The sequence below is a fragment of the Pantoea sp. CFCC18179 genome (assembly GCF_059412405.1).
Genome location: NZ_JBNBPM010000004.1, coordinates 57,672 through 115,342 on the forward strand (window position 1 = coordinate 57,672; position 57,671 = coordinate 115,342).

53 protein-coding genes (2 of these 53 cut by a window edge) are annotated in these 57,671 nt (G+C 53.5%); 36 read left to right on the top strand and 17 right to left on the bottom strand.

All coding sequences use genetic code 11. From position 1 onward, the window contains the following. Together ACPUC7_RS09825 and ugpQ are read left to right on the top strand one after the other, a co-directional pair. Nucleotides 1-987, top strand: the 3' portion of a protein-coding gene (locus ACPUC7_RS09825; RefSeq protein ID WP_494922797.1) for a sn-glycerol-3-phosphate import ATP-binding protein UgpC. Its footprint begins 87 nt before the window's first position; 987 of the gene's 1,074 nt are visible here — the last part of the coding sequence; the start codon falls outside the window, past its left edge; the stop codon is at nucleotides 985-987. Next, nucleotides 984-1,727 carry a glycerophosphodiester phosphodiesterase gene (gene ugpQ, locus ACPUC7_RS09830; RefSeq protein ID WP_494922798.1) on the top strand — a complete coding sequence of 248 codons (744 nt, stop codon included), beginning with the start codon at nucleotides 984-986 and terminating at the stop codon, nucleotides 1,725-1,727. Before ACPUC7_RS09825 ends, ugpQ begins: the two co-directional genes overlap by 4 nt. Here the strand turns inward: ugpQ and ACPUC7_RS09835 are convergent. Beyond that, complete coding sequence (locus ACPUC7_RS09835; RefSeq protein ID WP_494922799.1) at nucleotides 1,724-2,005, bottom strand: DUF2756 domain-containing protein; 282 nt, start codon at nucleotides 2,003-2,005, stop codon at nucleotides 1,724-1,726. The two genes, ugpQ and ACPUC7_RS09835, sit on opposite strands and share 4 nt — an antisense overlap. Before the next feature lie 204 nt (nucleotides 2,006-2,209). On the opposite strand from ACPUC7_RS09835, the gene ggt reads away from it, so the two are divergent. Further along, nucleotides 2,210-3,961, top strand: coding sequence for a gamma-glutamyltransferase (gene ggt, locus ACPUC7_RS09840; protein WP_494922800.1), 1,752 nt, complete (start codon nucleotides 2,210-2,212; stop codon nucleotides 3,959-3,961). A gap of 881 nt (nucleotides 3,962-4,842) precedes the next feature. On the opposite strand, the gene ACPUC7_RS09845 is transcribed toward ggt, so the two are convergent. Continuing rightward, nucleotides 4,843-6,414, bottom strand: a complete 1,572-nt coding sequence (locus ACPUC7_RS09845; protein WP_494922801.1) for an AbgT family transporter — start codon at nucleotides 6,412-6,414, stop codon at nucleotides 4,843-4,845. 218 nt (nucleotides 6,415-6,632) lie between these two features. On the opposite strand from ACPUC7_RS09845, the gene ACPUC7_RS09850 reads away from it, so the two are divergent. From ACPUC7_RS09850 to gntU, 4 genes are all read left to right on the top strand, one after another. Next, nucleotides 6,633-7,328, top strand: coding sequence for a pirin family protein (locus ACPUC7_RS09850; protein WP_494922802.1), 696 nt, complete (start codon nucleotides 6,633-6,635; stop codon nucleotides 7,326-7,328). A 127-nt stretch (nucleotides 7,329-7,455) separates the two neighbouring features. After that, a complete protein-coding gene (gene gntR / locus ACPUC7_RS09855; protein ID WP_343552540.1) occupies nucleotides 7,456-8,451 on the top strand; it encodes a gluconate operon transcriptional repressor GntR in 996 nt (331 codons plus the stop codon). 141 nt (nucleotides 8,452-8,592) lie between these two features. After that, nucleotides 8,593-9,129, top strand: a complete 537-nt coding sequence (gene gntK / locus ACPUC7_RS09860; protein ID WP_494922803.1) for a gluconokinase — start codon at nucleotides 8,593-8,595, stop codon at nucleotides 9,127-9,129. 2 nt (nucleotides 9,130-9,131) lie between these two features. Continuing rightward, on the top strand, nucleotides 9,132-10,472 hold the full coding sequence (gntU, locus tag ACPUC7_RS09865) for a gluconate transporter (protein WP_494922804.1): 1,341 nt from the start codon (nucleotides 9,132-9,134) through the stop codon (nucleotides 10,470-10,472). Between the two features lie 42 nt (nucleotides 10,473-10,514). Here gntU and ACPUC7_RS09870 read toward each other — a convergent pair whose 3' ends face one another. From ACPUC7_RS09870 to ACPUC7_RS09895, 6 genes are all read right to left on the bottom strand, one after another. Next, nucleotides 10,515-12,140: a Na/Pi cotransporter family protein gene (locus tag ACPUC7_RS09870; RefSeq protein ID WP_494922805.1), complete on the bottom strand. Its 1,626-nt coding sequence runs from the start codon at nucleotides 12,138-12,140 to the stop codon at nucleotides 10,515-10,517. Nucleotides 12,141-12,248: 108 nt separating this feature from the next. Then, nucleotides 12,249-13,241, bottom strand: a complete 993-nt coding sequence (locus tag ACPUC7_RS09875) for an ABC transporter ATP-binding protein (protein WP_494922806.1) — start codon at nucleotides 13,239-13,241, stop codon at nucleotides 12,249-12,251. Nucleotides 13,242-13,243: 2 nt separating this feature from the next. Next, nucleotides 13,244-14,029: an ABC transporter permease gene (locus tag ACPUC7_RS09880; RefSeq protein WP_343552535.1), complete on the bottom strand. Its 786-nt coding sequence runs from the start codon at nucleotides 14,027-14,029 to the stop codon at nucleotides 13,244-13,246. A gap of 10 nt (nucleotides 14,030-14,039) precedes the next feature. After that, the gene (locus ACPUC7_RS09885) at nucleotides 14,040-14,885 is read right to left on the bottom strand and encodes an ABC transporter permease (protein WP_343552534.1); all 846 of its coding nucleotides are present in this window, start codon (nucleotides 14,883-14,885) and stop codon (nucleotides 14,040-14,042) included. Continuing rightward, nucleotides 14,885-15,694, bottom strand: coding sequence for an alkaline phosphatase family protein (locus ACPUC7_RS09890; RefSeq protein WP_494922807.1), 810 nt, complete (start codon nucleotides 15,692-15,694; stop codon nucleotides 14,885-14,887). The genes ACPUC7_RS09885 and ACPUC7_RS09890 overlap by 1 nt, the downstream gene beginning before the upstream one ends. Nucleotides 15,695-15,750: 56 nt before the next feature. Next, entirely contained in the window at nucleotides 15,751-16,812 is a 1,062-nt protein-coding gene (locus tag ACPUC7_RS09895) for an ABC transporter substrate-binding protein (protein WP_494922808.1), read from the bottom strand. 224 nt (nucleotides 16,813-17,036) lie between these two features. Here ACPUC7_RS09895 and ACPUC7_RS09900 point away from each other — a divergent pair, with 224 nt between their 5' ends. From ACPUC7_RS09900 to ubiA, 4 genes are all read left to right on the top strand, one after another. Further along, complete coding sequence (locus ACPUC7_RS09900) at nucleotides 17,037-17,735, top strand: UTRA domain-containing protein (protein ID WP_494922809.1); 699 nt, start codon at nucleotides 17,037-17,039, stop codon at nucleotides 17,733-17,735. A gap of 68 nt (nucleotides 17,736-17,803) precedes the next feature. Further along, on the top strand, nucleotides 17,804-18,214 hold the full coding sequence (gene psiE, locus ACPUC7_RS09905) for a phosphate-starvation-inducible protein PsiE (RefSeq protein ID WP_008109934.1): 411 nt from the start codon (nucleotides 17,804-17,806) through the stop codon (nucleotides 18,212-18,214). A 92-nt stretch (nucleotides 18,215-18,306) separates the two neighbouring features. After that, nucleotides 18,307-18,825 (top strand): chorismate lyase, encoded by a 519-nt coding sequence (gene ubiC / locus ACPUC7_RS09910; RefSeq protein WP_494922810.1) that lies wholly within the window; start codon nucleotides 18,307-18,309, stop codon nucleotides 18,823-18,825. Nucleotides 18,826-18,831: 6 nt separating this feature from the next. Beyond that, nucleotides 18,832-19,716, top strand: a complete 885-nt coding sequence (gene ubiA, locus ACPUC7_RS09915) for a 4-hydroxybenzoate octaprenyltransferase (protein ID WP_494922987.1) — start codon at nucleotides 18,832-18,834, stop codon at nucleotides 19,714-19,716. Nucleotides 19,717-19,761: 45 nt separating this feature from the next. On the opposite strand, the gene plsB is transcribed toward ubiA, so the two are convergent. Further along, nucleotides 19,762-22,185 carry a glycerol-3-phosphate 1-O-acyltransferase PlsB gene (gene plsB / locus ACPUC7_RS09920; RefSeq protein ID WP_494922811.1) on the bottom strand — a complete coding sequence of 808 codons (2,424 nt, stop codon included), beginning with the start codon at nucleotides 22,183-22,185 and terminating at the stop codon, nucleotides 19,762-19,764. Between the two features lie 126 nt (nucleotides 22,186-22,311). Between plsB and ACPUC7_RS09925 the strand changes: the two genes are divergently transcribed. The 4 genes from ACPUC7_RS09925 (at nucleotide 22,312) to ACPUC7_RS09940 (ending at nucleotide 25,232) form a co-directional block, all read left to right on the top strand. Continuing rightward, on the top strand, nucleotides 22,312-22,680 hold the full coding sequence (locus ACPUC7_RS09925) for a diacylglycerol kinase (RefSeq protein WP_494922812.1): 369 nt from the start codon (nucleotides 22,312-22,314) through the stop codon (nucleotides 22,678-22,680). Nucleotides 22,681-22,785: 105 nt separating this feature from the next. Further along, the gene (gene lexA / locus ACPUC7_RS09930; RefSeq protein ID WP_343552527.1) at nucleotides 22,786-23,400 is read left to right on the top strand and encodes a transcriptional repressor LexA; all 615 of its coding nucleotides are present in this window, start codon (nucleotides 22,786-22,788) and stop codon (nucleotides 23,398-23,400) included. A gap of 135 nt (nucleotides 23,401-23,535) precedes the next feature. Continuing rightward, on the top strand, nucleotides 23,536-24,858 hold the full coding sequence (gene dinF / locus ACPUC7_RS09935) for an MATE family efflux transporter DinF (RefSeq protein ID WP_494922813.1): 1,323 nt from the start codon (nucleotides 23,536-23,538) through the stop codon (nucleotides 24,856-24,858). 161 nt (nucleotides 24,859-25,019) lie between these two features. Then, on the top strand, nucleotides 25,020-25,232 hold the full coding sequence (locus ACPUC7_RS09940; RefSeq protein WP_494922814.1) for a CsbD family protein: 213 nt from the start codon (nucleotides 25,020-25,022) through the stop codon (nucleotides 25,230-25,232). A 74-nt stretch (nucleotides 25,233-25,306) separates the two neighbouring features. Here ACPUC7_RS09940 and zur read toward each other — a convergent pair whose 3' ends face one another. Further along, nucleotides 25,307-25,825 carry a zinc uptake transcriptional repressor Zur gene (gene zur / locus ACPUC7_RS09945; protein ID WP_343552524.1) on the bottom strand — a complete coding sequence of 173 codons (519 nt, stop codon included), beginning with the start codon at nucleotides 25,823-25,825 and terminating at the stop codon, nucleotides 25,307-25,309. A 451-nt stretch (nucleotides 25,826-26,276) separates the two neighbouring features. Between zur and ACPUC7_RS09950 the strand changes: the two genes are divergently transcribed. After that, nucleotides 26,277-27,527: a conjugal transfer protein TraF gene (locus ACPUC7_RS09950; protein WP_494922815.1), complete on the top strand. Its 1,251-nt coding sequence runs from the start codon at nucleotides 26,277-26,279 to the stop codon at nucleotides 27,525-27,527. Between the two features lie 120 nt (nucleotides 27,528-27,647). Here the strand turns inward: ACPUC7_RS09950 and ACPUC7_RS09955 are convergent, their stop codons facing one another. Next, complete coding sequence (locus ACPUC7_RS09955) at nucleotides 27,648-28,541, bottom strand: LysR substrate-binding domain-containing protein (protein WP_343552522.1); 894 nt, start codon at nucleotides 28,539-28,541, stop codon at nucleotides 27,648-27,650. Between the two features lie 193 nt (nucleotides 28,542-28,734). On the opposite strand from ACPUC7_RS09955, the gene ACPUC7_RS09960 reads away from it, so the two are divergent. The 6 genes from ACPUC7_RS09960 (at nucleotide 28,735) to pspG (ending at nucleotide 34,461) form a co-directional block, all read left to right on the top strand. Beyond that, complete coding sequence (locus ACPUC7_RS09960) at nucleotides 28,735-29,595, top strand: transketolase (RefSeq protein WP_494922816.1); 861 nt, start codon at nucleotides 28,735-28,737, stop codon at nucleotides 29,593-29,595. Next, entirely contained in the window at nucleotides 29,592-30,596 is a 1,005-nt protein-coding gene (locus ACPUC7_RS09965) for a transketolase family protein (protein ID WP_494922817.1), read from the top strand. Before ACPUC7_RS09960 ends, ACPUC7_RS09965 begins: the two co-directional genes overlap by 4 nt. Before the next feature lie 18 nt (nucleotides 30,597-30,614). Beyond that, entirely contained in the window at nucleotides 30,615-31,472 is an 858-nt protein-coding gene (locus tag ACPUC7_RS09970; protein WP_494922818.1) for an NAD(P)-dependent oxidoreductase, read from the top strand. A gap of 48 nt (nucleotides 31,473-31,520) precedes the next feature. Then, the gene (locus ACPUC7_RS09975; RefSeq protein WP_494922819.1) at nucleotides 31,521-32,846 is read left to right on the top strand and encodes an MFS transporter; all 1,326 of its coding nucleotides are present in this window, start codon (nucleotides 31,521-31,523) and stop codon (nucleotides 32,844-32,846) included. 91 nt (nucleotides 32,847-32,937) lie between these two features. After that, nucleotides 32,938-33,933: a tRNA dihydrouridine(20/20a) synthase DusA gene (dusA, locus tag ACPUC7_RS09980; protein ID WP_494922820.1), complete on the top strand. Its 996-nt coding sequence runs from the start codon at nucleotides 32,938-32,940 to the stop codon at nucleotides 33,931-33,933. Nucleotides 33,934-34,152: 219 nt separating this feature from the next. Then, a complete protein-coding gene (gene pspG / locus ACPUC7_RS09985) occupies nucleotides 34,153-34,461 on the top strand; it encodes an envelope stress response protein PspG (protein WP_494922821.1) in 309 nt (102 codons plus the stop codon). 195 nt (nucleotides 34,462-34,656) lie between these two features. Here the strand turns inward: pspG and ACPUC7_RS09990 are convergent, their stop codons facing one another. Then, on the bottom strand, nucleotides 34,657-35,640 hold the full coding sequence (locus ACPUC7_RS09990) for a quinone oxidoreductase (protein ID WP_494922822.1): 984 nt from the start codon (nucleotides 35,638-35,640) through the stop codon (nucleotides 34,657-34,659). A gap of 73 nt (nucleotides 35,641-35,713) precedes the next feature. Here ACPUC7_RS09990 and dnaB point away from each other — a divergent pair, with 73 nt between their 5' ends. The 7 genes from dnaB (at nucleotide 35,714) to ACPUC7_RS10025 (ending at nucleotide 42,426) form a co-directional block, all read left to right on the top strand. After that, nucleotides 35,714-37,120, top strand: coding sequence for a replicative DNA helicase (dnaB, locus tag ACPUC7_RS09995; protein WP_343552349.1), 1,407 nt, complete (start codon nucleotides 35,714-35,716; stop codon nucleotides 37,118-37,120). Between the two features lie 128 nt (nucleotides 37,121-37,248). Then, on the top strand, nucleotides 37,249-37,740 hold the full coding sequence (locus tag ACPUC7_RS10000; RefSeq protein WP_343552348.1) for an Lrp/AsnC family transcriptional regulator: 492 nt from the start codon (nucleotides 37,249-37,251) through the stop codon (nucleotides 37,738-37,740). Nucleotides 37,741-37,968: 228 nt separating this feature from the next. Next, nucleotides 37,969-38,583 carry a YitT family protein gene (locus tag ACPUC7_RS10005; RefSeq protein ID WP_494922823.1) on the top strand — a complete coding sequence of 205 codons (615 nt, stop codon included), beginning with the start codon at nucleotides 37,969-37,971 and terminating at the stop codon, nucleotides 38,581-38,583. 45 nt (nucleotides 38,584-38,628) lie between these two features. After that, entirely contained in the window at nucleotides 38,629-39,822 is a 1,194-nt protein-coding gene (locus tag ACPUC7_RS10010) for an amino acid aminotransferase (protein WP_494922988.1), read from the top strand. A gap of 184 nt (nucleotides 39,823-40,006) precedes the next feature. Beyond that, complete coding sequence (locus tag ACPUC7_RS10015; protein ID WP_494922824.1) at nucleotides 40,007-41,542, top strand: catalase; 1,536 nt, start codon at nucleotides 40,007-40,009, stop codon at nucleotides 41,540-41,542. A gap of 110 nt (nucleotides 41,543-41,652) precedes the next feature. Then, complete coding sequence (locus tag ACPUC7_RS10020) at nucleotides 41,653-42,072, top strand: secondary thiamine-phosphate synthase enzyme YjbQ (RefSeq protein WP_494922825.1); 420 nt, start codon at nucleotides 41,653-41,655, stop codon at nucleotides 42,070-42,072. Nucleotides 42,073-42,075: 3 nt separating this feature from the next. After that, complete coding sequence (locus tag ACPUC7_RS10025; RefSeq protein WP_494922826.1) at nucleotides 42,076-42,426, top strand: MmcQ/YjbR family DNA-binding protein; 351 nt, start codon at nucleotides 42,076-42,078, stop codon at nucleotides 42,424-42,426. Nucleotides 42,427-42,431: 5 nt separating this feature from the next. Here the strand turns inward: ACPUC7_RS10025 and ACPUC7_RS10030 are convergent, their stop codons facing one another. Then, nucleotides 42,432-43,496 (bottom strand): NAD(P)-dependent alcohol dehydrogenase, encoded by a 1,065-nt coding sequence (locus ACPUC7_RS10030; RefSeq protein ID WP_494922827.1) that lies wholly within the window; start codon nucleotides 43,494-43,496, stop codon nucleotides 42,432-42,434. 209 nt (nucleotides 43,497-43,705) lie between these two features. Next, a complete protein-coding gene (gene uvrA, locus ACPUC7_RS10035; protein WP_494922828.1) occupies nucleotides 43,706-46,534 on the bottom strand; it encodes an excinuclease ABC subunit UvrA in 2,829 nt (942 codons plus the stop codon). Nucleotides 46,535-46,755: 221 nt separating this feature from the next. Between uvrA and ssb1 the strand changes: the two genes are divergently transcribed. The 3 genes from ssb1 to ACPUC7_RS10050 all read left to right on the top strand — a co-directional run bounded on the left by ssb1 (nucleotide 46,756) and on the right by ACPUC7_RS10050 (nucleotide 50,755). Beyond that, complete coding sequence (gene ssb1, locus ACPUC7_RS10040) at nucleotides 46,756-47,298, top strand: single-stranded DNA-binding protein SSB1 (protein ID WP_343552340.1); 543 nt, start codon at nucleotides 46,756-46,758, stop codon at nucleotides 47,296-47,298. A gap of 116 nt (nucleotides 47,299-47,414) precedes the next feature. Next, nucleotides 47,415-49,511 carry a RecQ family ATP-dependent DNA helicase gene (locus ACPUC7_RS10045; protein ID WP_494922989.1) on the top strand — a complete coding sequence of 699 codons (2,097 nt, stop codon included), beginning with the start codon at nucleotides 47,415-47,417 and terminating at the stop codon, nucleotides 49,509-49,511. Next, nucleotides 49,511-50,755, top strand: a complete 1,245-nt coding sequence (locus ACPUC7_RS10050) for a DNA-processing protein DprA (protein ID WP_494922829.1) — start codon at nucleotides 49,511-49,513, stop codon at nucleotides 50,753-50,755. Before ACPUC7_RS10045 ends, ACPUC7_RS10050 begins: the two co-directional genes overlap by 1 nt. Nucleotides 50,756-50,770: 15 nt before the next feature. Here ACPUC7_RS10050 and ACPUC7_RS10055 read toward each other — a convergent pair whose 3' ends face one another. Beyond that, on the bottom strand, nucleotides 50,771-51,298 hold the full coding sequence (locus tag ACPUC7_RS10055; protein ID WP_494922830.1) for an isochorismatase family protein: 528 nt from the start codon (nucleotides 51,296-51,298) through the stop codon (nucleotides 50,771-50,773). A 123-nt stretch (nucleotides 51,299-51,421) separates the two neighbouring features. Between ACPUC7_RS10055 and ACPUC7_RS10060 the strand changes: the two genes are divergently transcribed. Beyond that, nucleotides 51,422-52,252: an AraC family ligand binding domain-containing protein gene (locus ACPUC7_RS10060; protein WP_494922831.1), complete on the top strand. Its 831-nt coding sequence runs from the start codon at nucleotides 51,422-51,424 to the stop codon at nucleotides 52,250-52,252. 73 nt (nucleotides 52,253-52,325) lie between these two features. Continuing rightward, nucleotides 52,326-53,279 carry a DMT family transporter gene (locus tag ACPUC7_RS10065; RefSeq protein ID WP_494922832.1) on the top strand — a complete coding sequence of 318 codons (954 nt, stop codon included), beginning with the start codon at nucleotides 52,326-52,328 and terminating at the stop codon, nucleotides 53,277-53,279. A gap of 933 nt (nucleotides 53,280-54,212) precedes the next feature. Here ACPUC7_RS10065 and ACPUC7_RS10070 read toward each other — a convergent pair. Further along, the gene (locus ACPUC7_RS10070; RefSeq protein WP_097095207.1) at nucleotides 54,213-54,608 is read right to left on the bottom strand and encodes a transposase; all 396 of its coding nucleotides are present in this window, start codon (nucleotides 54,606-54,608) and stop codon (nucleotides 54,213-54,215) included. A 526-nt stretch (nucleotides 54,609-55,134) separates the two neighbouring features. Between ACPUC7_RS10070 and ACPUC7_RS10075 the strand changes: the two genes are divergently transcribed. Beyond that, nucleotides 55,135-56,391 (top strand): oligosaccharide flippase family protein, encoded by a 1,257-nt coding sequence (locus ACPUC7_RS10075; protein ID WP_494922833.1) that lies wholly within the window; start codon nucleotides 55,135-55,137, stop codon nucleotides 56,389-56,391. A gap of 8 nt (nucleotides 56,392-56,399) precedes the next feature. Beyond that, a complete protein-coding gene (locus tag ACPUC7_RS10080) occupies nucleotides 56,400-57,350 on the top strand; it encodes an ATP-grasp fold amidoligase family protein (protein ID WP_494922834.1) in 951 nt (316 codons plus the stop codon). Nucleotides 57,351-57,406: 56 nt separating this feature from the next. Here ACPUC7_RS10080 and ACPUC7_RS10085 read toward each other — a convergent pair whose 3' ends face one another. Beyond that, nucleotides 57,407-57,671 carry the 3' portion of a YjcB family protein gene (locus tag ACPUC7_RS10085; protein WP_343552332.1) on the bottom strand. It continues 17 nt past the right edge of the window, so the window shows 265 of its 282 coding nt (coding positions 18-282); its start codon lies beyond the right edge, outside the window — the gene reads right to left on this strand; its stop codon occupies nucleotides 57,407-57,409.

The window sequence follows — 57,671 nt, forward strand, 5'->3', positions numbered from 1 at the left end:
GGCGAATTTATGGTGATGGTTGGCCCCTCCGGCTGCGGCAAATCCACGCTGCTGCGCATGGTCGCTGGCCTCGAACGCGTGACGTCTGGCGATATCTATATTGACGACAAACGCGTCACCAACCTCGAACCGAAAGATCGCGGCATCGCGATGGTGTTCCAGAACTACGCGCTCTATCCACATATGACGGTCGGCGAAAACATGGCCTACGGCCTGAAGATTCGCGGCATGGGTAAAGTGCAGATTGACCAACGCGTGATGGAAGCGGCACGCAGCCTCGAGCTGGATCATCTGCTGCATCGCCGTCCGCGTGAGTTGTCAGGTGGACAGCGCCAGCGTGTGGCGATGGGGCGCGCTATCGTACGCGAACCGGCGGTATTCCTGTTCGATGAGCCGTTATCCAACCTGGATGCGCGCCTGCGCGTACAAATGCGTCTTGAGCTGCAACAGCTGCATCGCCGCCTGAAAACTACCAGCATTTACGTCACCCACGATCAGGTGGAAGCGATGACGCTGGCGCAGCGCGTGATGGTGATGAACAAAGGTGTGGTTGAGCAGGTTGGCACGCCGGTGGAAGTGTATGAGCGTCCGGCCAGCCAATTCGTGGCTTCCTTTATCGGTGCGCCAGCGATGAACCTGTTGCCGGGCAACATCAACAGCGACGGCACGCGCTTTACGCTTGATGCGCTGAACAGCTTGCTGCTGGGCGAGAGCAAAGCGAAGTGGGCCAATCGCCCGCTGACGCTCGGCATCCGTCCGGAACACATTCAGCTGAGCAGTCGCGATGCCGGTGGCATTCCGTTGGTGGTCGAAACGCTCGAGATGCTCGGCGCCGATAACCTCGCGCACGGTCGTATTGGCAACGCGCGCATGGTGGTGCGTTTGCCGCACAGTGAACGTCCGCCAGCGGGCAGCACCTTGTGGCTACATCTGCCGGCAGATGCGTTACACTTCTTCGATTCAACCCATGGAAAGCGTCTGGAATGAGTCAACACAACTGGCCTTATCCGCACATCGTCGCGCATCGCGGCGGCGGCAAACTGGCACCGGAAAATACCCTCGCGGCGATTGATGTCGGCGCGCAGTACGGTCATACCATGATCGAGTTTGATGCCAAGCTGTCGGAAGATAAGCAAATCTTCCTGCTGCACGATGACACGCTGGATCGTACCAGCAACGGTTGGGGCGTGGCGGGGGATTTGTCGTGGCACAAACTTTCGCAGCTGGATGCGGGCAGTTGGTACAGCCGTGATTATGAAGGCGAGCCGCTGGCGCTGCTGAGCGAAGTGGCCGAACGTTGTCGCCAGCATCACATGATGGCGAACATCGAGATCAAACCGACCACCGGTTTGGACGTGGTTACCGGACGCAACGTGGCGCTGGCGGCACGCGAGATGTGGCAAGGGCAAACCGCGCCGCTGCTTTCATCGTTCTCGTATGAAGCATTAGAAGCCGCCATGCAAGCGGTGCCAGAACTGCCGCGCGGCTTGTTGCTGGACGAATGGCATGATGATTGGCAAGCGCTAACCTCGGCGCTGGATTGTGTTTCTATCCACCTGAATCACAAGCTTTTGGATGCCGAACGCACCGCGCAGTTAAAAGCTGCCGGTTTGCATATTCTGGTGTATACCGTGAATCAGCCCGCGCGGGCGCGCGAGCTGCTGGGTTGGGGCGTTGATGCCATCTGTACCGATCGCATCGACATTATTGGCCCCGACTTCCGTTAGTTCGACTGCTGCTGCACCTGGCCCGGCTGCGATTGAATCACACGCTGCTGGGCACTATCCCGCTGTTCCTGCACTTTCCGCTGTAAATCCTGACTTTGCTGCTGCTGATTCTGCTGCAACTTGAGCTTCTGCTGATGCTGCTGAACCTGCATTTGCGTCTGCATCCGCTGCTGGCTCGGGTTATAGCCAGGTTGGTTCGGGTTGTTAGTACTGTTCAGCATATTCGCCATGCTGCTCAACGGCAGCAATGCTGCGATCACAATTAGCCATTTGTTCATGGTCTTCCTCCATTAATGCAGCCTGCTGTGTGCTGATGCTGCCAATGTGGCAACACGCGCTGCTGTCATAAGTTTATGCAATATCACAAACTCTCGAACCAGGAGTGCGCCTAATTTGGCTTAGCTGCTACGCTTTTTACTGTATTTGCAAACACTTGCATCAATTAATAACAAATGTAAATAACTTAAAAGAGAGGTGGCAGGATGAGGATACAGGGCAACGTGCGTCAGCTGGGTTGGGCATTGCTGATGAGTTTCACCGTGGTGCAGGGCGCACAGGCCGCGCCCGCCAGCGCGCCGCCGGTTTCTTACGGCGTCGATAGCGATACCTTCCACCCGGTCAAAGCCAAACATGGCATGGTGGCGTCGGTGGATGCGATGGCGACGCAAGTGGGCGTCGATATTTTAAAGCAGGGCGGCAATGCGGTGGATGCGGCAGTGGCGGTAGGATTCGCGTTAGCGGTGACCCATCCGCAAGCCGGTAATCTTGGCGGCGGCGGATTTATGTTGCTGCGCACCGCTTCAGGTCGTGCCACCGCCATCGATTTTCGTGAAATGGCACCGGCGCGCGCATCCCGCGATATGTTCCTCGATAAACAGGGCAATGCGGACAGTAAGTTATCACTCACTTCGCATTTAGCCTCAGGCACGCCGGGCACCGTGGCCGGTTTTGCCTTGGCCGCGCAGAAATATGGCACCTTGCCGCTGAGTAAACTGTTGGCACCGGCCATCAAGCTGGCACGCGACGGCATTGTGGTAAATGACGCGCTGGCCGACGATCTTGCCACTTACGGCAAAGAGACGCTGATCAACCACGATAATAGCCGTGCGATTTTCTACAAAGCCGACGGCAAGCCGTATCAGAAAGGCGAACGTCTGGTGCAGAAAAACCTCGCGCATAGCCTGCAACTGATTGCGCAGCAAGGGCCGGATGCGTTCTATAAAGGCAAAATCGCCGATGAAATTGCCGGTGAAATGGCGCAACACGGTGGTTTGATTGGTAAAGCGGATTTGGCGGCGTATCGCGCGGTGGAGCGCAAGCCAGTGAGCGGCACTTATCGCGGCTATGAAGTGTTCTCCATGCCGCCGCCATCGTCTGGCGGGATTCACATCGTGCAAATCCTCAATATCCTTGAGAACTTCGATCTGGCGAAGTGGGGCTTTGGCAGCGCCGATGCCATGCAGGTGATGGCCGAAGCGGAAAAATACGCCTATGCCGACCGCTCGGAATATCTCGGCGATCCTGACTTCGTCAAAGTGCCGCAGCAAGCGCTGACCAGCAAAGCCTACGCTAAAACGCTGGCGCAGCAGATTGACGTCAACAAAGCGCGTCCATCGAGCGAGATCAAACCCGGTAAACTTGAGCCGTACGAAAGCAATCAAACCACCCATTTCTCGGTGGTGGATAAAGACGGTAACGCGGTGGCGGTGACCTATACGCTGAATACCTATTTCGGTAGCGGCATTGTCGCCGGTCAGAGCGGTATTCTGATGAATAACGAAATGGATGACTTCTCGGCCAAACCGGGCACGCCAAACGTATATGGCTTAGTCGGCGGCGAAGCCAATGCGGTGCAACCAGCGAAACGTCCGCTGTCGTCAATGTCACCGACGATTGTGGCCAAAGATGGCAAAACCTGGCTGGTGACCGGCAGCCCAGGCGGAAGTCGTATTATCACCACTGTGCTGCAAATGGTGGTGAACAGCATTGATTTTGGCATGAATGTCGCCGAAGCCACCAACGCGCCGCGTTTCCATCATCAATGGTTGCCGGATCAGCTGCGCGTCGAGAAGGGCTTTAGTCCGGATACGCTGCGTTTGCTGGAAGCGAAAGGCCAGCATGTGAAAGTAATGCCGGCGATGGGCAGCACGCAGAGCATTATGATTGGGCCAGACGGCACGCGTTATGGCGCGTCGGATCCGCGTTCGGTGGATGATTTAAGTGCGGGATATTGATCAGCGATGGCACCGAGAAGATTCCGCCCGCTAAGTATGAGGTAGTTTCAGGCTGAATGATGCAGGCGGTCGGGCAAAGGGCCAAATGGCGTGGCCCTTTGCAATCCGCGCCTTGCGCCGTCCTCGCTGTTCCCTCGTTCATCCCTCCGGCCTGACGGACCGCGCAGATTCGCCATCCTTGGCTCATGCCGCGCTTTCGCCAACATCGTGTTGGCTCATCCTGGCCGTCACTCTTCACTCGGCGCTGCGGATGGCGCCCAGCAAACCTCGCCTGTGAGAATCTTTTTCTAAGTTAAAAACAGCGTGGTCTGTGAGTTTTGGGTTTATTGCTTACCGCGAAGCGTTTCTTGATAAAAACAAAGATGTTGCAGCGTGGGGGTTGGGGCGACATCCCAACCCGCTGAGCGAGTGAGTGATGCCAGGACGAGTCGCATGGATGCGGCGAGAGGTGGCGCTGAGCAGGAGCGAATCGACACCGGTCCGTCAGGCAGAATGAGTGAGCGAAGGTACCGCGCAGCGGCGGGATGGGCAGGCGCAAGGCGTGGGATTGCAAAGGGGCGCGCCATCGGCCCTTTGCTCGGTCGCCGCACAGTGTAAATGAAACTGCTTATTGGATAGCGAACGAAAGACACTCAAAGTTTAACTAATCGGCATTACGCTAAGTGGCGTTGAAATGGATAAAATCCCCTTTAACATCAAGGAATTCTCGCGGCACGTCAATGCGAAAAAATTCGCGAAAGCACTTTACAGACGCGAATGATAATGATTATTATTGTCATGCGAGCTCGGGAACGTCTCCTGACAGCCGGGTAAGCACGACATTGCTCACATTGCTTCCAAGTATTATTTAGCCAGCTCGGGTGCTGGCTTTTTTTTTGCCGTTACATTGTGTACCAGGTGGCTGCACCGGGCCCGACCGGGAGATTGAATACAAACACCCACAACACAAACAGCAGCGTCCAGCCAATCATAAACACCACCGAATACGGCAGCATCATAGCGACCAGTGTCCCAATCCCCATATCACGACGATAACGCGCTGCTACCGCCATAATCAGGCCGAAATAACTCATCATCGGCGTAATCACGTTCGTCACCGAATCGCCAATACGATAAGCCGCCTGAATCACTTCTGGCGCAAAGCCTACCAGCATCAACATCGGGACAAAGATCGGTGCCGTCACTGCCCATTGCGCTGAGGCAGAGCCAATCATCAGGTTGATAAAGCCACAAATCAGGATGAAGCAAACAAACAGCAGCGGCGCGCCCATATCCAGCGAAGCCAGCAGCGTGGCGCCTTTAACCGCTACCACGGTGCCAAAGTTGCTCCAGTTAAAGAAGGCCACAAACTGCGCGGCAAAGAACACCAGCACAATGTACATGCCCATACTGCTCATACTGGCCGACATGGCGTTAATCACGTCGCGATCGTTACGCATATTGCCCATCATGCGGCCATAAACCACGCCCGGAATAGCAAAGAACACGAAAATGAATACCACGATGCCTTTCAGGAACGGTGAACCTGCCAGCGTGCCGGTTTTGGGATTGAGCAACACGCCATAGCTAGGAATCACCGTGAGGATCAGCAGCAGAGTGACGCCCAACACCGCCCAGCCAGCGCCTTTCAACGCCCGGCGCTCTTGCGGGGTTAATTCGCCCATATCGCCGCGCACCGCATCGCCTTCGCTATCCTGATATTGGCCGAGTTTTGGCTCGACGATGCTGTTGGTGATCCAGGTGCCGAGGATGGAAATCACAAAGGTACTGACGAACATGAAGTACCAGTTCACTTCCGGGCCAACGAGGTAATTCGGATCGATGATTTGCGCGGCGCTTTGTGTGATGCCCGACAGCAGCGGATCGATAGTGCCGAGCAGCAAGTTGGCGCTGTAACCGCCGGAAACACCGGCAAAGGCCGCAGCCAAACCGGCGAGCGGATGGCGTTCCAGCGAATGGAAAATCATCGCTGCCAGCGGAATCAGCACCACATAACCGAGTTCAGACGCGGTATTCGAGATGATACCGGCGAACACCACGGTAAAGGTGATGAGCTTTTTCGGCGCGTTAAATACTAGCGCACGCATCGCGGCAGAAAGCAGGCCGGAATGCTCGGCAATGCCGACGCCAAGCAGCGCCACCAGCACGGTTCCTAACGGTGCAAATCCGGTGAAGTTGGTCACCAGATGACTGACGATGCGTTGCAAACCATCGGCACTCATCAAGCTCACCACGTGAATCACGCCATCGGCGGCGCGTCCTGCTGCGCCAGCGGGGCGCGGATCGATAACGCTGACGCCAAACGCTGCTGCTACAGCCGACGCAACGATGATAAACAGTGAAAACAACGCGAATAAGGTAATCGGATGCGGCAATAAATTACCCAGCCATTCAACGGTATTCAGAAAACGCTCAATTGGGCGCTTGGCGGGTGGAGTGATGTGTTCTGACATAATTTTTCCTTGTTATTCCTGCTAGCAGGGTCAGAGATGCTCTTTGTTATGAGAGATGTTATCTACAAGACCAATCTCGTTAGCGGGTTCTTATTTATAAACACATCGGTATTAATTCCTTTTTCATTCATTATTTTTGAACTGAGGAGTGAAGTTTTTCAGCTATCAATCAATGCACCTCAGGCTCAAACTACAAAAAACATTGAGGAGAATTGAACATGATTTATGTACGTAAAGCTGAAGAACGCGGTCACGCTAATCACGGCTGGTTGGATAGTTGGCACACCTTTTCCTTCGCCGATTACTACGACGCCAACTTCATGGGCTTCTCGGCGCTGCGAGTGATTAACGAAGATGTGATCGATGGCGGCCAGGGTTTTGGTACCCATCCGCACAAAGACATGGAAATCCTGACTTATGTGCTTTCCGGCACCGTTGAGCATCAGGACAGCATGGGCAATAAAGAGCAGATCCCAAGTGGTGAGTTCCAGATCATGAGCGCCGGCACTGGTGTGCGTCATTCGGAATACAACGCCAGCGCCACCGATCCGCTGCACCTGTACCAAATCTGGATCATTCCAGAGCGCAAAGGCATTGAGCCGCGTTACGCGCAGCGCCGTTTCGACGATGTAAAAGGCCGCCAGTTTGTGCTGACGCCGGATGAACGTGACGGATCGCTCAAGGTGTTCCAGGACATGACGTTGTCGCGTTGGGTGTTTGCCGCCGATGAAAGCGATGAAGTGCAGATTGATGCCGGTCGTCGCGTGTGGATTCAGGTGGTGAAAGGCCTGGTAAGCGTGAACGGTGAACAAGTGGGCACCAGCGATGCATTGGCGATTTGGGATGAAAGCGCGCTGAGCATCAAAGCGGACAGCGATGCTGAGATTCTGCTGTTTGATTTGCCGCCAGTGTAAAACCCCCGGTCGCCAAAAATGGCGACCCTACGGCAACTTTTGGCGCGGCGCGCATTGACGCGCGCCTGACGCTGAACATGACAAAAAAATGATAAACTCGTCGTATCTCCGATTTCAGGCGCATACGATGAAGAAGAAAAGACCGGTATTACAGGACGTTGCCGATCGCGTCGGCATCACAAAAATGACCGTTAGCCGCTACCTGCGTAATCCCGATCAGGTCTCTGCGGCGCTGCGCGACAAAATCGCCGTGGCGCTCGACGAACTCGGTTACATCCCCAATCGCGCCCCCGACATGCTCTCTAACGCCACCAGTCGCGCTATCGGCGTGCTGTTGCCTTCCTTAACTAACCAGGTTTTTGCCGACGTGTTGCGCGGTATCGAAGCCGTCACCGACGAAGCGGGTTATCAAACGCTGGTGGCGCACTTTGGTTACAACGCGCAGAAAGAGGAGTTGCAGCTGCGCTCGCTGCTGGGCTGGAACATTGATGGCGTAATCCTCACCGAACGTACTCACACGCCGGGTACGCTGCGCATGCTGGAAGTGGCGGGCATTCCGGTAATTGAAATGATGGATTCCGTGACGCCGTGCCTCGACATGGCCGTTGGCTTCGATAACGTCGAAGCAGCACGCCAGATGACGCATGCTATCCTGAAAAAAGGCCATCGCCACACCGTTTACCTTGGCGCGCGTCTTGATGAACGTACCTTACAGAAACAGCAGGGTTACGAAAAAGCGATGCGTGAAGCGGGACTGACGCCGCACAGCGTGATGATGGAAGACGCCTCATCATTTAGCGCCGGTGCGCAGTTGCTGTGCGAAGCGCAAAAACGCTATCCCGCAACCGACAGCTTGTTCTGTACCAACGATGACCTGGCGGTGGGCGCGATGTTTGAGTGCCAGCGCCAGGGCTTGCGTGTGCCCGAACAAATGGCGATTGCCGGTTTCCACGGCCACGATATCTCGCAAGTGGTCAATCCGCGTCTGGCAACCGTGCTCACGCCGCGCGAGCGCATGGGACGGGAATCGGCGGCGATGTTGTTGGCGCGGATTGGCGGCGATCGTAACGTCACTGCACCGTTGGATGTCGGGTTTGAAATTGCCGAAGGTGACAGCATCTGATTTTGGCGATTTTTTGAGTCAGTTCACACTTTCGTGCTTTTCCGCCTAACAAGGGTTGCCAGCTTTTCTGTCGGCTCCGACAATGGCAACACAATTTGTTATCGGTAACATTGGGCAGAAAAACTGCCGGAGCGCAAAACCATGACCACGCCATCTCCATCGCATCACGTCTTTATCCTGATGGGCGTTTCCGGCAGCGGAAAGTCTGCCGTCGCTAATCAGGTTTCTCATCAATTAAGCACCGCATTTCTTGATGGAGATTTCCTTCATCCGCGCAGCAACATCCTGAAAATGGCCGATGGTCATCCACTGGATGACACCGATCGCCAGCCGTGGCTGCAAGCGCTCAATGATGCGGCGTTTGCCATGCAGCGCACTCAGGAAGTCTCGATTATCGTTTGTTCGGCGCTGAAAAAGTCCTATCGCGACATCTTGCGTCAGGGCAACGAGAACCTGAAATTCATCTATCTGAAAGGCGATTTTGAGACCATCGAATCACGCCTGAAAGCGCGTAAAGGCCACTTCTTCAAGCCGCAGATGCTGGTGACGCAGTTTGCTACCTTGCAGGAACCAGGCGCAGATGAGTCGGATGTATTAGTGGTGGATATCAATCATTCACTGGATGACGTTGTTGCGGCCACGGTTGCGACCATTAAGGACGCAATCAACAAGGGTTAGTCATGAGTACCGCAACGCTAGTGTTAACCGCAGCAGGCTCTGTCCTGCTGCTGCTGTTTTTGGTGATGAAAGCGCGTATGCATGCCTTTGTCGCCCTGATGTTAGTTTCAATTGGTGCCGGATTATTCTCCGGCATGCCGCTGGATAAAATCGCGCAAACCATGGAAAAAGGCATGGGCGGCACGCTCGGCTTCCTCGCCATTGTGGTGGCGCTGGGCGCAATGTTCGGCAAAATCCTGCATGAAACCGGCGCAGTCGATCAAATTGCCATCCGCATGTTGAAAACCTTTGGTGAAAGCCGCGCGCATTACGCGATGGGCGTGGCGGGCTTGATCTGCGCATTGCCGCTGTTTTTTGAAGTGGCGGTGGTGTTGCTGATCAGCATCGCCTTTGCCGTGGCGCGTCGCACTAAAGGCAATCTGGTCAAGCTGGTGATTCCGCTGTTTGCTGGCGTGGCTGCGTCGGCGGCGTTTTTGTTGCCAGGACCGGCGCCGATGCTGCTGGCCTCGCAAATGCACGCGGATTTCGGCTGGATGATCCTGCTGGGTTTGTGTGCGGCGATTCCCGGCATGCTGATTGCCGGTCCGTTGTTTGGCAACTTCATCGCTCGTCACGTCAGTTTCAGCACGCCACCGGAAGATCATCAGCCAGATGTTGAAGAGAGCAAACTGCCGTCGTTTGGCTTTAGCCTTTCGCTGATTTTGTTCCCGCTGCTGTTGGTTGGCTTGAAAACCATTGGCGCGCGCTTCACCACGCCAGGTTCGCATCTGTATGAATGGCTGGAATTTATCGGCCATCCGTTTACTGCGATTCTGCTGGCGTGTTTGGTGGCGATTTACGGTCTGGCGTATCGTCAGGGCATGGATAAAGAGAAGGTGATGCAAGTGTGCGGCAGCGCGCTGCAACCGGCGGGCATTATTCTGCTGGTGATCGGTGCGGGCGGCGTGTTTAAGCAAGTGCTGGTGGATTCCGGCGTTGGCCCGGTTTTAGGGCATGCGTTAACCGGCGCGGGGATGCCGATTGCGTTGGCCTGCTTCATCCTTTCTGGCGCGATTCGCGTGATTCAGGGCTCGGCAACCGTGGCCTGTTTAACCACCGTCGGTTTGGTGATGCCGGTGATTGAACCGCTGCATTACAGCGGCGCGCAACTGGCGGCACTGTCGATTTGTATTGGCGGCGGCTCGATTATTATCAGCCACGTTAACGACGCCGGTTTCTGGCTGTTCGGCCGCTTCACGGGCGCCACCGAAGCGGAAACGTTGAAGACCTGGACGCTGATGGAAACCATCCTCGGCACCACCGGCGCGATTGTTGGAATGATCGCGTTTAGTTTGTTGTCGTAATTTTGTGTGGTCGCCATAAATGGCGACCCTACGAAACGACATTTAATCCTCATCCCGCTCATCATCCGGCTGATCCAGCACCGTGTACGCCACGGCGCAGAACAGCGAGTTCAAACGCTTCATATCACCGAGCAAGCCAAGGTGCAGCGAACTGGTTTCGATGCTTTGCACGTTTTGCATATGCAGGCGCTCAACGTGAGCGTGGGAGAAGCGGCGAATCAGAATGCGGAAGCGATGTTTGGAGCGGCGCAGGCGTTTGGCGCTGGTGACATCATGCGACAGGAACACCGACAAACTCAGGCGCAGGTTATACAGCACCTGTTCCTGTAAGGTATTCAGCTCTTCCAATCCTTCTGGCGAAAATGCGCGGCGCGCGGTCAGCGATTTATCGGCGACATCGGCGCACATGCGTTCAAGAATATCGCCCGCCTGCTCCAGATTGAGCGCCATCTCAATGATCTCCGCCCAGCGGCGTGAATCATCTTCCGGTAAATCCTCTTTCGGCATGCGCGCCAGATAGAGTTTGATAGCGGTATACAGCACATCGACATCATCATCCAGCCGTCGCACCGCGCGTTCTTCACGCAGATCGCCGTGCACCACTTTATTGAAGGATTCGACCATTTGCTCGATCACGTCGCCGATACGCAGCGTCTCGCGCGAGGCATTGGCCAGCGCTAATGCGGGCGTATCCAGCGCGCTGCTATCGAGATGTTTGGGTTTGAGGTGCGCTTCATTCTCCGGATCGTCGTCAATCATACGACGGCACAAACGCGCCATTGCATCGGCGAACGGCACCATGATCACGCAGCGAATCAGGTTGTAGAACACGTGGAAGAAGATCACCAACTCTTCGTCATCGACCGGCAATTTGTCGAGCACGTCGGCGACAACATTGACGAACGGCAGAATGGCGATGCTGCCGATCAGCTTGAACAGCAAACTCCCCAACGCCACGCGTTTACCGGCGGCATTGGAACCGCTGGCGTTGATCATCGCTAGCAAGCCGCTGCCGAGATTGGCGCCGATCACCAAACACAGCGCCACTTTAAACGAGATTACGCCGGTGGCAGTTAAGGTCGCGGTAATCAGCACCGCCGCGAGGCTGGAATAGCTGATGATGGCGAATACCGCGCCAATCAGCGCATCCATCATCACATCGCCGGTCAGCGTCGAGAACAGCACTTGCACGCCAGCGGCTTGGGTGATCGGTTGAGCGGCGGCGACGATCAGTTGCAGCGCCAGCAAAATCAGGCCCAGGCCGATGCTGGCGCGGCCTAATTGGCCGAGGCGCGTTTGTTTGCGGCTGAGGAAAAACACCACGCCAAACAGGATAAACAGCGGCGACAACCAAGAGAGATCGAAGGTCAGAATACGCGCCATGATCGCGGTCCCGACGTCGGCACCGAGCACCACCACCAGCGCGGGCGTGAGACTCACCAGATTCTGCGCAACAAACGAAGTGACTAATAAGGTAGTGGCGTTGCTGCTTTGTACCAGCGCCGTCACACCAATCCCGGCGAGAAACGCCATCGGTTTTTTCTCGACGCTGCGACTTAGCACGCGGCGCAGATCGGCACCGTACACGCGCATGATGCCGGTACGCACAATGTGCGTGCCCCACACCAACAGCGCCACGGCAGAGAGTAGATTAAGCAGAGTTAACACGGTTAAAGGCTCCTCATCCGTCAGGCTCAAAATGCGCCGATTGCCAGCCTGACGGTGAGCGCAACCGGTAAAACCACTGCCGGGTTGCGTTACCTTTTTTCGTTTAAATTAAGCGACCTGGCGCAACGTCGACATCTCTAACTGTAGTCCAATCTGCATACCTGCGGGGTGCAAATCTGCCGCGCTGCGGTTGAGCACATCTACCGACAACTCAATATCTTGCGCCAATACGCGATAGCGAATCACGTTGCCAAGCAGGCTGTGGCTGAGGATGGTGGCGGGAATGCCCTCTTGCGGCGCGCATACACGAATCGACTCGGGACGAATCGCCACCTGACCGCTGAATGGCTGGCCGCTTAACTGCGTGGCCTGTTCTGCGCTCAGCAAGTTGTAGTTACCAATAAAACCGGCAGCAAACAGATCGGCCGGTTGGGTATACAACATTTCCGCATTGCCGTTCTGCACAATCTTGCCGCGATTCATCAACACGATGCGATCGGACAGCGTCAGCGCTTCTTCCTGATCGTGGGTAACGAAAATGGTAGTGAGTTTCAGCTCTTGCTGAATATTGCGGATCTGCTCGCGCAAGTGGCGGCGAATACGCGCATCCAGCGCCGATAAAGGTTCATCCAGCAGCAGCAAACGCGGACGCGTCACCAGCGAACGCGCCAGCGCCACGCGCTGACATTGCCCGCCAGAGAGTTGATGCGGATAACGTTTAGCGAAATCGGTGAGTTCGACTAATGCCAGCACTTCCATCACGCGTTTTTGGATATCGCTGCCCGCCAGTTTCTGCATCTTCAGGCCAAACGCCACGTTCTTCTCGACCGTCATATTTGGGAACAGTGCGTAGCTTTGGAATACCATGCCGATGGTGCGTTTTTGCGGCGGCAATGGCACCAAATCCTGGCCTTGCAGCAAGATGTTGCCGCTATCCACTTCCGTTAATCCGGCAATGCAGCGCAGCAGTGTCGATTTGCCACAGCCGCTCGGGCCGAGCAGGGTAACAAATTCACCTTGTTCAGCGCTGAAATCGATGTTCTCGAAAATAGTGGTTGGGCCGTAGCTTTTGTTCAACTGGGTGACGTTCAGATAACTCATGATCAGCCTCGTTCAGGATTGAGGGCATTCGCCAGCCAGGTGACCAGCAAAACAACAGCAAAATAGGAGATCACCAGGGCGCTGGTGAAGTGGCCGCTGCCGTTGCGCATATTGAACAGATAAACCTGCAAGGTTTCATAGCGGGTGCCGACCAGCATGTTAGCGAACACAAACTCACCAATCAGGAAAGAGAAGGAGAGCAGCACCGCAATAAACACCCCTTTGCGCAGATTCGGCAGCACTACAAACAGCGCCGCTTGCCAGGTGCTGGCACCCAGCAGATGTGCGGCATCAATCAGTTCCTTCAGATTGATCGCCTGCATGTTGTTGGAGATGGCGCGATAGATAAACGGCAGCGCGATGGTGAAGTAACAGCCAATCAAAATCCACGGCGTGCCGGTCAGCATCAGCGGGGAAGACGAATAGAGCTGCAACAGGCCAACCGATGACACCACCGGCGGCACGGCGAACGGCATCAGAATCAGCACATTCATTACCGCGTCAAGCTTCGGATAGTAGTAAGCGATTACAAACATCGCAGGCAGCACCAGCACTAACGAGAACAGCAGTGCACCAAAACACACCAGCAACGAATGGCCTAACGCCGTCAGGAAGCGTGGATCGCTCCACAATTCGCTCAGCCACTTCAAGGTAAAACCTTGCGGCAGAATGGTGTCGCTCCATTCGGTGGAGATGCCGTACAGCAGCGTCGCCAGCAGCGGCGCGGCCAAAATACACAGCAGCAGCCAGACAATCAGGCGATGATAAAATTTTTCCGCGCGGGACACGTGTGGCTCCTCAGGAAGGTTTGGCGTTGAGATAGCTGCGACGCACCAGATACTGCTGCACCACGGTAATCAGCGCCATAATCAGCACCAGCAGCATCGCCAACGCGCCGCCGGTATTCGGATCCAGCGAGATATCGCCAGAAACCAGCGCAGCAATACGCACCGGCACCACGTTGAAGTTGCCGGTGGTGAGCGCATAAATGGTGGCGTACGCGCCAAGCGCATTGGCGAGCAGAATCACAAAGGTGCCAAGCAGCGCCGGGAACAGAATCGGTAAGCCGATATGCCACCAATAGCGCCAGCGGCTGGCACCGAGCAAGGCGGCGGACTCTTGCCAATCCTGACGTAAACCGTCAAAGGCCGGATAGAGCAGCAGAATGCCGAGCGGGATTTGGAACCAGGTATAAACCAGCACCATGCCGTCTCGCGAGAACAGTTTGAAGCCTTCCAGCACGCCGTAATGACGCAGCAGCAGCGTCAGGCAACCGTTTAGGCCGAGCAGAATCACAAAGGCAAACGCCAACGGCACGCCAGCAAAGTTGCTGGTCATGTTGGTAAAGGACATCAAAAAGCGCTGAAAACGGCCGCTTCCTAACTGATGCAGCGAATAGCCAGCAATCAGCGAGATCAGCAAGCCGTAAATGCTCGACCAGATGGAGATATCCAGCGACAGACGAAACGCCTGTAAATAGAACGGCGAGGTGAGGATATCGCTGTAATTATCGATGCCCCAACGTTCGTTGATATCGCTCCAGAAGCTGTTAATGGCAATCCACAATAGCGGCGCGAGCTGGAAAGCCACCCAGAACAGCGCAAACGGCAGCAGCAATAACGTAGCCAGCGTTTTGCCTTTCATTAATGCCGCTCCGCCAATAGTGCGCGACAAACCGGTTTGTCGTGTTCGACGCCGAGCAAACTGCAAACGATGCCGCATAACTCGGTTTGCTGTGGTTGCAGATCCGCCTGAAGCGAGAAGCCTGAACCAAACACAAACAGCGGCACTTGGGTTTCTTCCGGCAAAATACCGCCGTGCGAGCGATCGTCGTTCATGCCGTGATCGGCAGTGACAATCACCTGATAGCCTTCCGCCAGCCAGGTTGGCATCCACTGCGATAAATAGCCATCGGCCATGCGCGCGCGGTTACGATATTGCGGCGACGACAAGCTGTGCTTGTGTCCGGCATCGTCAATGTTCATCGGGTGGATCAGCAGGAAATCGGGATCGTGCTTGAGGCGCAAACTTTCAGCGTCTTCAAACAGATGGGAATCCGGATAACCGTCGTCCCAGTAAAAGTGGCCGTACTGAATCGGCAGATCGGGCGCGTGGGTGTGGCGATCGCGCGCGGCATTAAACGGAGTTTGATTGTACAGTTCGCTCACCCAGTGATATGCGGCGGCGGCGGTGGTTAAGCCGGCAGCGCGCGCGTAATGGAAGATGCTGCGCTGATTACTCAAGCGATTGACGCCGTTATGAATAATGCCGCTGCGCACCGGTGGAATGCCGGTCAAAATGCATTCGTATAACGGGCGCGACAGCGAAGGCAGTTCGCAGGTCAGCGTATAATATTGGCCGTTGCCCTGTGCGCATTCGGCAAACAGATAACCCATTGCATGCTGCGCCACCTGATTGCTCAGCCCATCCAATACCACCAGGATCGTTTTCATCCTTTCTCCTTAATGGAAAAAAGGTGCGCATGAATGCGCACCCTATAACAACAACGTTATTGCTTCATATTGATGATGACGTTCTCTTGCCACAGACGCGGCAGCATTTTCGAGGTCTTGTCCCAGGCAGCCTGGTCTTTGATTGGACGGGCATTTTTGTACTCAGACTGCGGCAGCAGTTTGGCTTGCACGTCGGCAGGCAGCGTTAAATGCTCGGCACGAATGGGACGCGCATAGCCTTTTGCCAGATTGATCTGACCTTCATCAGACAAGATGTATTCACGCGCCAGCTTGGCGGCATTAGGGTGCTTGGCGTATTTGTTGATGATGGTGGAGTAACCCGAAGTCACTGAACCATCAGATGGAATCACCACTTCATAGCGGTTTTTGTCGATCTGATCGCGGTAGTTCAGACCGTTAAAGTCCCATACCACGGCAACCTGAATTTCGCCTTTCTCAATGTTGGCAATCACCGGATCGGTCACGCCCAGGCGGCCTTCTTTCGCCAGCTCACCAAAGAAGCTCAGCGCCGGTTTTACGTTCTTCTCATCGCCGCCCATCGCATAGCTGGCAGCCAACACGCCGTTCGCCGCTTGAGCCGCAGTGCCGACGTCGCCGATAGTGACCACATACTTACCTTTCTTTAAATCGGCCCAGCTGTGCGGTACATCTTTCACTTGTTGCTTGTCGACCAGGAACGCGATGGTGCCGGTATACGCCAGCATCCAGTTGCCTTCTGGATCTTTAGCCCAACTTGGGATTTGGTCCCAATGGGTGGGTTTATAAGGCTGTGCGACACCTTTCGCTACGGCAATTGGCCCAAACGCGGCGCCCACATCGCCGATATCCGCGCTGGCGTTCTCTTTCTCGGCATCGAATTTCGCCAGTTCCTGGGCAGAGGACATATCAGTGTCGCTGTGCTTCAGGCCATATTTGCTGCTGAGGTCACTCCAGGTATCTTTCCAGTTGGCCCAGCTGTCTGGCATGCCGACACTGTTAACCTGACCTTCAGCACGCGCAGCTTTTTCGAGCGCGGCGAGGTCATTATCTGCGGCTTGCGCGGCAGGCAACGCAAGCAGTACGGCACTGGCTACTACAGAGGCGATAAACGCTTTCATCTCGATTGCTCCCGGTATATGTTGTGGGACTTCTTGGTCTAGACCAGCAAGAACCGAGCCAATGTAGCCCGAGTAGATGAAGGTTTTATGACCATGGTGGTGAAATGTGGTGTGGCGCGACGATCCACATGCGGTTACAGCGCGCTAAAGCGTGGGTGTGTTCTTGTCACATTGTAGTCATCGAACTGTCATAGTGCAGTTTTGCCCCAAAATGAGGCTGAAAAATGTTGTCGAAAACGGCGGATGTGATTGCGGCAGGGCTGCGTGAACGCATTGAAATCGGTGAATTTGCCAGCGGACGTTTACCGGCGGAGCGCAGTCTTAGCGAGCAATATTCCACCACGCGCATCACCTTGCGTGAAGCGCTGGGTTTGCTGGAAGCGCAGGGCATTATCTATCGCGAACTGCGTCGCGGCTGGTTTCTGGCGCCGCCGCGTCTGGTGTATAACCCGTCGCATCATAGCCACTTTCACGCGATGGCAACAGAGCAGGGGCGTGTGGCCAGCACCGAAGTGCTGGAGGCACGCGAGGTGCCCGCGCAACTGGCGATTGCGCGACATCTTCAGCTGCTGGAAGGCGACACGGTTTACCGTATTCGGCGTTTGCGGCGCATTGATGGCCGCGCGGTGTTGTATGTGGAGCATTACCTCAACCCAGCCTATTTCCCCGGCTTGTTAGACGAAGATCTCACCCGTTCTCTCACCGACTTATACCTGCAACGTTATGGCATTCGTTACGGTGGCGCGCGTTTCACTATTTTGCCGGGGCCGCTGCCCACGCGTGCCGCACCCGCGTTGAATGTTGCCAGCGGCACGCCGGGATTGCTCATCACCCGCATTAACCGCGATCAACATAAGCGCGTGATTGATTGCGACTGCGAGTTCTGGCGCTACGACGCGCTTTGCGTGGATGTCGAAGTATAAATATTGTGATTTTGATCACACTACAGCATGATAGCGCCAGAGCTATTCAGAGCACGAGGTGTGAAAAAATGACAATAAAAACAGGCGTTGGGCAGTACATTTCCCTGGCACTGCAATGGGTGCTGAATATTGGCCTGATCATTCTGGCGATTATTCTGGTGGTGTTTCTCGGCAAGGAGACCATTCACCTTGCTAACGTGCTATTTAGTACCGGTGAACAGACCTCTTCGTATCTGCTGATCGAAGGTATCGTCATCTATTTCCTCTATTTCGAGTTTATCGCGCTGATTGTGAAGTACTTTCAGTCGGGCTATCACTTCCCGCTGCGCTATTTCATCTATATCGGTATAACGGCGATTATTCGTCTGATCATCGTGGACCATAAAAATCCGTTCGATACGCTGTATTACTCAGCGGCCATTCTGATTCTGGTGGTGACGTTGTGGCTGGCGAACAGTAATCGCCTGAAACGTGAGTAAATAATCTTCTTTCTTTGTCGTGGCACAACGATCCGTGCCACGCATTCTCCTCTGCGTTAAACTAGGGCAACTTTTTTTCCGGAGATGTCCTGATGTCGCATGAAGCGCTGCGCCAGCTACGCGCACTGCACTGGCTACCAGCCTCTTCCCCGCTGCTTTCCGCCCCTTTGCTGGACTGGCTACTGGAAGAAGATTCCATGACGCGCCGTTTCGAGCAGCATTGCCAGCAGGTCACCGTTGAGCCGATCCGCGAAGGCTTTTTTGCTGCTGATGAAGTACAGGAAGAAGCGGCATTCTTGCCTGCCGATGAACGCTTTTGGCTGCGTGAAATTGTGCTGTGTGGCGATGGCGAACCCTGGCTGATTGGCCGCACGGTCGTCCCTGACAGCACACTAAATGGCCCGGAACAGATGCTGCAAAAGCTCGGCACGCGACCGCTAGGCCGTTATCTGTTCTCTTCATCAACCTTGAGCCGTGATTTTATCGATCCCGGCCAGGTTGATGATTTATGGGGACGCCGTTCCCGCCTGCGTTTGTCAGGCAAACCGCTGTTGCTAACCGAACTGTTTTTACCGGCGTCGCCGCTGTATCGCTCGCTGGAGCAAGGATAAATGACTGTGCAAAACACTTTACCGATGACCAAGTGGCAGGCCTATTGCCGCCTGATGCGTATCGACAAACCTATCGGCACCGTGTTGCTGCTGTGGCCAACCCTATGGGCGCTGTGGCTTTCTGGCATGGCGATTCCGCCGCTGCCAGTGCTGTTGGTGTTCGTGCTCGGCGTGATTGTGATGCGCGCCGCGGGCTGTGTGATCAACGATTACGCCGATCGCAAAATTGATGGTCACGTTAAGCGTACCGCTTCACGCCCGCTGGCGAGCGGCGCGGTAAGCGAGAAGGAAGCCAAACTACTGTTTGCTGGCTTGGGATTGCTGGCCTTCATGCTGGTGTTAACCATGAACACCATGACGATCTTGCTGTCGTTCGGCGGATTGGCGCTGGCGTGGGTTTATCCCTTCATGAAGCGTTACACGCATCTGCCGCAAGTAGTATTGGGCGCGGCATTTGGCTGGGCGATCCCGATGGGATGGGCGGCAGTTAGTGAGTCCTTACCTTTGGTTTGCTGGTTGGTTTTCCTGGCGAATATTTGCTGGACAGTGGCTTACGACACGCAATATGCGATGGTTGATCGTGATGATGATTTGAAGATTGGCGTAAAATCGACAGCTATTCTGTTTGGTCGTTACGACAAGCTAATTATCGGTTTGCTGCAACTGGCGACGCTGGCGCTGATGGCGTTGGTCGGCATGATGCTCAATCTGAGCGGCGCATTTTATTGGTCGCTGTTGCTGGCCGCGGGCCTGTTTGTGCATCAGCAGAAACTGATTGCCCAGCGCGAGCGCGATCCTTGCTTCCAGGCATTTCTGAATAACAACTATGTTGGCATGGTGCTGTTCCTGGGCATCCTGCTCAGCACGGTACCGTTTGTCGATATGCTATAAAAAGAAAGGGCGCACCAAAGTGCGCCCTTTTTATCGCTTGCCGCATTACTCGTGCGTTATCGCACTTTCAATCGTCAATCGCACATCATTGGTCACCAACTCCGCCAGCATCTGCCACATCATATGGGTGCGTTCGGCATCGGCATCACCGGTATCACTGATGTAGCCTTCAGCACGAAGCGTCAGCACCAGCGCTGTAAACACCGCTTTATCGAAGAACTCCGGCGCATTGATGCCGTGTAGCACAGACAAACGTTGCGCCAGCGTGCGGCTCTCTTTCTCCAGCGTGCCACGGTTAATTGCCGGTTTGGCACTGAGAATCGCAAAGGTAATCGCAAAACGTTGCAAGGTTTCACGAATGCCCGCTGCCAACAATTGCAGTGAACGATGACGTGCTGCGTTCATCTTGAGCTGACCATCTTGCTGAGAAATCAGCCCCTGACGTGCCATTTCTGTGCACAAGGCATTGAGCAGCGCAGGAAGTTCTTCGTCTTTCCAGCGCAGGAACAGTTCACTCTTCAGCATCGGATACACCAGGCTCACCTGACGCAGCAGTTCTGCTTCGCTGATTTCACGATGTTGTTGCACTACAGCGGCAATCAGCGACGGCATCACCAGCATGTGGTGAATGTTGTTGCGATAGTAGGTCATCAGCACCGCCTGCTCACGCGGCAGAATGATGATGTCACCAATGCTGTCTTGCTCAGTTTCGAACTTGTTCATGCCCATGGCGTGATTTAGCAGGGCTTCGGCGCTCATATCGGGCACCGTTGCTTCTGGCGAATACGGCACGTTACGCAGCAACTGGGTGTAGCACTCAAGTTGCTCAATCAGCTGTTCGCGCGTCAGTGAACGCTGGCGTGACGCTAATAGCGCAGTCACACACAGGTTCATGGCGTTGGCCGCACCGGCTTCATTGATGCGTACCATCAGCTTCGCCGCAATGTCATTCACTGCGGGCGTCATCCAGGCGGGACGCTGCGGTTCAATCGGATCAATCGCATCACGCCATTCCGGCACGTTTTTGTTCAGGTAGTTCATCAATGGCAGCGGTTCGCCAAAGTTGACGTAACCCTGGCCGAGATTACGCAGCTTGCGCAAGCCGCGTACCATTTGCAGGAAGTTCTCTTTCTCTTTCGCCGCGCCACGTAACTCTTTGGCGTAGGTACCCACTTCCATCACATGCTCATAACCGATGTAGATCGGCACGAAAGTGATGGGGCGGCTGCCGCCACGCAACATCGCTTGCAGCGTCATTGATAACGTACCGGTTTTCGGATCGAGTAAACGGCCGGTACGCGAACGTCCACCTTCCACGAAATATTCAACCGAGTAACCACGGCTAAACAACTCGCCCAGATATTCACGGAATACGGTGGAGTAGAGTTTGTTGCCTTTAAAGGTACGACGAATAAAGAACGCACCCAAACGGCGGAAAATCGGGCCCGCTGGCCAGAAATTCAGGTTGATACCGGCAGCAATGTGCGGCGGCACCAAACCCTGGTGATAAAGGACATATGAGAGCAGCAGATAGTCCATGTGACTGCGGTGGCAGGGCACATAAACGATCTCATGGCCATCCTGCGCCAGCTGACGGACGCGCTCGCCGCCATGCACATTGATACCTTGATATAAGCGGCTCCACAGCCAACCCATTACGCGATCGGTGATTTTAATCGCTTCATAGGAAAAGTTGGCCGCGACTTCTTCCATCATTTCGATGGCGTGTTGCTGGGCTTTCTCATGCGAAATCTTTTTACTGCGCGCTTCATCTTCTACTGCCTTTTCAATCGCTTTGGATTGAAGCAGCTTGTTGAAGAGATCCTGACGCGCCGGCAAGCTCGGCCCAACCGCCGCCAAACGTTGGCGTGCGAAGTGAATCCGCGCTACGCGTGCCAGTTTCTGTGCAATCGACTTATCGGTGCCGTGCTCGGTGGCCATTTGGCGCAGCGAAACGGTTTGTGAGAAGCGCACAAAGCTGTCGCGACCATGCCACAGAATGGCGAAGAACTTCTGCACGCCATTCAGCACGCGCAAGTGTGGCGCGGCTTCGCCCAACGTCTCACGTCCCGGCGCACGACCAAACATCACCGCGACCGGCAACATCTGCACATCAAGCTGCGGGTTGCTGCGGTGCAGATCGAGGTAGTCGTGGAAGAGCTTTACCGATTCCGGATTTGCCACGAAATAAGGAATAACGCGCGGGCCATCGTGAATAAACACGTGGCGGGGAAGTAAGGTGCCATCGATCTCTAGCGGTGCCAGCGGATCGGGCAGATCATGTTTCAAACATTGCGCCCGCAATGTCAGCAAGTCAGCCTTTGAATCATAAGGCAAAACATACATCACCGGACGTGTCGGATCGATCCCGTGTTCAGAGACAGGATCGGTCGGAATGACCTTACTTTTTACCAAAATAGAGAGTGGTAAATTCAATAATTTGTAATAGAGTTTACGCCAACCTGACATAGACAACTTAAAGCCTCTTGTTAGCAAAGCGCGGCAAGCATACCAGAAAGCGCAGCGAAGATCTGTGGCTCTGCCGCCTCACACTGCCACACATTGACGTCAAAATAGATCAAGGGTTCCACGTACATGGCAAATAATGTCACCGGTATTGTAAGAATAGTGAAAGCAGCCGGTTATTCCTGGCAAGGATTGCGCGCTGCCTGGCAGCATGAAGCCGCGTTTCGCCAGGAAGCGGTTGCGGCGCTAATGGCGATTGTTATCGCATGCTGGTTGGATGTGGATGCCATCACCCGCGTGCTGTTGATTGGCTCTGTGATGCTGGTGGTCATTGTCGAAGTCCTTAATAGTGCCATCGAATCCGTGGTTGATCGCATCGGCCAGGAGCAGCATCCGCTAGCGGGGCGCGCCAAAGATATGGGGTCGGCTGCGGTACTGCTGACTATCTTACTGGCTCTGTTTGTTTGGATCGCCTTGCTCTGGTCGCATTTGAGATAAAGATTCCAGATTCCTCAACCCGCTGATTTTTCCCTCTGTTATGGTTTTCATTCCGCCAATACCTGTATATACTCACAGCGACTGTATAAACAACCAGGGGGCGGGATGAAAGCGTTAACTGCACGGCAGCAACAGGTCTATGACCTGATTCGCGACCATATTAACCAGACGGGCATGCCGCCAACGCGTGCGGAAATTGCTGCGCAACTGGGTTTTCGCTCGCCCAATGCTGCTGAAGAGCATCTGAAAGCGCTGGCGCGTAAAGGCGTAATTGAAATCGTTTCCGGCGCATCGCGCGGGATTCGTTTGCTAATGGAAGAAGAACCGAGCGAAGGGCTGCCGCTGATTGGCCGTGTTGCTGCGGGTGAACCACTGTTGGCACAAGAACATATCGAAGCGCACTATCAAGTAGATGCCAACCTTTTCAAACCGAGCGCGGATTTTCTGCTGCGCGTTAGCGGTATGTCGATGAAAGACATCGGCATTATGGATGGCGATCTATTAGCAGTGCACAAAACGCAGGAAGTGCGTAACGGCCAGGTTGTGGTGGCGCGCATTGATGATGAAGTCACGGTGAAACGCTGGAAAAAGCAGGGCGCGATTGTGCATTTGCTGCCAGAAAACAACGATTTCCAACCGATTGTCGTTGATACTCGCGAGCAACTGCTGACCATTGAAGGTTTGGCGGTTGGCATCGTGCGTAACGGCGAGTGGCTCTGATTTATTTCTGCTTTTCCCCAACTGCGGCGGCGAAACATTCGCTGGCCGCAGTCTGCTATTCTACTTTTCTAAAACTTCTTCTGCGGCACAGTCCGGCGTCATCACGCTGATCACCGCATAAAACGGAATGGGCTGATGCGGCTGTTTTCCTCTTCAGATAAAACACTCTGGCGGCTAGCGCTGCCGATGATCCTCTCTAATATCACCGTTCCATTATTGGGCGTGGTGGATACCGCAGTGATTGGTCATCTCGACAGCCCAATCTATTTGGGCGGCGTCGCGGTGGGCACGACAGCAACCAGTTTTATCTTTATGTTGCTGCTATTCCTGCGTATGAGCACCACCGGGCTTACCGCTCAAGCTTTTGGCGCCAATGATAAAACTGCACTGGCGCGCGCGTTAACCCAGCCGCTGCTGATCGCGTTGGTGTTTGGCATGCTGTTTATGCTGTTAAGAACGCCAGCGAGTAATTTGGCCGCCGCATTGATGGGCGGTAGTGCCGCAGTGCAGCAACAGGCGCAAATATTTATTGAGATTCGCTGGCTCAGCGCGCCCGCCACGCTAGCCAATTTAGTGATTCTCGGCTGGTTGCTCGGCGTGCAGTATGCGCGCGCGCCGATGGTGCTGCTGATTATCGGTAATCTGGTCAACATCCTGCTCGATCTGCTGTTCGTGCTTAAGCTGCATTGGGGCGTGGCCGGTGCGGCGGCAGCAACTGCAACGGCGGAATATGTCACGCTTGCCGTTGGTTTGTGGATGGTGGCGCGAGTACTCAAGATGCGCGGTATTCACTTTTCATTATTAAAAAGCAGCTGGCGCGGCGATGCGGCGCGCTTGTTCCGTCTTAATCGCGACATCATGTTGCGTTCCCTCATGCTGCAAATCTGTTTCGCTTCGTTGACGTTACTTGGCGCGCGTATTGGCCCGGATGTGGTGGCGGTCAATGCGGTGTTGCTGATGTTCCTGACTTTCACGGCCTATGCGTTAGATGGCTTTGCTTACGCGGTCGAAGCCTGTTCCGGCGAAGCGGTTGGCGCCAAGGATCGCAGTAAGTTACTGCTAATCTGGCATGCAGCCTGTCGTCAGGCGTGTTTTGTCGCGCTAATGTTTGCGGTGATTTATGCCTGCACCGGACCGCAGATCGTCGCCATGCTGACTTCCCTTGAAGCGCTGCGTGAAATGGCTGATCGCTACCTCATCTGGCAGGTGATTTTGCCGCTGGTTGGCGTGTGGTGTTATCTGCTGGATGGCATGTTTATCGGTGCCACGCGTGGACGTGAAATGCGTAACAGCATGGTGATGGCGGCGATCGGTTATGGCATTACGCTTTTGACATTGCCGTGGCTGGGCAATCACGGCTTGTGGCTGGCCGTTACGGTGTTTCTTGCTTTGCGCGGGTTAACGCTGTGGCTGGTCTGGCGCGGCCATTGGCGGCATGACAGCTGGTTTAATGCTTGATAAGCGAAGCGTAACCTACAGATTAATCTGTATTTCCCAGCAAACTGCGCAGCGCCTACTATAATTATCTCAAACGGCGCAAATGAGTAGCGCGTTGTGTGGGTATTTCCTTCTTTATCTAGGGGATTACCCGTCTCACTCAGGATGACGTGGAGGATTATATGAACAAAGACGAAGCGAGCGGCAACTGGAAGCAGTTTAAAGGGAAATTTAAAGAGAAGTGGGGAAAACTCACTGATGACGATCTGACCGTGATTGAAGGTAAGCGCGATCAGCTGGTCGGCAAAATTCAGGAACGCTACGGCTACGCGAAAGATGAAGCCGAGAAAGAAGTGAAGGATTGGGAAACCACCAATAAAGATTACCGCTGGTAATTCCCGATTAGGAAGATGCTCCTACCCACCGATCATTTAGCGTAGTGATCGGTAAGGCACACGGAAGTGCCACCCTATTTTCTGGCCCGTTTTTTCCCTTCCACCTGATGGTCATGCTCGCAGCTTTCATGATGGGTACAAGCCGCGACTTCCGCGCAGTTCTCACACAAACCATGTGCTTCAATCACCGTATGCCGCAAAGAAAACCCTGCCTGATCGGCCAAACCCGCAATGGTTTTTTCCACGCCGTGAGCATGTTTTTCCGTTACTGCCGCGCAACCATCGCACACCAGCATCACCGAAGTGTGTGCCGGTTCATCGAAATGATGGCAAACCACATAGCTGTTGTTTGACTCAACGCGATGAATAAAGCCCTGTTCCAGCAAAAAATCCAGCGCTCGATAAATGGTCGGCGGTTTAGCCTGTGGCTCACTGACGCGCAGTTGATCCAGCAAATCGTAAGCGCTTATTGAACCATTTTGCTCCGCCATTAAACGCAGCACTTCTGCGCGTTGAGTGGTGAGGCGCACGCCGCGGTCAAGGCAAAGTGATTCAGCCTGAGTAAGAAGTTGTTCGGGCGTGAGGTTTGACATAAGCATTCTCCAGGTTGCAGGTGATGTTATTTTATCACACAAATTTTTACCCTGCTGTGATTGCTTTTTATCCCTAAAACGCCTCAGAAAATTCCCACCAATCAACAAATTACCTGAATCATTTCCCCGGTTATTTTTTTGCAGCATTTTTGCTGTACCAATCGTAGCTGGCAGGCGCGACAACGGTTGAGGGCTTTTGCTTTGCAACTCACCGGGTTAGCGACTATGGTTCAAAAGGTCTTAAGTAATTTCTGGCATCAATTTACTCACTGTTAATTTTTCTGCATAAAAACACAGCAGAATGGTGCGTGTGCGTCCAATTCTGCGAATAGCAGTGCTATTTCCTTTTAATTCACGGCAATGAAGCGTTAGCCGAGGTTCAGAATAGCGGCTAACTAAACTGTTCCGTCGGTGAGAGGCTCAGCGACATTTCAAAGGTGATGGCAGGCTCATGGTGAAGACATTATTCAGGCACAAAAAAGTTGCTTATCTTGTTGGTTTGAATGCGGTATTTCTTTCTACTTCGGCTCTGGCAGCAGGCACATGGTACGACGCACGCAATGATGCGATGGGCGGCACTGGCGTGGCGTCTTCCACATGGAGTTCAGCGGTGCTGGCTAACCCAGCATTGATGACCAAAGCGCAGCCTGAAGACAACGTCAGCATCATTTTCCCTTCAGCGGGCGCACAGGTTACTGACAAAGACAAATTAATCGACCGTGTCGATGACATCACTGATACCGTCGATCGTTATCAGAAAGTGATTGATGGCCTGACATTTGCCGATTACCTCAATGGCTACCCGCAACTGAAAGCGGCCGCTGGCGATATGGCGAATCAGCTCAGCGATTTACGTGGCAACAAAGCCGATGGCACTGCGGGTGTGGCGCTGGCGGTTACCGTTCCTAATGAAACCCTGCCGTTTGCCTTCATTACCAAGGCGTATGGCACGGCGCACGTGCGCGCCAACGTGGCGGACAGCGATATTGCTTACCTGCGCGGCGTAGCTAATGGCAGCATCATTCCGCGTCCCGGTGATGAAGATAATCTGCGCTCCAGCGCCAACGGGTTGGCGGCGTTAATCACCGACTATGGCGTTGCCGTCGCCCATGAGTTCTCGATTGCAGGTCATCCGGTTTCACTGGGCGTAACGCCAAAGGTGCAAAAAACTTGGCTATATAATTACACCGCCAGTATCTACAACTACGACAAGAACGATATCAACGACAGTCGCTATCGCAGCAGTGATACCGGTTTTAACGTCGATGCCGGCCTTGCCACTGATTTCGGTGACCACTGGACGTTAGGCGTGACCGGACAGAACCTGGTTTCGCGTGATATCGACACCAAAGAGGTCAATGGTTACAGCGATACCTACCAAATCCGACCGCTGGTCACCACCGGACTTTCATGGAATAACGGACCCTTTACCGTGGCCGGTGATGTCGATTTGACCCAAACCAAGCGCTTTAAATCGCAAGAAAGCAGCCAATATGCAGGCGTCGGTGCCGAGTACCGCGTGCTGGAATGGTTGGCGCTGCGTGCGGGTTATCGCGCCGATATGAAATCGAACGATACCAATGTGTTCACCGCCGGTTTGGGCGTGTCGCCATTCCACAATACGGTGCATCTGGATCTGGCTGGTTCGGTGGGCGAGGACAATACTGTCGGTGCCATGTTGCAGCTTGGATTTAACTTCTAACTGATAGATTTCACATCACGGTTACATCGAGCCTGATTTCTCGTGAACAGGCTCACATAAAACAGGTCGCAATCGGCGACCTGTTTTTTTTCACCTGCGGGAAATTGTGATCGTAATCAATCAGCGCAACTGGGCCAGATTGAGCTGGGAAAGCAACCAGGTTTTAAAGCTGTCGAGCGCAAAATGGCGATGTTGATGGCGCGGAAACACCAGATAGTGGCCGATGTAATGAATCTCTTGCGTGGTATTGATCAGCGGACACACTAAACGCCCACTGGCCAATTCGCGTTCGGCCAGCAATTTGGATTCCAGCACCACGCCCAGCCCATCGACGGCGGCGGCGATTGCCATAAAGCTGCGGTCAAAGCGCAAACCATAATGGCGCGGCGGGGTGAGGTTATTAGCCTCAAACCAACCTTTCCATTGATAAAGCTGCACATCACATTGAATCAATGGCTGATGATAAAGATCCTCTGGCTGCTTGATCTGCGCGGCCAGCGCTGGCGAACACAGCGGCGTTAACTCTTCCACCGCCAGCGGAATTTTTTCATAAGGCGATGGACGCGGCTCGCCATAAACAATATCCAAATCAAAGTCATCTTGCTCGAAGCGCGCGTATTCGGTGCTAGCCGACAGACGCAAATCAATGTGCGGATGCGCCTGAATAAAGCTGCCCAGCCGCGGCAGCAGCCATTGATGAGCGAAACTCGGCGCGGTATGCAAGCGCAACGGGCGGGACTCATCGGCGGTTACTAGCGCTAAGCCGCGCTGCATCTCATCAAAGCCGCGCTGAATGTGCTCCAGCAACACCACGCCTTCTTTGGTGAGGATGATTTCGCGCGTGCTGCGCTGAAACAAACGCGTCTCTAGCGTCTCTTCCAACTTGCGGATGGCATGACTGATGGCACTGGGCGAGAGATCGAGTTCTTTCGCCGCGCTGGCAAACGCGCCAGTACGACCAGCCGCTTCAAACGCACGCAGTAGTGAAAGCGGGGCTTTTCTCAATAACGACATTCGTGAATCCCATTCAACAGTAGATGCATTTTTTGCTTTTGTCGGTCGGCGCTGTGGCTGCGTAATCTGTTCTCAAGGGGCAAAGCGAGCGTGAGCAGCCGATTTAACAGGTGAATAGCATGCACATTTCTCCGTGATAGATCTGCCCGCTACTCGCCACTTTTGCAAGATTTCACATTTCTCAGGAACACTTATGACGACTCTCGCAGAACCTGAAGTGACCACTTTGCAACGTTTGCAGCAGCACGCTTATCACATCCGTCGCTACGCGTTGCAAATGGGCGAAGTTCAAGGGCAAGGCTACATCGGTCAGGCGTTGGGATTGGCCGATATGCTGGCGGTGGCGTGGTGCCACGCGATGAATATCCGCCCGGAAGATGCGGAATGGGAAGGTCGCGATCGCTTCCTGCTGTCGCACGGTCATTACGCTATCGCACTGTACGCGGCGCTGATTGAAGCGGGCATAATCCCTGAAGAAGAATTGGAAACCTATGGTTCTGACGACAGCCGTTTGCCAATGTCCGGCATGGCAACCTACACGCCTGGCATGGAGATCTCTGGCGGCTCGCTCGGCCAGGGATTGACGATTGGTGTCGGCATGGCGCTGGCGCTGCGCCACAAAGGCAATCCGGCGTTTGTGTATAACTCAATGTCGGATGGCGAGTTAGATGAAGGTGCCACCTGGGAAGCGGCGATGGGCGCGGCGCATCATCAGCTGTCGAACCTGATCGTGTTAGTGGATATCAACCAGCAGCAGGCCGACGGTCCTTCCAGCAGCGTGATGGGTTTTGAACCGCTGGCGGATAAGTGGCAGGCGTTTGGCTGGCACGTACAACGCGTGAATGGCAACGACATCGCCGCAGTACAGCAGGCGTTTGACCGTGCGCGTGCGCTGCAAGAGCCGAAACCGCGGGTGATCCTGCTGGATACCTTGATGGGCAAAGGCGTGCCGTTCCTTGAAGCACGAGAAAAGAACCACTTTATTCGGGTTGATGCCGATGAATGGCAGCAGGCCATCGCCATCCTCGATCAGGCTCAGGAGGCCGCACAATGAGCAGCATCACCGCAGAGAAAAAACCGCGCTTGACCACTTCGGCGATGATTGCCTCGATCGCCAGCGAAGGACAGAAAACCGTCTCCGCGCCGTTTGGTCATGCACTGGTGAAAGCCGCGGCCACGCGACCGAATATTGTTGGCCTGACTGCCGATCTGTCGAAATACACCGATCTGCACATTTTTGCCCAAGCTCATCCTGAACGTCATTTTCAGATGGGCATGGCTGAACAGCTACTGATGGGCGCTGCGGGCGGCATGGCGAAAGAGGGCATGACGCCGTTTGCCACCACCTATGCGGTGTTCGCCACACGTCGCGCCTATGACTTTATCCATCAGGTAATTGCCGAAGAGCAGCTCAACGTGAAGATTTGCGCTGCGCTGCCGGGTTTAACCACCGGTTACGGGCCGAGCCATCAAGCCACGGAAGATATTGCGCTGATGCGCGGCATTCCTGGCCTGACGATTGTTGATCCGTGCGATGCGCTGGATACCGAACAAGCGGTGGCGGCGATTGCCGATCATCAAGGCCCGGTTTATATGCGTCTGCTGCGCGGCAAAGTACCGCTGGTTCTGGACGAATACGATTACCAATTCGAATTGGGCAAAGCCAAAATGCTGCGCGATGGCCGCGATGTCTTGCTGATCGCCAGCGGGATTATGACCATGCGCGCGCTGGAAACGGCCAAGGCGTTGGCGCAGGACAACGTGGATGTGGCGGTGCTGCATGTGCCGACCATCAAGCCGCTGGATACGGCAACCATCATCGCGCAGTGCCAGCGCGCCGGACGTTTGGTGGTGGTGATGGAGAACCACAGCGTGGTCGGCGGTTTAGGTGAAGCGATTGCCACCAGCTTGCTGCACGCGCAGGTGATGCCGGTGTTCAAGCATATCGGCCTGCCAGATAAATTCCTTGATGCCGGTGCGTTGCCAACCTTGCACGACCGTTACGGGATTTCCACTGATGCCGTGGTCAGCGCGATTCGCGTCTGGCTGGCGTAAATGCGTAAGGAGAAAAGCATGAAAGTTATCTTCGTCGGCACCGGGGCGATTGGCGTACCGATGGCATGCCAGATTCAGCAGGCCGGACATGCGGTTTTGGGGGTGGATGTGTTCGAGGCGTCGCGCCAACGTGCGCAGGCGCAGGGCATTGAAGCGGTCAGCAGCATCACGCAAGCACCAGAAGCGGATGTGGTGGTGGTGATGGTTGCCACGCCGCAGCAGTTGCAGGCGCTGGTGGCTGAAGCCTTGCCGCAGGTGGCGGGGCAACATTGGGTGATTATGTCCACCGTTGGCCCGCAAGCGGTGCGGGAAGCAGCCGTTCAGCTGATCGCGGCAGGAGCAAAAGTGGTCGATGCGCCAGTGACGGGCGGCACCGCGCGCGCCAGCACCGGGGAATTAGTGATTTTTGCATCAGGTGAAGCCTCAGCGATCGCCACCGTTGATCCGATATTGAACGCCATGGGATCGGTGTCGATCGTCGGCAGTGAGATCGGCGAAGGTCAGGGGATCAAAGTGATCAACCAGCACCTTTGCTCGGTGCACATCGTGGCGGCCGCCGAGGCGCTAAGTCTGGCGACATCGTTAGGGCTGGATCCGGCGCAGGTGCTGAAGCTGGTGGAACGCGGTGCGGCGGGTTCGTGGATGTTGTCGGATCGTGGCCCACGCATGTTGGAGGGCACCGATGTGGCGGTTTCCAGCGCCATCAATATTTTTGTGAAAGACAGCGGGTTAGTGGCAGAGGCGGCGATCGCCTGTCACGCAGAGGTTCCGCTCTTACAGGTCGCTCATGCTCGTTATCTGGCGGCAGTAGAAGCCGGATTGGGGCAACGTGATGACAGCAGAGTGATTGAAACCTGGCAAAACCCTACACGTTAACCAGTCAGTCACGCTGCCCGAAAAAATATCATAATACCGGGGTAAGACATGAACACGACTTCTGTACCTGCAAACACCCGCGAAAACGCGGCCAAAGTCTCCTTCGCATCGATGATTGGATCGGCAGTCGAGAGCTACGATTTCTTCATCTACGGCACGGCGGCTGCGGCCTATTTTGGCCCGATTTTTTTCCATACCAAAGAGCCGATCATCGGCATTCTCGCGGCCTTTGCCACCCTGGCGGTGGGCTTCCTGATGCGTCCGCTGGGCGGTTATCTGGCCGGACACTTTGGCGATCGTTATGGCCGCAAAACCGTGCTGTTCTGGTCGCTGCTGGCGATGGGCGGCGCGACGGTGCTGATCGGCGCGTTACCCACCTATGAACAAGCCGGTATTCTGGCACCGATCTTGTTGATCTTACTCCGGATGATCCAGGGGATCGGATTCGGCGCGGAATGGGGTGGCGCGGTGCTAATGGCCTTTGAGCATGCGCCGGCCAAAAAGCGCGGCTTCTTTGGTGCTGTACCACAATTGGGGATTCCGCTCGGCCTGCTGCTAGCAAACGGCTCTTTCCTGCTCTCTGCCGCCTTGTTTGAAGGTGATTGGGTGTGGCGCATGCCGTTCCTGATCTCCTTTGTGATGGTGGCGATCGGCATCTTTATTCGTCTGCAAGTGGCGGAATCACCGGAGTTTGAAAAAGCCAAAGCCGACAATCAGATCGTCAAACAACCGGCGCTGGAAGTGATTCGCCGCGATTGGCGCACCATCGTCAAGATTATGGGCTTACGTCTGGCGGAAACCGGCGGTTACTACATCACCACCAGTTTTATGCTGTCGTATGTGGTGCTGGCGAAAATTACCGATACCCATCATGTGCTGTGGGGCACGCTGATCGGTTCGGCGCTCGGTTTGGGCAGCCACTTGTTGTACGGCGCGCTGAGTGACAAATACGGTCGTCGCCCGATTTTCCTGATTGGCGCCATCTTCACTATCTTGTTCGGTATCCCGATGTTTATGCTGATCAATACCGGCGCGGTCACTATGGTGATTGTGGCGGTAGCGATGTCGCTGCTGTTCAGCCATGACCCAATCTTTGCGGTGGAATCGAGCTGGTTCTCCGAGCAGTTCCCGGCCAATGTGCGCTCATCAGGGATTTCACTGGGCTACAACGGCGCATCGGTAGTGGCGGGTTTGCTGCCGTTCATTGCCACCGGCGTTTACAGCGTGGTCGGTTGGATTGGACCGGCGGTGATGTTCTCGCTGCTGGGAGTGATTTCCACTTGGGTGGCGCTGCATACGCGAGAAACCGCCCCGGCGCGCGTAGGTGAGCCTGCTCGCCAGCCTGCTTCTGCTGCAAAAGCACGTACGGTGTAGTGCTAATAACGGGCGGCTGTGTCGCCCGTTATTGCTGTGCTATCATTGCGCAGTTTCTCATCACTCACTTACTGCGGATTTATTGCGTTTCATGACCGATACCTTCTCCTCGCAACGTTTTTCTATTGCCCCAATGCTCGACTGGACCGACCGCCACTGTCGTTATTTCCACCGCAAATTAAGCGGCGATACGCTGCTTTACACCGAAATGGTGACCACTGGCGCGATCATTCACGGCAAAGGTGATTATCTGGCTTATAGCGAGGACGAACATCCGCTGGCGCTGCAATTGGGCGGAAGCGATCCGGCGGCGCTGGCGCAATGTGCCAAGCTCGCTGAAGAGCGCGGCTACGACGAGATTAACCTCAACGTGGGTTGCCCATCCGATCGTGTGCAGAATGGCCGTTTTGGCGCTTGCCTGATGGCGGATGCGCAGCTGGTGGCGGATTGTATTAAAGCGATGCGCGATGTGGTGAGCATTCCGGTCACGGTGAAAACCCGCATCGGCATTGATGAGCAGGACAGTTATGAATTCCTGTGTGATTTTATCGGTACCGTGGCGCAACAGGGCGGCTGCGACACCTTTATCATTCATGCGCGTAAAGCCTGGCTTTCTGGTCTGAGTCCAAAAGAAAACCGCGAAATTCCGCCGCTCGATTATCCGCGCGTGTATCAACTGAAGCGTGATTTCCCGGCGCTGACCATGGCGATCAACGGCGGCATTAAGACGCTGGAAGAAGCGAAGCAGCATTTGCAGCATATGGATGGCGTGATGATGGGGCGCGAAGCCTACCAAAATCCGGGCATTCTGGCGCAGGTGGATCGTGAACTGTTTGGCCGCGATACGCCGCTGGCGGATCCGGTAGCGGTGGTGCGCTCCATGTATCCTTACATCGAAGCGGAGTTATCGCAGGGAACCTATCTTGGCCACGTTACGCGCCATATGTTGGGCCTGTTCCAGGGGATTCCGGGCGCACGCCAATGGCGTCGTCATTTGAGTGAAAATGCCCATAAACCGGGGGCTGATGTACGCGTGTTAGAAGCAGCGCTGGCGCTGGTGGCGGATAAGATCCCGCAGGAAGCCTAAGTTGGCGTGAATACCAAGGTCACCATAAATGGCGACCCTACATAGTATTGAGAGCAGTTTTAGTAGGGTGCGCATTTATGCGCACCTGGAAATCATTGGAATAACGTTATTTCCTCGCCACATGTTGGTTTTTTTCACCACCCTGCAATTCTGCATTTTCTCCCTCATTCAACAATTTCAATCAGTTAGCATCTCCACGGAGTTGGCACGCATCTTGTAATGCTCCTGCTGTACCCATATCGGAAATTCTGGAGAACCTTCGTGGAAATACTCTTTGTTCTCGGCTTCTTTCTCATGCTGCTGGTGACCGGCGTTTCATTGCTTGGTGTCATCGCGGCCTTGATTGTTGCTACCGCTTTAATGTTCTTTGGCGGATTGCTGGCAATTGTTATTAAATTGTTGCCGTGGCTGATCTTGGCGCTGGTGGCGGCGTGGCTGTATCGTGCATTTTCCACCCCATCGGGCGAAGCAAAATTGAACCGTCTGAAAAGAAAAATCAGTGACTTAGAACGTAATGGTTGGCGCTAATTGCGGTGAAGATCACAGACCAGGAAATTGCTTAGTACGAATCCGCAATTAAACATATTTTTTACTTATGTTTTCTGCCAGGATGATTGGCGTTGTTTCAACACGAATTCATCGCCGCTGTCCCTACACCAGCGCGAACTATAAAAAAGAAAGAAAAAGGGGCTTCCTACGGGAAGCCCCGTTTGCATTTAGCGATCAGGGAATCAGCAAGCTCGAACCTTGCGTGGCCCGGCTTTCCAGCACTTGATGCGCGCGCACCGCATCGCTCAAGGCAAATTTCTGCTGATCCGGAACATTCACTTGAATGGCACGGCTGGCAATCAGCGAGAACAGCTCATTGCTGGCGGCATCCAGTTCTTCGCGATTGGTGATGTAACCAAACAGCGAAGGGCGCGTAACGAACAGCGAGCCTTTCTTGTTGAGAATGCCCAAGTCCACGCCCGTTACTGGCCCGGAAGCATTGCCAAAACTCACCATCAAACCGTGGCGACGCAAGCTGTCGAGCGACGGTTCCCAAGTGTCTTTGCCCACTGAGTCATACACCACCGCGACTTTCTCACCGTTGGTCAACTCGCTGACGCGCTTGGCGATATCCTCTTCGCGATAATTGATGGTTGCCCATGCTCCGGCATCTTTGGCGATTTTGGCTTTTTCAGCAGAGCCGACGGTGCCGATCAGATGCGCGCCCAACGCTTTTGCCCATTGGCAAGCGATCAAACCGACGCCGCCCGCCGCAGCGTGGAACAGGAAGATTTCATCGGCTTTGACTTTGTAAGTCTGACGCAGCAAATACTGCACAGTCAGCCCTTTCAGGAAGGACGCGGCACCCTGCTCGAAGCTGATGCTTTCCGGCAGAATCACCAATCTGTCTTCTGCCACATTGTGCAGTTCGCTGTACGCGCCCAGTGCCGCCTGGCAATAGACCACGCGATCGCCAACTTTAAAACGCGTTACACCCGATCCGACACGTTTCACCACGCCCGCGGCTTCGGTGCCGACGCCCGAAGGGAAGCTGGCTTGCGGATACAAGCCGCTGCGCACGTAAGTATCAATGTAGTTAATGCCAATGGCCTTATTTTCCACCTGCACTTCGTGTGCAGCGGGATCGGCCAGCTCGAAATCGACCCATTGCAAAACTTCCGGGCCGCCGTGTTGGTTGAATTGAATCCGCTTTGCCATTCTGACTCCTGTGATTGTTCATCCTGGGACGGTATACTTGCGCGTCCCTTTCACGATCGGTAATGCATTCACTATGGCAGGAAATAAACCCACCAACAAATCGAACGAACCCCGCGATCGGCAGCTGGAAGGCGTGAAAATGCCGCCGCATTCCATAGAAGCGGAGCAGTCGGTGCTCGGTGGGTTGATGCTGGATAACCAGCGCTGGGACAACGTCTCTGAGCGCGTGGTCGCCAATGATTTCTTCAACCGCTCGCACCGCATGATCTTCAGCGAAATGCAGCGTTTGCTGGAAGCTGGCCAGCCGATCGACCTGATTACGCTCTCTGAATCACTGGAAACGCTCGGTGAACTGGAGATGGCAGGCGGCTTTGCTTATCTCGCTGAATTAGCCAAAAACACGCCAAGTGCGGCGAACATCGGCGCTTATGCCGATATCGTGCGTGAACGTGCCGTGGTACGTGAGATGATCTCGGTGGCGAATCAGATCGCCGATGCGGGTTACGATCCGCAAGGTCGTAGCAGCGAAGATCTGCTCGATTTCGCCGAATCCAACGTATTTAAAATCGCCGAGCAGCGTGCCAATAAAGATCAGGGCCCGCAGAACATCGAGCAGATTTTGGAAGCGACGGTCTCGCGCATTGAGTCGCTGGTTTCCACGCCGCACGATGGCGTGACCGGCGTCGATACCGGCTATCAGGATCTCAACAAGAAAACTGCCGGTTTGCAGGGCTCAGATCTGATTATCGTTGCGGCGCGTCCTTCAATGGGTAAAACCACCTTCGCCATGAATCTGTGCGAAAACGCCGCGATGCTGCAAGACAAACCGGTGCTGATTTTTAGCCTTGAAATGCCCAGCGAGCAATTGATGATGCGTATGCTGGCGTCGCTGTCGCGCGTTGACCAAACGCGCATTCGTACCGGCCAGTTAGAAGATGAAGATTGGGCGCGCATCTCCGCCACCATGGGGATTTTGCTCGAGAAGAAGAACATGTTTATTGATGACTCTTCTGGCCTGACGCCAACCGAAGTGCGCTCACGTGCGCGGCGTATCTTCCGTGAAAACGGCGGCTTAAGTCTGATCATGATCGACTACTTGCAGCTGATGCGTGTGCCGGCGCTGTCCGACAACCGTACGCTGGAGATCGCCGAGATTTCACGCTCCCTGAAAGCGCTGGCGAAAGAGCTGAATGTGCCGGTGGTGGCGCTGTCGCAGCTAAACCGTTCATTGGAGCAGCGCGCAGATAAACGTCCGGTGAACTCGGATCTGCGTGAATCCGGTTCGATCGAGCAGGATGCCGACTTGATCATGTTCATTTATCGCGACGAGGTGTATCACGAAAACAGCGATCTGAAAGGCATCGCTGAGATCATCCTTGGTAAGCAGCGTAACGGCCCGATCGGTACCGTACGTTTGACCTTTAATGGCCAATGGTCGCGTTTTGATAACTACGCTGGCCCGCAATACGACGACGAATAATCCTTTCTCCCCGCATGCATGCACGATTTGTGCATGCATTTCACGTCATCAGAAAATAGTGTTGGACAACCCCGGCTTTAATCAGGTTATCTGTACCAAAGCGAACCCTATAACGCTGTGGAAACAGAATGACTCAGGTAGACGATCACGACCTTAAGATATTGACATTACTACAATCTAACGGACGCCTCACCAACCAGGAACTCAGCGATTTAGTCGGACTTTCGGCGTCTCAATGTTCACGCCGCCGCATCAATCTGGAGCAGGCAAATCTCATTCTTGGCTATCACGCACGTCTTTCGCCGGACGCGGTTGGCTTGGGCATGGTGGGATTAATTGAAGTGCGATTGAAAAATCACACGCCGGATTATGAAGAGAATTTCCATCGCATGGTGGAAGAGGAACCGGCGATTGTCGATGCGTTTAAAACCACCGGTGATGCCGATTATCTGCTGAAAGTGGCGGTGGCCGATCTGGCGTCGTTAAGCGCGCTGATCAGCCAGTTAGTCGCCGGACATCAAAGCGTTGCGCACGTAAAAACATCCGTAGTATTGAGCCGTTTAAAAGAGAACGGTTTGATGATGATCCCTCAGCACAAAACGCGCCAAAAAAGTGCATGATGTGCTAATCTGGTGCAATTATTGCCAAATAAATGCAAAAAACGCGCACCAGAAAACAGATTTGTGCATGAACTGATGGTTTAACTCCAGGTTAATGCACAAAAACCTGCAATAAAGCGCCTTAGTTATCAATTGGATAATCACTGGCACCCATCGGCGGCGCGCATAAGTCGCCGATGTGGTGCGTTTTTTGCATTTGAAGCGCATCATTTGCAATGAGATTAACCCATGGATAACGTCGTTCAACCCACCAAAGTTCCCCACTCGCTGATTGAAGATGCGCTGGCGATCGTCCTCGGCACGCTGATGGTGTCGTTTGGCGTGATTATGCTGAAACAAGCGGGTGCGCTAACCGGCAGTTCGGCCGGCATCGCCTTCTTAATCAGCTATTTATCGCCGCTCTCGTTTGGTAGCGCTTTCTTCTTGATCAACCTGCCATTTTACTGGCTGGCGGTGCGCCGCATGGGCTGGGAATTCACGCTGAAAACCTTCTGTGCGGTCGGCCTGGTTTCGCTGTTTACCCACCTTCATCCGTTGTTCGTGCATTTTTCTGCATTAAATCCGTTTTATGCGACACTGTTCGGTAACGTGGTGATGGGCATTGGGTTTATAGTGTTGTTCCGCCATAAAGCCAGCCTGGGCGGCATCAATATTTTGGCGCTATGGATGCAGGATCGCTTCGGTCTGCGCGCTGGAAAGCTACAAATGGCGGTGGATACCTGCGTGGTGCTGGCGTCACTGTTCGTGGTTTCGCTACCGATGTTGCTGGCCTCAATTGCGGGTGCGGTGATCCTCAATCTGATCATCGCAATGAATCATCGTCCTGGCCGTTACATGGTTTGATGACGCCTTACCTCATATTTATGAACAATCATGGAGATCTGCACCGTGTTTCAAAACGTTGATGCCTATGCCGGCGATCCGATTCTGTCGCTGATGGAAACCTTCAAACAAGATCCGCGCGATAACAAAGTGAATCTCAGCATTGGCCTCTATTACAACGAAGCGGGCATCATTCCTCAGCTGCAAGCGGTTGCCGCAGCGGAAGAGCGTCTGCAAGCGCAGCCCCATCAGGCTTCGTTGTATCTGCCGATGGAAGGGTTGAACGCTTACCGTAATGCGATTGCGCCGCTGCTGTTCGGTAAACAACATCCGATGCTGCAAGCGGGTCGCATTGCTTCTATCCAAACCTTGGGCGGTTCAGGCGCATTGAAAGTCGGTGCGGATTTCCTTAAGCGCTATTTCCCGAATTCAAACGTCTGGGTCAGCGACCCAACGTGGGAAAACCACATCGCGATTTTCAACGGTGCAGGTTTTGAGGTGAATACTTATCCGTGGTACGACGCGGAAACCAACGGCGTGAAGTTTGATGCGTTTATTGCCAAGCTGAAAACCTTGCCGAAGCAATCGATCGTGCTGCTGCATCCATGCTGCCACAACCCAACCGGCGCCGACCTGACCAACGCGCAGTGGGATGAAACCACTGAAGTGCTGAAAGCGCAGGAGCTGATTCCGTTCCTTGATATCGCTTATCAAGGCTTTGGTGCGGGAATGGAAGCGGATGCGTATGCGATTCGCGCCATCGCCGCAGCAGGCCTGCCAGCGCTGGTCAGCAACTCGTTCTCGAAAATTTTCTCGCTGTACGGCGAGCGCGTTGGCGGCTTGTCTATCGTCTGCGATAGCGCAGAAGAGTCCGCGCGCGTGTTGGGCCAGTTGAAAGCTACCGTTCGTCGTAACTACTCCAGCCCGCCAAACTTCGGTGCGCAGGTGGTTTCTTGCGTATTGAACGATGAAGCGTTGCTGAATAACTGGCTGGCTGAAGTGGAGGAGATGCGTTTGCGCATCATCGAAATGCGCCAGGCGCTGGTGAAAGTGCTGAGCACCAAACTGCCAGGCCAGAACTTCGATTACCTGCTGAAGCAGCGCGGCATGTTTAGCTACACCGGTTTGAGCGCGCAGCAGGTTGATCGTCTGCGCGACGAGTTCGGCGTCTACCTGATCGCCAGCGGTCGCATGTGCGTGGCCGGCTTGAACAGCCGCAACGTCAATCAGGTTGCTGAGGCGTTTGCTGCGGTAATATAAGGCAGATTCAGAAGCAAATTAAACCGTCAGTCTCGGCTGGCGGTTTTTTTATAACTTTTTTGTTAACTACAAACGAGACTGGTCCTGTTAGCGCATCACAGTCTGAGTGTGAACATTCTCCAGCCTATAACGGCGCGAGCGCGGCATTGAAGTCGCAAACTTACACTCACAAGGAAGCACGCTTATGACCCGGACCGCTTACTCTTTTGCAGTCAAACCCCTCGCTTATGTATTTGCTTTAGCCTTCTCCCTGCCAGCCTTCAGTACTACCTTAACCCGCGACAACGGCGCACCTGTTGGCGATAACCAAAACTCACAAACTGCGGGCGAAAATGGCGCCGTATTGCTGCAAGATGTGCAACTAATCCAGAAGCTGCAACGCTTTGATCGTGAACGTATTCCAGAGCGTGTGGTGCATGCGCGCGGTACCGGCGCACACGGTGAGTTTCGCGCCAGCAAAGACATCAGCGATTTAACCATTGCTGAAGTATTCAAGCCGGGCAGCATTACGCCAGTCTTTGTGCGTTTCTCTTCGGTGGTACACAGTAAACATTCACCGGAAACGCTGCGCGATCCGCGTGGTTTCGCCACCAAGTTTTACACCAACCAGGGCAACTGGGATTTAGTCGGTAACAATCTGCCAGTGTTCTTCATTCGTGATGCGATTAAGTTCCCGGACATGGTGCATGCCTTTAAGCCCGATCCGCGCACCAACCTCGGCAATGATGCCCGCACCTTTGATTTCTTCTCGCACGTGCCAGAAGCGACGCACGGTTTGACCATGCTGTTTTCCAACATGGGCACGCCAGCCAACTATCGTCAGATGGATGGCAATAGTGTGCACGCCTATAAGTTCGTCAATGCCAAAGGTGAAGTGCACTACGTGAAGTTCCACTGGAAAACTTTGCAGGGCGAAAAGAACCTTGATCCGGGCGAAGTGGCAGCGATTCAGAGCACCAACTTCAGCCATATGACCGAAGATTTGGTCACGGCAATCAACCAAAAACAGTTCCCGAAATGGGATCTCTACATTCAAACCATCAAAGCCAGCGATGTGGATAAGTACGACTTCAACCCGCTGGATGCCACCAAAATCTGGCCAGGTATTGCGGAAGTGAAGGTGGGTCAGATGGAGTTGAACCGCAACGTGGATAACTTCTTCCAGGAAACCGAACAAGTCGCAATGGCGCCATCAAATCTGGTGCCGGGCATCGAGCCATCAGAAGACCGCCTGCTGCAAGGTCGTTTGTTCTCCTATGCGGATACGCAAATGTATCGCGTGGGCGCTAACGGTTTGAGTCTGCCGGTCAACGCACCGCGCGTTACGGTCAGCAACGGTAATCAGGATGGCGCGATGAATGACGGCAAAGCCGACGATCATGGCGTTAACTATCAGCCAAGCCGCATCTATCCGCGTGAAGAAGTGCAAAGTGCGCGTTACAGCCTCAGCCCGCTGAGCGGCACCACCCAGCAGGCAATGATTGCGAAAACGCAGAACTTTAAGCAGGCCGGCGATCTGTATCGTTCCTTCAACGCTAAAGAGAAAACCGATCTGATTAACTCTCTCGGCGGCGCGCTGAAAGGCGTTGATGTGCAGAGCCGCGCGATCATGCTTTCGTATTTCTACAAAGCCGATAAAGAGTACGGCGAGCGTTTAGCCGCAATCACTAAAGATGACGTTGGCAACATCAAATCTATGGCTGAGAAGCTGAAAGACTAACCTTCAGGCGGCAGACATCACGCTCTGCCGCTTTTTCCTCTCTCCAGGGTTTACCTTTTGCCGACATGCTGCACACTTAACGGGTGTGTTTTTAACTTTAGGATTTTGGCATGTGGCATCAACAAACCCTCACGCTCAGCGCTAAAACGCGCGGTTTCCATTTGATTACCGACGAGATTATCGCTCAGCTGCACGGCTTATCTGCTGATGTGCGTGTCGGCCAACTGCATCTCTTGCTGCAACACACCTCGGCGTCACTGACGCTAAATGAAAATTGCGATCCCACGGTGCGCAGCGATATGGAGCAGTATTTCTTACGCCATGTTCCAGAAAATGCGCCTTATGAACATGATTACGAAGGGGCTGATGACATGCCCGCTCACATTAAATCGTCGTTACTCGGCGTATCGTTGCTGATTCCAATCAACCGTGGCCGCCTAATGCTCGGAACGTGGCAGGGAATCTGGCTGGGTGAACATCGGGTGCACGGCGGTGAGCGCCGCATCGTGGCGACCTTACAAGGGGAGTAAAATATGAACACATCGGATCTATTAAGTTATTGCATGGGCAAGCCGGGTGCTGAGCAAAGCTATAAGGAGTGCTGGCAGGCGACGCAAATCAAAAGTGAAGGCGTACTGTTTGCCATGTTGTATGAGGTGCAAGGGCGTCCCGCGCTGTCGCTGAAAGCATCACCGGCTTTGGCGGATCTATTGCGTGAGGAACATAGCGATGTGTTTCCCAGCGAGCATTTGAATAAATCGCACTGGAGCACGTTGTGGCTGGATGGTTCGCTGAAGGATTCGCAGATTTACTATCTGGTGGATGCCTCCTGGCAACAGGCTGACGCCACGCGCGAAGCGGGCGTCAACCATGATGAACACTGAGGCGATTAAGTCGCAGATTCTTCGCGCAGAGTATTGATATCAATCACGAAGCGGTATTTCACGTCGCTTTTCAGCATACGTTCGTAGGCTTCGTTGATTTGATTCATCGCGATCAGTTCGATATCTGAAGTAATGCCATGTTTGCCGCAGAAATCCAGCATCTCCTGCGTTTCAGCAATGCCACCAATCAGTGAACCGGCGATGCTGCGACGTTTGAAGATCAGGTTAAACACCTGCGGTGCTGGGTGATCGTGCTCTGGCGCGCCAACCAGCGTCATGTTGCCATCACGCTTCAGCAGAGCGATAAACGGATTAAGATCGTGCTGCGCCGCAACGGTGTTGAGGATGAAGTCGAAGCTGTTAGTATGCGCGGCCATTTGATCGGCATCTTTCGAGATCACTACTTCATCTGCACCCAGACGCTTACCATCTTCAATTTTTGACGGTGAAGTGGTGAACAACACCACATGCGCACCCATCGCATGTGCCAGTTTCACGCCCATGTGACCCAAACCACCCAAACCGACGATGCCAACTTTTTTACCTGGACCTACGTTCCAGTGACGCAGCGGCGAGTACGTGGTGATACCGGCGCACAGCAGCGGCGCAACACCAGCCAGATCCAGATTTTCTGGCACGCGAAGCACAAAGCTTTCATCAACCACCATGCTGGTGGAGTAGCCGCCGTAGGTGATGGCTTTGGTTTCACGGTCTTCACCATTGTAAGTGCCAACGAAGCCGTTTTCACAATACTGTTCCAGGCCTTCCTGGCAGCTCGGACAGCTGCGGCAAGAGTCGACCATACAGCCAACGCCCACCAAATCGCCCACTTTGTAGTTGTGGGTGTGTGCGCCAACAGCCGTCACGCGGCCCACGATTTCATGGCCTGGCACCACTGGGAAGATGGTGTTACGCCATTCGTTGCGCGCGGTATGCAAATCAGAGTGGCAAACGCCACAGTACAACACTTCAATCTGCACATCATGAGCGCGCAGTTCGCGTGGCTTGAAGTCGAACGGGGCGAGAGGGGCTTTCGCGTCCTGTGCGGCATAGGCATGCGTAATATTCATGGTGTCTCCAGTAGGATGTGTCGTGATTTTTTGCGGGATCCCGTATGGGATAAAGGCGCGTGAGTCACGCCAAAAAGGAACGTTGTAAGGATAGTCAGCGTGATGGAAAGCGTATATGCCTGAAGTTGTCTGATTCTTGCCTGTTCCTGCATTTCGATGCGGAATTCGGCAGAAAAAAGCAGGCCCGCAATTGCGGGCCTGAGGGGAAATTACTTCTTCAACATGGGCTTAAGGAAGCGTGCGGTATGCGATCTTTCACACTCCGCCACAGTTTCCGGCGTGCCAGCAATTAAGATTTCACCGCCTCCGCTGCCGCCTTCTGGTCCGAGATCAACAATCCAGTCCGCGGTTTTCACCACGTCGAGGTTGTGCTCAATTACCACAATGGTGTTGCCCTGATCGCGTAACTGATGCAGCACTTCCAGCAACTGCTGAATATCGGCAAAGTGCAGGCCCGTGGTCGGTTCATCCAGAATATACAGCGTTTGGCCGGTGCCGCGTTTGGACAACTCACGCGCCAGTTTTACGCGCTGCGCTTCACCGCCCGACAGCGTAGTAGCGGATTGGCCCAGACGAATATACGACAGACCCACATCGATCAGCGTTTGCAGCTTACGCGCCAGCGCGGGTACGGCATCAAAGAATTCGCGTGCTTCTTCGATGGTCATATCCAGCACTTCGTGGATGCTCTTGCCTTTGTACTTAATCTCCAGCGTTTCACGGTTATAGCGCTTGCCTTTGCACTGGTCGCACGGCACGTAGACATCCGGCAAGAAGTGCATTTCAACTTTGATCACGCCGTCACCCTGACACGCTTCGCAGCGCCCGCCGCGCACGTTGAAGCTAAAGCGGCCTGGATTGTAACCGCGTGAACGCGCTTCCGGCACACCGGCGAACAGTTCACGTACCGGCGTGAAAATACCGGTGTAGGTTGCCGGGTTAGAACGCGGCGTACGACCAATAGGGCTTTGATCGATATCGATGACTTTGTCGAAATGCTCCAGACCAGCGATCTCGCGATACGGCGCGACTTCAGTGGTTGTCGCGCCGTTGAGCTGGCGCTGCGCAATTGGGAACAAGGTATCGTTGATCAGCGTCGATTTACCCGAGCCGGACACGCCGGTAATGCAGGTAAACAGGCCAACCGGAATCGTCAGCGTCACATCTTTAAGGTTGTTACCGCGTGCGCCGGTCAGTTTCAGCACTTTGGCCGGATCGCCTTTCACGCGCTGTTTTGGAATCGCGATTTCACGTTTGCCGCTCAGGAATTGGCCGGTCAGAGAATTTTCATTCGCCATGATTGCATGCACATCACCTTCGGCAACCACTTGACCGCCATGCACACCCGCGCCAGGCCCGATATCAATCACGTGGTCAGCGGCACGAATCGCATCTTCATCGTGCTCAACCACAATTACGGTATTGCCGAGATCGCGCAGATGAATCAGCGTACCGAGCAGGCGTTCGTTATCGCGCTGATGCAAACCAATTGACGGCTCATCCAGCACGTACATTACGCCCACCAAACCCGCACCAATCTGGCTGGCCAGACGAATACGCTGCGCTTCACCGCCGGACAGCGTTTCCGCCGAACGTGACATCGACAGATAATTCAAACCGACGTTAACCAGGAAGCTTAAGCGATCACCGATCTCTTTCAGGATTTTCTCAGCGATTTGCGCACGTTGGCCGCTGAGTTTCAGATTGCGGAAGAAATCGGTGGCATGCCCGATGCTCATTTCTGAAATGGTGGGCAGGTCAGTGTTTTCCACAAACACATGGCGCGCTTCACGGCGCAGACGCGTGCCGTCACAACTGGTACAAGAGCGATTGCTGATGAACTTCGCCAGCTCTTCGCGCACCGCATTGGATTCCGTCTCTTTATAACGGCGCTCCATGTTGTGCAGCACACCTTCAAACGGATGGCGACGCACGGAGGTATCGCCGCGATCGTTGATGTATTTGAATTCGATGCTCTCTTTGCCAGAGCCATACAAAATCACCTGGCGCGCTTTGTCGCTCAGGCTGTTGAACGGCGCTTCGACATCGAATTCCAGGTGTTCTGCCAATGAACGCAGCATCTGGAAGTAATAGAAGTTGCGGCGATCCCAGCCGCGAATCGCGCCGCCAGCTAATGACAGCTCGGGATTTTGTACCACGCGATCGGGATCGAAATATTGCTGCACGCCCAAACCATCGCAGGTTGGACACGCGCCAGCCGGGTTGTTGAACGAGAACAAACGCGGTTCCAACTCGCTCATGCTGTAGCCACAAATCGGGCAGGCGAAGTTGGCGGAGAACAGCATCTCTTCGGCGTCAGCATCGTCCATATCGGCGACGATGGCAGTACCGCCGCTCAATGCCAGCGTGGTTTCGAACGATTCAGCCAAACGTGTCGCCAGATCATCGCGCACGCGGAAGCGGTCAATCACCACTTCAATGGTGTGTTTCTTCTGCAACTCGAGCTTTGGCGGATCGGAGAGATCGCACACTTCACCGTCAATACGCGCGCGGATATAACCCTGCGCGGCGAGGTTTTCTAGCGTCTTGGTGTGCTCGCCTTTACGATCTTTAACCACCGGTGCCAGCAACATCAGTCGGCGACCTTCTTCCTGCGACAGCACCTGATCCACCATTTGACTAACGGTTTGCGCTGCTAGCGGTACGTCATGATCCGGGCAGCGCGGCTCACCTACGCGGGCAAACAGCAGGCGCAGATAATCGTGAATTTCAGTAATGGTGCCGACGGTCGAACGCGGGTTGTGCGACGTCGATTTCTGCTCAATGGAAATGGCGGGCGAAAGACCTTCAATATGGTCAACGTCCGGTTTCTCCATTAATGAAAGAAACTGGCGCGCATAGGCTGAGAGCGATTCAACGTAGCGGCGCTGACCTTCGGCATACAGCGTATCAAATGCCAGCGAAGACTTACCGGAACCTGATAGACCGGTGACCACAATGAGCTTATCGCGAGGGATGATCAGGTTGATATTCTTCAAATTATGGGTGCGAGCACCGCGGACTTCGATCTTATCCATTCACCTTTCCCGGATTGAACAACACTCGCCATGCCTTGCCAGCACGACCAGCAGAAACGCTCCATTATGGCACAAAAAATAAACTGAATAAATATCCAGTGTTTTTGCTATTCTGTCTGCCGTTAAAAATTGGAATCCCGCTCTGAAGTGGGAACCGCCAATGTGACGTGATACAATTTTTCGCTTAGACTTTTAGCATCAACTCATCGGGAGACAGCAACATGGCCAGTCGTGGCGTAAACAAAGTGATTCTAGTCGGGAATCTGGGTCAGGATCCGGAAGTGCGCTATATGCCAAATGGTGGCGCGGTAGCCAACATTACGCTGGCCACGTCAGAAAGCTGGCGCGATAAAACCACCGGTGAAAACAAAGAGATCACCGAATGGCACCGTGTTGTGCTGTTCGGCAAGCTGGCGGAAGTGGCGGGCGAATACCTGAAGAAAGGTTCTCAGGTTTACATCGAAGGCCAACTGCGCACCCGCAAATGGACCGATCAGAGCGGCCAGGAAAAATACACCACTGAAGTGGTGGTGAACGTGGGCGGCACCATGCAGATGCTGGGTGGACGTCAACAAGGCGCGGGCGCACCAGCGGGTGGTCAGGGCGGCAATAACAACGGTTGGGGCCAGCCACAGCAGCCACAACAACAGCCTCAGGGCGGCGGCAACCAGTTCAGCGGCGGCGCACAACAGCGTCCACAGCAGCAGAGCGCCCCGGCCAATAATGAACCACCAATGGATTTTGACGACGACATTCCGTTCTAATGAGTCGTCTCAAACCTATATAACAAAAAAGCCCTGTTTTACAGGGCTTTTTTGTCTCTGGTAGTCTGGTATTGGGCGATTTTGTAAGGGAATTCTACGCACATTAAGGAGTGATGATGCAACATCAACAGGCACAAGAGTTATTAAAAACGGCGTTGGCAAATGAGCACGCGCAGTTTCGTGCAGGGCAGTGGGAAGCGATTGATGCGATCGTGAATCAACGGCAGAAATTGCTGGTGGTGCAACGCACGGGGTGGGGTAAAAGCTCCGTTTATTTCATCAGTGCCAAAATATTTCGCGACCGCGGAATGGGGCCGACAATCATTGTTTCGCCACTGTTAGCCCTGATGCGCAACCAGATTGAGTCTGCCCGACGTTTGGGCATCGTGGCGGAAACCATGAACTCAGCCAATAGCACCGAATGGCAGAGTGTCACGCAACGTGTGCTGAATAATCAGATTGATTGTTTGTTGATCTCGCCAGAGCGCCTCGCCAACGATCAGTTTATTGAAACGGTATTGCTGCCGATTGCCGATCGTATTGCTTTGATGGTGATCGATGAAGCGCACTGTATCTCGGATTGGGGGCACGATTTCCGCCCGGATTACCGGCGAATCGTCAGTATATTGCGTCAACTGCCAGCCAACACGCCGGTATTAGGCACCACGGCGACGGCGAACAATCGTGTTGTCGCAGATATTCAGCAGCAGTTGGGAGACATTCACATTCAACGTGGCGAGCTGACACGTAAAAGCCTGGCGTTGCAAACTATCGTCATGCCCGATCAGGCTTCACGTTTGGCTTGGCTGGCGCAGGTTGTCCCCACCTTATCGGGCACCGGTATTATCTACACCTTAACTGTTCGCGATGCCGAGCAAGTTGCAGCATGGTTACGCAGCCAAAATATTGATGCGCTTGCCTATCATGGCAGCGTTGAAGCGCCGGGTTTTGACAGCAGTAACGATTATCGCCAGCATCTCGAAAATCGCTTGCTGGCCAATCAATTGAAGGTGCTAGTCGCCACCACTGCACTTGGCATGGGCTACGATAAACCCGATTTGAGTTTTGTCTTGCACTATCAGGCGCCGGGCTCGATTGTGGCTTACTACCAGCAAGTCGGGCGTGCGGGGCGCGGTATTGATCAAGCCATTGGCGTGCTGATGTCGGGCGTTGAAGATCGCGATATTCACCACTTCTTCCGTCAATCAGCTTTTCCGGCAGAAAGTCAGGTTCATGAGATTTTACAGCTGCTGGAACAGCATGATGGTTTATCGATACGTGACATTGAAGAGCAAACCAATTTGCGTCAGGGGCAAATCGATAAAGTGCTGAAATTACTGAGCGTCGAGAATCCAGCGCCAGTAATTAAAGTGAAAAGCCAATGGCGCAGAACACCAGTGCCTTTTCAGCTGGATCGCGATCGCATCACGCATCTGACGCGGCAACGAGAACTTGAGTGGCAGGAAGTGCAGAACTACATCGCGCACCGAGGTTGCTTGATGGCCTTCTTGCGGCAATCGCTGGATGATGCTGATGCGACGCCGTGCGGTAAATGTGCCGCCTGCTGTGATGCGCCGTTGTTGCAGCAAACGCCAAATTCGCCGCTAGTGCACCAAGCTGCGACTTTTTTACAGCGTGCCGAAAGCATCATTACGCCAAAAATTCAGGTCGCTGCCCATGCCTTTACACATTATGGTTGGCGGGGAAATCTGCCGCTTAACTTGCGTGCGCAAGAAGGCCGGGTGCTGTCGCGCTGGGGTGATGCGGGATGGGGAAAAACTGTTGCCGCGCATAAAGTCGGTGGCTTTTATGGTGATGAACTGGTGGATGCCATGGCGGAAATGCTTGAGCAGCGTTGGCAGCTGCAGCCTGCACCGCTTTGGGTGTGTAATGTGCCTTCACGTCGTCATCCTGAGCTGGTGGCAGATTTCACTCGTCGGCTTGCCGCACGTCTGGGCTTGCCATACATCAATGTGCTGCGAAAATTAATTGATAATCCACCACAAAAGAATCAGCACAACCGTTTTCACCAGTGCCGCAATCTGGACGGCGCATTTGCTGTCAGTGATGATGTGAAAAGCCAACCGGTGTTGCTGGTCGATGATATTGTTGATTCAGGGTGGACGCTGACGGTTATCGCCGCATTGTTACAGCAGGCCGGAAGCGGCATTGTTTATCCAGTTGCTCTTGCAACCTCTTCAGTGAGTGACTAATGAATTTATCACCGGTCGCCCAGGCGACGCTTTTGCTAACCAGCCACTTCTCATCACAGAGTGAGGAAAAGAGCCAACCTCTTAGTAATGCTGAATGGGGGCGGTTTGCGCTATGGCTAAAGCATCACTCGGCAACCCCCGCAGATTTACTCTCAATATCTCCCAATCCCTTACTGGCGGAATGGTCTGATGCGCGTATTAGCCGCGAGCGCATTGAAACATTGCTGAACCGCGGGCACAGTTTGGCGTTAGCAGTTGAGCGCTGGCAACGAGCAGGATTGTGGTTAGTTACGCGTTCAGATGCGGATTATCCCAAATTGCTCAAGCAGCAACTGAAAACGGATTCACCGCCGGTTCTGTTTGGCTGCGGCAATAAAGCCTTGCTGAATAGTACCGGGCTGGCGGTGATTGGTTCGCGTAATGCCAGTGAAAACGATCTCGCTTTTAGTAAGCAAATCGGAGAGAAAGCGGCGCTGGCAAATACATCGGTGATTTCGGGTGGTGCGCGTGGCGTGGATGAGGCCGCGATGTTAGGTGCAATGCACAATGGTGGCAATGTTATCGGCGTGCTGTCAGACAGCTTACTTGCTGCTGCTACCAGCGTGAAATGGCGTAAAGGTTTGATGAATGGCAATCTTCTGCTGATATCGCCATTTTATCCCGAAGCCAAATTTAGCGCTGGCAACGCGATGGCGCGCAATAAGTTTGTTTATTGCCTGGCGAAAAGTGCCCTGGTCGTTCATGCAGGGCAGAAAGGGGGAACGCTGGCGGGTGCCGAAGAGAATCTGCGTAAGCATTGGGTGCCGCTTTGGGTCAAGCCAACTGATGATCCACAATCCAGCAATGCGGAACTGATCAGGCAAGGAGCACAGTGGTGTGCAGAGAAAATAGAGCAAGTTGATATCGGCGGTTTACTCGAAGCCGAGCGTCAAAGCGAACAGGATGATCTTTTCGCCACCGCAGCGGAAGTCGGTCAGTTGCCGCTGTCGAAATATCATCAGCCAGATCAAAGTAGGCATGTCGTTCAGGAGCCTGATGGAATATGGCATCCCACCGATTTTTATCTGATATTTCTTGCCCAGTTACCGCTATTAGCGGCGTATCCCGTTACGCTGGAGGAGCTCTGTTCCCGTACTGGCTTGCATCACGCACAACTCACCGCTTGGTTACAACGCGCGGTGAGTGATGACGTTATTGCGCAGTCATCAAGCCCCGTGCGCTATCAATGGAAAGTGAAAGTTTAAGCCAGATCGGCAACCTTAATGCGGTCGCCATTCCCGCAGCAGCTCCTCGGTTTCACGCACCAGCACCGGATTGCCGGGCATGATCAAATCGGCCCACACTTCGTTGTGTTGATTGATCTGCTGTTGCGCCGTGACATAAGTGCGATCCGCGGTGGTGTGCGCATCGGCGGCGACGGTAATGTGATAGCCGAGGCTGACACCGACTTTGATGGTGGTATCAACGCAGTAATCCGTTGCACAGCCGCAAATCACAAAGCTATCAATTCCGTGTTGATCAAGCTGCGCGGCGAGGTCAGTTTGCCAGAAGCTGTCGCAGGCTGTTTTGTTGACGAAAATGGCATTAGCCGGTTGCTCTAATTCAGCAACGATCGCCCATCCTGTTGAGCCCACTTCCAAACCCGGCCCCACATGCTGAATGAAAATCACCTGATCGGCGGCAGCGATTAACTGATTAATGCGCTCACAACGTCCTGTGCGATCAAAACGCGGCGTAGCCAGCACGCCATTTTGCATATCCACCACAACTACCACGCGATTTACCATTTGTTCCTCCTTTATATGTGTTGTCAGTGTGGAGTGCCAAAGCGCAGAGGTAAAGCAAATCACCTTTGCATTTCTTGCTCGCGCCGCGCATGCTTATGCACACTTTTTATGCGGAGGTGTGTTGTGAAGGTGGTACCTGAAATCTTTCCTTGTGAGCAAGATCGTGCACAGTTTCAGCATTTCGCTGAGCTGCCGGGCATCGAGTTGTATCAGGCGCACATCTCTCGCTACGCTTTTGAACCGCACACGCATGAAGCCTTTGGCGTCGGCACCATTGAATCTGGCGCCCAGCGTTTTCGCTATCGCGGTGCCAATTACACTGCGCCGCAGCATTCGCTAGTGATGATGAACCCCGACGAACTGCATACCGGTGAATCTGCCTGTGAAGAGGGTTGGCGCTATCGCATGATCTATATCGATCCACGTGAAATGGATCGTCTGACCGGCGATCGGGATTGGTGGTTTACCGATGCGTTGCGTACCGATGCACGTTTAGCGCAGCCGTTTTCTCAACTGCTGGCGCAAATGTGGCAGGCGGAAACCACGTTGGAACGCGAAAGCATCTTGCTCGAATTATTGGAGCTGATGCGCCCGCTGGCGCGGCAGGGAACGCCAAGGCCATCAGAGGGCGCACATCGCTTCGATGCGGTGCGCGATTATTTACGCGATAACCTCGCCGAACCGGTTCGCCTCGAAGAACTGGCCGCGCTGGCATCGCTGTCACCGTGGCATTTTCTGCGCAGCTTCAAGCAGCACTTCCACGTCACACCACATCAAATGCTGATGGCGTTTCGCTTGTTCGAAGCCAAGCAGCAACTGGCGCGCGGCGAAAGTGCTGCTAACGTCGCGGCTTCTGTCGGTCTCACCGATCAAGCCCATCTCACCCGCGCCTTCGCGCATCGCTACGGCATTACGCCGGGGCGCTATCAGAAACAAGTTTTCCCTTCGCGCTAACCGCAATCTGCTACAAGCCTTTATCGGCGCGCTGCGGCACACTGCTGCGGAATGCTTATAAAGGAAGAGATTTATGTTTGCAGGAATATTGTTCGCGCTCGCGGCAGGATTGATGTGGGGACTGATTTTTGTCGGGCCGTTACTGATCCCCGATTATCCGGGCACCTTACAATCTGCCGGACGCTATGTGGCGTTTGGCTTGGTGGTGTTGCCGCTGACCTGGTTGGATCGCCGTCGTTTGCGCCAGCTGGCGCGCAAAGATTGGCTGGAAGCGCTTAAGTTGTCGCTGATCGGCAATTTACTCTATTACGCCTTTCTCGCCAGCGCTATTCAGCGCACCGGCGCGCCGATCTCGACCATGATTATCGGCACCTTGCCGGTGGTGATCACCGTGACGGCGAATATTTGTTATGGCCATCTTGAAGGGCGATTGCCGTGGCGCAAGTTGACGCCAGCGTTGCTGATTATTGCCGCAGGTTTAGCGTGTGTGAATGCGGCTGAGTTACAAACCCAAGGGCCCGACTTTGATTGGTCGCGCTATTTAACCGGTTTGTTGTTGGCGGTGCTAGCGGTGGCGTGTTGGACATGGTATCCGCTGCGCAACGGGTTGTGGCTGCGCGCGCATCCACAACATAAACCCTCCAGCTGGGCGACCGCACAAGGTTTGGTGACGCTGCCGCTGGCATTAGTTTTCTATCTATTAGTGTGTGGGCAGTTGCATTGGCAGCAGCCAGAATTCGCGCTGCCGTTCGGGCCGCAACCGCAACGCTTTCTATTATTAATGCTGGCGATTGGGCTGATTTGCTCATGGTTGGGCACGCTATGCTGGAATGCCGCCAGCCAACGTGTGCCGACAGTGATCATGGGGCCGCTGATTGTGTTCGAAACGTTGGCTGGTTTGCTGTGGACATTTCTCTGGCGCCAGCACTGGCCGCCGCTGCTCACGGCCATTGGTATCTGTTGCCTGATTATTGGCGTGATTTACGCGATGCGCATTAAGCCACAACCGCAAGTCACCGCCCTTTAACGAAGCTAAAATAGTGCGGCTGAACGGAATTCGGCGGCACTTTTCCCTGTATTTTTAAGAATTTGACCAGCCTCGCAACCACGCCTAATTGCTTATTACTGCGTTACACCCGCCTGCGTTATAACGATAATGCGAATTAAAGCTGCTTTTTTAGCCACTATTGGGCATATATACGCGCTCGTTAACCACATCAACGCGTGGCAATGCGTTTCTTCAGAGATGGTTATCCACTCTTAAGCTGTCATTTAGCCGTCTAAAGCGCAGACATTTGGCAATAAAGCACAGGCACAGAGCGCTAAAAACATGCATTCAGCCTGCTTTTTATTGCCGTTTGGCACTGAAGATAAGCACTGGAAAGCCACTTTATGCTTAAGGGAATGGGCCGATGTTCAGACAGTTTCCATCATTGTCAGATAAAAAATCATTAAGCGCAGCGATGATTAAGGCAGGTAAATTTAACTTATCTGGCGTTTTTTAATGGTTATTGTTTAGGAGTTATAACCTATTTTATCCGGATTATTCCTGGCGGCGAATGAGGTAAGAACTGCTACTTGCAGACAGGTCAGTGAATTTTAGATAACGCAGTAGATCCAATTAAAATTAGAGAGAGTGTGTGAGCGGTTACATGGCGTTGTTCATGAATGCTTAACAGAATTGTCTGCATTTAGTGCTGATGATTAATGTTGGTAAAGTAATAATCGAAGCGCCAATCTCAGGTTAATGAGATTGGACTTCGGCTAAATGGCTTGAATAGAGAGACTTTTGCTGATGTGAATCAATTTTACCGCAAAAAAGGAAGTAATTCCGCGATGATATTCATCAGGAAAAAATGGTGCGAATTGTTATAACGTGAACGCCGAATTAAATGATCTTCATATCTTCTGGTAAGAACAAATCTCAGCATTAAGTCAAATAACATCGGCCTTAATGGAGTTAGCGATTATCTGTTCCTGAAGGATAGTGATATACGCTGCGGCTAATATCCAACAAGCGACAACTACGACGCGTACCAATGTCGAAGGTGGTTTGCAGGAAGTTAACAGCCTGGCGCTTTTCATTCGTAGTGAAGAAGTTTTTCAGCACGCTTTGCAGCATTTCTTTATCGGAGCTCAGTGATTGCAGCTCGCGCGTGAGGTTAAGAAGCTGATCTTCTAGCTCCTTGATTTTGCGACCTTCTTCGGAAGAAAGACCAGAGAATTTCTTCTTCCAGCTATAGAAAGTGGCCTCGGAAATGCCTAGCTCCTCACAAATCTCCCTGACTTTCACTCCCGTTTCAGAAGCTTTAATGGCATTTGTGATTTGCTCTTCGCTATATCGTGACTTTCTCATAAATGCTATTACCTTTCTTATCAATTAGTGGATGAGAATTACTGTATTAATATCTGGCACTGCAAAAACACTATTAATGCAGTATTAAAGTGCGCGATTAGAATTGCGAGGGTTAAATTAAGATATTTAGAATAAATATCATCATGGGATAAATCTTATTTTATTCCCAATGGCGTTGAACGCCTTCCTGGCTTTAGGTTTTTGATATAAATTCATTCCATCCCAAATGCAGAAAAATACTACATTCATTGTGAATTCGGCATAACCCAGTTGCGTAAATATCGGGGTGTGCTAGTAAACTTTTGCTTAGAATTTAGGCTGAAATCGTTTACATCCACAGAGTTTCGCACCGGATATAATCAGAATTTTCCTGAATATATTATCTAATACCTGACGCGAATCTCATTTTTCGGACCAGTTTGGTTTGAAGTTCATAAATTAAGTCAGGCCCACTGAGCGCTTGTTAATTCATTTCAAGGACGTTGTACCGAAAGTTGTGGTAGTACGTAATACTAAGGATCAGTCAATGAAATTGAGCGTAATGTCGAATGCCGCCTGGATGATGTCTGAAAAGATTGTCTCCGTGTTCGGCGTCATATTTGTGACCTCCTACGTGGCAAAATCCTTTGGCCCAACCATCTTCGGCCAAATGGCGTTTTCGACCTCGCTGTTTTCGATGGTGCAAACCGTGGCGATTTTCGGCACGGAAACCATTCTGTTTAAACGCATCAGTAAAAGCGCGCCAAAAGGCCTACGCCTGATGACAGTGGCACGCAACATGCGCATGGTTTTGCTGTTGCTGACATCGCTGCCGGTGTTGATTTGGGTCTGGTACAACATGCAGGAGAATTTCCTCGCCTTTGCACTGGCCTCGTTTATTTCCTCGGTTTTTGTGACGCAGGATACCTTCAGTGTTTATAACAACGCGCGTTTAGCCTCGCGACTCAACACCATCGCCAACTCAGTCGGTTTGCTGCTGGGCTTCAGTTTAAGTTTCACCATTGCCTGGCTACATCTCAATCCGCTGTGGCTGACGGTGTCGATTGTGGCGGTCACGCTGGTGCCTTACGTCATCAAACGCTTCAACTTCTATCGCGAAAATCAGGACATCGCGCCGCCGCAGGATAAGCGCAACACCTATTGGCGCTATCTGCTGTACGCCGGATTGCCGCTGGCGATCTCCAGCATCTTTATCTCGGTGCAGGTCAAAGCGGCGCAGATGTTCTTAGCCGGTATCGCTTCGGCGCGTGACCTCGGTTTATTTGCCGCGGCGAATACTATTTCGGCTTCATGGATTTTCATCCCCGTGGCCATCATCACTTCCTGCTTTTCGGAAATTTTCCGCGAGCGTGGAGAAGCCGCCATCAAGCTCACCGCGCGGCTTAATGGCTATGTCATGGGTGTTTCATTGTTGTTGTTAGCGATGATCGCGATGTACGGCGAAAAAATCATCATCGCTTTGTATGGTCACGAGTACACACAGTCAGGAAGTCTCATTACGTTGTTGTCGTTAGCAACCTGCTTTTCGGCGATGGGCACTGTAGCGTATCGCTACATGGTCAAAGAGGGCGGGTTCAATTATCTGCTGAAGAAAATCGTTTGCCTGATGGTGATCAGTCTGCCGCTTTCATGGTGGCTGATTCAGGGCTACGGCATCATGGGTGCCGCCTGGAGCGTCTTCATCTCAGAATTGCTGTCCCTTACCGTAATGAATTACTTCTTCAAAAACGGCGTCATCCAAAAGATTCAAGTTTCCTCACTCAACTACAAAACCTACAAATGAGGTCCGATATGCTCAAGTTGAAAGATGAACTCAGAAGAAGTTTGCAGTATTTCATCAAGAAGATGCCTTGGTCTTACCAGGACCGGATTTACTATTTTCACAAGTTTCGCAAATTGCCAAACCTGCGTGAGCCAAAGGTCTTCAATGAGAAAGTGATGTACCGCAAATTCGTTCACGGCGATTACCAGATTTATGGTCGTCTGTCGGATAAATATTCGGTGCGCGAATACATCGCCGAGAAAGTGGGCAGCGAATACCTGATCCCGCTGGTGTATGAAACCAGCGATCCTAGCTCGCTGCACACGCTGCCACGCTGGAAAAATACCGTTATCAAGCCGAATCACGGTTCCAACATGGTAGAGATCCTGCTGGAAGAACCGGATGCATTGAAGAAACAGCAGATCATCAGCGATTGTCATCGCTGGCTGAAAACCGATTTCGCCAATGAAGCGCGTGAGATTCACTATCGCTACATTAAGCCGCGCATTCTGGTGGAGCAGTACATTGGCGATGGTAAAACTGCGCCAATTGATTACAAATTCCACATGTTCAACAAGCGCGATGGCAACTTTGAATATGTGTTGCAGGTGATCTACAACCGCTGCAATCCGCTGTTGTCGATGAATTTTTACGTCAACAACCTCAACGAGGCGTATCACAAAATTCGTGATACCGGGCTGGATGTGTCGAAACAAATGGCGCAGTTACAGCACGCGTTAGATTTAAGCAAAAAGCTGGCGAGTGATTTCGATTACGTCCGCGTGGATTGGTACATCGATGGCGAGCAGATCTACTTCGGCGAACTGACCTTTACGCCGGGTGCAGGATTGGTGACCGGTTTGGATCGGGGACTTAATCAGATGATGGGTGATATGTGGATTCAGGATCGTCGCGGTGCAAAGATACCGGGCGTCTCGGTGGGCGAAGTCGCGATTCCCGCCGTATTGAAGAAAATTTGATAATCACACAGCAAAATAAAAAACCCCGCAGATGCGGGGTTTTTTATTGGCGGCGATTAAGGCATCGGCCAATCGGTTGGCGTCTGGCTCATCACCTGAATAAAGGCGTTTTTGGAGATTTCCATAAAGTTGTGCAAATTCTCCATGCTCAAAGTAATACCGAGCAGGCCGGTCACGAACCAGCAAGACATGCCAACACCAATGCCACCGCACAGCAGCGCCATCACGTGATGACTGTTTTGACGCAGTCGAATTTTCATGGTGCTGGCGAAGAACATCATTACCGCACTCAGCAATTCCCAGCGCATAACAATCAAACTG

Bases quoted from the DNA above. Each gene is read 5' to 3' on its own strand.
- ugpQ (WP_494922798.1), top strand. From the start codon at position 984: ATGAGTCAACACAACTGGCCTTATCCGCACATCGTCGCGCATCGCGGC.
- ACPUC7_RS09835 (WP_494922799.1), bottom strand. From the start codon at position 2,005: ATGAACAAATGGCTAATTGTGATCGCAGCATTGCTGCCGTTGAGCAGC.
- ggt (WP_494922800.1), top strand. From the start codon at position 2,210: ATGAGGATACAGGGCAACGTGCGTCAGCTGGGTTGGGCATTGCTGATG.
- ACPUC7_RS09845 (WP_494922801.1), bottom strand. From the start codon at position 6,414: ATGTCAGAACACATCACTCCACCCGCCAAGCGCCCAATTGAGCGTTTT.
- ACPUC7_RS09850 (WP_494922802.1), top strand. From the start codon at position 6,633: ATGATTTATGTACGTAAAGCTGAAGAACGCGGTCACGCTAATCACGGC.
- gntR (WP_343552540.1), top strand. From the start codon at position 7,456: ATGAAGAAGAAAAGACCGGTATTACAGGACGTTGCCGATCGCGTCGGC.
- gntK (WP_494922803.1), top strand. From the start codon at position 8,593: ATGACCACGCCATCTCCATCGCATCACGTCTTTATCCTGATGGGCGTT.
- gntU (WP_494922804.1), top strand. From the start codon at position 9,132: ATGAGTACCGCAACGCTAGTGTTAACCGCAGCAGGCTCTGTCCTGCTG.
- ACPUC7_RS09875 (WP_494922806.1), bottom strand. From the start codon at position 13,241: ATGAGTTATCTGAACGTCACCCAGTTGAACAAAAGCTACGGCCCAACC.
- ACPUC7_RS09885 (WP_343552534.1), bottom strand. From the start codon at position 14,885: ATGAAAGGCAAAACGCTGGCTACGTTATTGCTGCTGCCGTTTGCGCTG.
- ACPUC7_RS09890 (WP_494922807.1), bottom strand. From the start codon at position 15,694: ATGAAAACGATCCTGGTGGTATTGGATGGGCTGAGCAATCAGGTGGCG.
- ACPUC7_RS09895 (WP_494922808.1), bottom strand. From the start codon at position 16,812: ATGAAAGCGTTTATCGCCTCTGTAGTAGCCAGTGCCGTACTGCTTGCG.
- ACPUC7_RS09900 (WP_494922809.1), top strand. From the start codon at position 17,037: ATGTTGTCGAAAACGGCGGATGTGATTGCGGCAGGGCTGCGTGAACGC.
- psiE (WP_008109934.1), top strand. From the start codon at position 17,804: ATGACAATAAAAACAGGCGTTGGGCAGTACATTTCCCTGGCACTGCAA.
- ubiC (WP_494922810.1), top strand. From the start codon at position 18,307: ATGTCGCATGAAGCGCTGCGCCAGCTACGCGCACTGCACTGGCTACCA.
- plsB (WP_494922811.1), bottom strand. From the start codon at position 22,185: ATGTCAGGTTGGCGTAAACTCTATTACAAATTATTGAATTTACCACTC.
- ACPUC7_RS09925 (WP_494922812.1), top strand. From the start codon at position 22,312: ATGGCAAATAATGTCACCGGTATTGTAAGAATAGTGAAAGCAGCCGGT.
- lexA (WP_343552527.1), top strand. From the start codon at position 22,786: ATGAAAGCGTTAACTGCACGGCAGCAACAGGTCTATGACCTGATTCGC.
- dinF (WP_494922813.1), top strand. From the start codon at position 23,536: ATGCGGCTGTTTTCCTCTTCAGATAAAACACTCTGGCGGCTAGCGCTG.
- ACPUC7_RS09940 (WP_494922814.1), top strand. From the start codon at position 25,020: ATGAACAAAGACGAAGCGAGCGGCAACTGGAAGCAGTTTAAAGGGAAA.
- zur (WP_343552524.1), bottom strand. From the start codon at position 25,825: ATGTCAAACCTCACGCCCGAACAACTTCTTACTCAGGCTGAATCACTT.
- ACPUC7_RS09950 (WP_494922815.1), top strand. From the start codon at position 26,277: ATGGTGAAGACATTATTCAGGCACAAAAAAGTTGCTTATCTTGTTGGT.
- ACPUC7_RS09955 (WP_343552522.1), bottom strand. From the start codon at position 28,541: ATGTCGTTATTGAGAAAAGCCCCGCTTTCACTACTGCGTGCGTTTGAA.
- ACPUC7_RS09960 (WP_494922816.1), top strand. From the start codon at position 28,735: ATGACGACTCTCGCAGAACCTGAAGTGACCACTTTGCAACGTTTGCAG.
- ACPUC7_RS09965 (WP_494922817.1), top strand. From the start codon at position 29,592: ATGAGCAGCATCACCGCAGAGAAAAAACCGCGCTTGACCACTTCGGCG.
- ACPUC7_RS09970 (WP_494922818.1), top strand. From the start codon at position 30,615: ATGAAAGTTATCTTCGTCGGCACCGGGGCGATTGGCGTACCGATGGCA.
- ACPUC7_RS09975 (WP_494922819.1), top strand. From the start codon at position 31,521: ATGAACACGACTTCTGTACCTGCAAACACCCGCGAAAACGCGGCCAAA.
- dusA (WP_494922820.1), top strand. From the start codon at position 32,938: ATGACCGATACCTTCTCCTCGCAACGTTTTTCTATTGCCCCAATGCTC.
- pspG (WP_494922821.1), top strand. From the start codon at position 34,153: ATGCTCCTGCTGTACCCATATCGGAAATTCTGGAGAACCTTCGTGGAA.
- ACPUC7_RS09990 (WP_494922822.1), bottom strand. From the start codon at position 35,640: ATGGCAAAGCGGATTCAATTCAACCAACACGGCGGCCCGGAAGTTTTG.
- dnaB (WP_343552349.1), top strand. From the start codon at position 35,714: ATGGCAGGAAATAAACCCACCAACAAATCGAACGAACCCCGCGATCGG.
- ACPUC7_RS10000 (WP_343552348.1), top strand. From the start codon at position 37,249: ATGACTCAGGTAGACGATCACGACCTTAAGATATTGACATTACTACAA.
- ACPUC7_RS10005 (WP_494922823.1), top strand. From the start codon at position 37,969: ATGGATAACGTCGTTCAACCCACCAAAGTTCCCCACTCGCTGATTGAA.
- ACPUC7_RS10015 (WP_494922824.1), top strand. From the start codon at position 40,007: ATGACCCGGACCGCTTACTCTTTTGCAGTCAAACCCCTCGCTTATGTA.
- ACPUC7_RS10020 (WP_494922825.1), top strand. From the start codon at position 41,653: ATGTGGCATCAACAAACCCTCACGCTCAGCGCTAAAACGCGCGGTTTC.
- ACPUC7_RS10025 (WP_494922826.1), top strand. From the start codon at position 42,076: ATGAACACATCGGATCTATTAAGTTATTGCATGGGCAAGCCGGGTGCT.
- ACPUC7_RS10030 (WP_494922827.1), bottom strand. From the start codon at position 43,496: ATGAATATTACGCATGCCTATGCCGCACAGGACGCGAAAGCCCCTCTC.
- uvrA (WP_494922828.1), bottom strand. From the start codon at position 46,534: ATGGATAAGATCGAAGTCCGCGGTGCTCGCACCCATAATTTGAAGAAT.
- ssb1 (WP_343552340.1), top strand. From the start codon at position 46,756: ATGGCCAGTCGTGGCGTAAACAAAGTGATTCTAGTCGGGAATCTGGGT.
- ACPUC7_RS10045 (WP_494922989.1), top strand. From the start codon at position 47,415: ATGCAACATCAACAGGCACAAGAGTTATTAAAAACGGCGTTGGCAAAT.
- ACPUC7_RS10050 (WP_494922829.1), top strand. From the start codon at position 49,511: ATGAATTTATCACCGGTCGCCCAGGCGACGCTTTTGCTAACCAGCCAC.
- ACPUC7_RS10055 (WP_494922830.1), bottom strand. From the start codon at position 51,298: ATGGTAAATCGCGTGGTAGTTGTGGTGGATATGCAAAATGGCGTGCTG.
- ACPUC7_RS10065 (WP_494922832.1), top strand. From the start codon at position 52,326: ATGTTTGCAGGAATATTGTTCGCGCTCGCGGCAGGATTGATGTGGGGA.
- ACPUC7_RS10070 (WP_097095207.1), bottom strand. From the start codon at position 54,608: ATGAGAAAGTCACGATATAGCGAAGAGCAAATCACAAATGCCATTAAA.
- ACPUC7_RS10075 (WP_494922833.1), top strand. From the start codon at position 55,135: ATGAAATTGAGCGTAATGTCGAATGCCGCCTGGATGATGTCTGAAAAG.
- ACPUC7_RS10080 (WP_494922834.1), top strand. From the start codon at position 56,400: ATGCTCAAGTTGAAAGATGAACTCAGAAGAAGTTTGCAGTATTTCATC.